Below are 57,671 nucleotides of genomic sequence, written 5' to 3'. Positions count from 1 at the left end.
TCCGGATGTATTCAAGACCATCGGCCAAAGTATAGGCAAGCTCCAATGCCGCAGTGGCGCCTGCTTCGTGCATGTGGTAGCCCGAAATGCTGATGCTGTTAAATTTGGGCATGAATTTGCTCGTGTACTCAAAAATATCGGCAATGATTTGAATGGATGGTGCGGGGGGGTAGATGTAGGTGTTCCGAACCATGAACTCTTTCAAAATATCATTTTGTATGGTTCCTGAAAGTTGCTCTGGTTTAACCCCTTGTTCTTCGGCAGCAACGATGTAGAAGGCCATGACGGGCAAAACGGCCCCGTTCATGGTCATGGAAACCGACATTTTATCCAGAGGAATGCCGTCAAAAAGAATTTTCATATCCTCAACGGAATCGATGGCGACCCCAGCTTTTCCTACATCACCAACGACGCGTTCATGGTCGCTGTCGTATCCTCTGTGCGTGGGCAAATCAAAGGCAACGGAGAGCCCTTTTTGGCCTGCGGCAAGATTTCTTCTGTAGAAGGCATTGCTTTCCTCAGCGGTGGAAAAACCGGCATACTGACGAATCGTCCACGGCCGGGTAACGTACATGGTCGAATAGGGCCCGCGTAGATAGGGGGGCATTCCTGCACCAAAACCGACATGTTCAAAGGTATTGGGCGACTGGTCCTTGTCTTTTGAACCATGTTTCAATTGAAGATTTTCAAGATTTTTTCTACTCATGCTGTCTGCATCAAATTTAATGTGGATAAAGCACAAATTCTTAAATGAACAAATACAAGATACTGCTTCTTTTTCCTATTTTGAAAAACATTGAACAAACATAATAGAAGAAGAATGGATATCAAGAATAAAGTAGCTTACATCACTGGAGGAAGCAAAGGAATTGGTTTGGGAGTTGCAAAAAGCCTTATTGATGAAGGCATGAAAGTGGCCATTAGCGGAAGAACCATGAAAACCGTTGAAGAAGCTGCAGCATCAATTGAAAGCGATGAGAATATACTTGCGCTACAATCTGATGTCACCAAGTTAGGGGATGAGCAAAATGCAATAGCAAATATTTCAAAAAAATGGGGCAAAGTCGATGTTGTTTTGGCCAATGCAGGGGTAGGGCATTTTGCACCTGTAGACGAGATGAAGCCCGAACAGTGGCACCAGATGATAGATACGAACTTGACGGGGGCCTTCAACACTTTGCAAGCATCAATTGAGGCACTAAAAAACTCAAAGGGATACTACATGACCTTGGCAAGTTTGGCGGGCACTAATTTTTTTGCCACAGGAGCTGGTTACAATGCCACCAAATTTGGTGTTGTGGGCTTTACCCAAGCTGCTATGCTAGACCTTAGAAAATACGATGTAAAAGTGACCACTATAATGCCAGGATCGGTGGCGACACATTTTAATGGCAATGTACCCGATGACTCAGATACCTGGAAGATTCAACCTGAAGACATTGGCAAGATAGTGGTGGGTTTATTAAAGATGCACCCGAGAACCTTGCCGAGTAAAATAGAAGTGCGCCCCACACGCCCTGATTTGAAATAGTCTATGTTTCTTTTTCTACAAAAGGGATTTCTGGGTCCAATATTTCAAGAACCAGTTTTTGCAATTGTGCATCAAAGTGCTGTAATACATCTTTGGTAATTGAATGTTCTGTAGTACCGTCAGGGTCTTTTCTGGTGAGTTGTAAAAATGGAGTTTTGGTCTGTTTGATGGGAATGATGCCTGCCTCAAGACTTCGACCATCGGATACATCGGAATACATTTTTGCATAGCAAAGCAACTGAAAGGCTTTGGCATATTTGGGCTCGGTGATAAGCTCATCCCAATCTGAGATTTTCAGTTCTGAGGGCAAAACCTTACCTGTTTTATAGTCAATGATACGTAATTGGCCATCCTTTTCATCAATGCGGTCCAACGTGCCCTTTAACATCAAAGGAAAATCAAGATTGGGCACTTGAATTTGGAAAGATAGTTTCTGCTCCAGAGCAAGAATCTTGATACGATGATTTTTAGATTGTTCCATCTCTCGGTCAAGAAAATTCTCAAGATATTTTAGAATCACATTATAAATGATGAGGTTTTTGCCTTGTGAAAAATCTGAACCGGGCAGTGTCTTTCTAAAGTTATCAGATAAGAAATCAGGTATTTGGCCTTTGGCCGTCAGCAATGTTTCTGGCTTTAGAAAAGTGCCTACAAATGGTTTGTATAATTCTTCCAGTGTATGATGTACAATGGTACCAAAAGTGTTCAATGCCATACTTTCATCAAAAGAATCAGGTTCCTTTATTTTCAATATGTACTGCTTGTAAAATGTCAGTGGGTCTTTGATATAGCTTGAAAGTGATGTCGGTGACAAGCCCTCTTGAGAAACCTTATGTATTGCCTTGATCAAAACAGGTGTTTTTTGAATCGTATTTGGCTCTTTCTTGTCGATTTTTATTGCTGGGGAAGCAATGCTATACCTGATTTGACCATTGATGTTCTTATCCGTCAACATTTGAGTGATAAATCTACTTTTTTCGCCACCCTCAAGCACATCAGGTTCGGTATTGTATAAGACATATATTTTTTTGGCACGCTGTAACAATCGATAAAAGTGATAGGCATAGACAGCATCTTTTTCTCGATACGTGGGCATTTTGAATTCACGCTTGACATCATACGGAATGAAGGAATTATTGCTTTTTCCGGAAGGAAGGATTCCCTCATTGACAGAGGTGACAATGACCGTATCAAAATCCAAATTACGGCTTTCGAGCATCCCCATGACCTGTAGGCCCCTATCAGGATTTCCACGATAATCCAACTTTTCAAACGAGACCATGTCGGCATACAATTGTTCAATGGTTTTTAAATCCTTAATAAATGGAAGCTCAGCATATTCTTGTAGGCGGTTAAAAATTTGTGAGAGCTTATCGATCACGGTAAGCTCTGAATTTTGTCTTTCTTTTTTTGATTCGTTTACCAAGAAATCGATGATGTCAAGACAGCGTTGAAGAAAATCTTGTAAGCTGTCCGAACAATCAAAAAAGACCTTGTCAAGAAATGGCCGCATGTCTGTACCCATCTTTATTAGGTGCTTGGGCTGTATGAACATCCAATTGTATTTTTTAATATTGGATTTGATTTTTCTCGCATGGTCTATACCGTTACTCGTCAGAATCTCTGAGGTGTAGGGGTTGGCCAAAAGCTGAAGCACTTCTTGATAAAAAAACCCCCTTTCCGTTTTTTTGATGTGCATATCAATAAGAGTGGCGAAGAAGTTGTACAGCAAATCCATGTTCAACGGTTTGCCCATGGTTATGTTGACCTCTTCAATTTTATTTGGGATGGCATTCAACATGGGCTGAAGCAGTGACTCGTCTGAAAGCACCAACGCTGTCTTATGTGCTGGGTTATACGCTTGTTTCAACAACTTTCCCACATATTTGGCCTGTGAGATGTTGTTTGAAACCCCAATGATCTCAATATCCTTTTGAGAAAGATAATTTGACGAAATGCCCTTAAAACTTCTTTTGTCATAGTATGGCCACGCTTGCCTGTACCCTCTAATAAAGAATGAAGCAGCATGTATGTTATCCTCAAAAAAGTAAGTGTCTAAATCCCAATAGATTTCTGTGTCCTCATTTTGAAGTAAATATTTGATGATTTCACTTTCAGCGGTGTTAAGGGCATTAAAGCCTACAAAGATGAATTTTTTATAATCTGTGTTTTTTACATACGATTCTAGGTGTTCAAATGCTTTTCTGTACATAAGGCCTTGATATGCCAGATTTTTTGAAACAAGGTTTGCCTTGAAATCATCATAAATAGGTTTGAGCGCTTTCCAAAAATCAAGGTAGTTGGTAATCAACGGACTTTCATCTTCGTTTAGATTCCATGCCTTTATTTTTTTTAATGCCGACATGTATGAAAAGAAACTGTCAGTATTGACCAGATACCGGTCTATCTCGTTAAAGTCTTGAAGTAATAGTCTGGCCCATTTGGAAAACAAATAGAAGTCGTCTTTTTGTTTGATTGCAGACCAGAGATAAGATTGGTAAAGCAAAAACAATTGCTCGGTATCGCTAGCGGCATCGAGATTGGATATTTCTTCTACGAACTGCTCAATGCTTATAATTTTTGGGGATAGAATAGGCTTATGAACATGCCTTGCCAAACTTTTCTTTAAAAAACTTGCAGCACGTTTACTGGGTAGAACAAACAAGGAATCACTTAAAAGCTTTTCGAAGCGATCAATAACATCTAAAGCGGTCTCGTCAATAAAAGAGGTTACTCGATAATCGAGATTTGCATGCTCCAACGCTTGTGTCGAAATTTTAAGTTACTGTTCCTTTGAATGCCGCACGGGCTTGCCCCGAGGTAGTGTACTTTAAAAATAAAAAAAGCTCCGCAACTGCGGAGCTTTTTATGGATTATTAAGTGTTGGTTACACCTAAACTTTTTATTTAACCAAATTGATTTCGGTTCTTCTGTTCTGAGCTCTTCCAGCTCTAGTGTTATTGCTTGCTATTGGTCTGTCTTCACCGTATCCGATAGCAGTCAATCTATCAGCGGCAATACCTTCTTTGATCAAGAAGTCGCGAACTGAATTTGCGCGCTCTTCAGACAGTCTTTGATTGAGCTTGGCACTACCTACACTATCGGTGTGTCCTTCAACTGTAAATTTCGCAGTTGGATATTCGTTCAAAATTTGAATGATATCAACAAAAACTGAAGTTGACTCAGGCTTCAAAGAAGACTTACCTGTATCGAACAAGATTGTTCTTGCGTAGTCGTTCAATTGCTTTTGAACTTCTTCAGTTACTTCAGGGCAACCGTTGTTTGCAACTGTACCTGCAACATCTGGACACTGGTCATCTTTGTCAAGTACGCCATCACCATCTGTATCTGGCCATGGGCAACCATTGTTTTCAGCAGGACCAGCCTCGTTAGGACACTGATCATCTTTATCAGCAACACCGTCGCCGTCTGCATCTGGGCACCCAGCCAAAGCTTCTAGACCAGCTTCGTTAGGACAAGCATCGTCTTTATCAGCGATACCATCGCCGTCAGCATCAGGACATCCATTCAATTCTTTTAAACCAGCTTCATTAGGACAATCGTCTTTTCCATCTTCGATACCATCTCCGTCAGAATCAGGACAACCGTTGAATGCTTCAAGACCAGCTACTTCTGGGCAAGCATCGTCTTTATCGTAGATGCCATCACCGTCAGTATCAGTACCGCCGAAACGGATTGAAAGACCAGCCAAGTGCTGTAAATGCGTTACACCGTAATCTTCAAAGGCATGCTTGTACTGAGTTTGTAAAGTGACACCGAAGTTATCTGAAAACCAATAGTTTAAGCCCACACCACCATTTACGGTACCGGCACCGATTTCATCAACCCAAGTATAACCACCTCCAATTTCGACGAATGGGTCTAATTTTGTGTTTTGTAAAATATTGTATTTGATAGTACCATCGATAGCGTAGTGCGACAAATCGTCTACAGCGACATCTCCTAATTTGGAAATTCTATTTAAAGACCCCCTAGCACCAACGGAAAAACCATCACCGATGTATCTAGAAACCCCAACGTAAGAAATCGATGGAAGAATGTTCCAATGGTCATTCGCATTGAAGAACTCGTTGCCAAATGAACTTGTTTGACCTAAAGCTTCTGACAACTGGCTTGCATTTGCTGGGTAAGTGTCAATGGCATTGACCCCGATGCTTACCTGCCATGGGTTATTCTCGTCTTGCGCTTGTATGCTGTTTAAGCCAAAAATCATTAGGGCTGCAACAACTAATTTGCTAAGATGTTTCATGTTCACAATTTTAAGTTTAAGTGTTTATCAGCTGCAAATGTAAGTTGTTAAGAACTATTAACAAAATCAATCGTTTATTTTTTTTAGTGCATTACATGGAAAAAATAACGCATTTAAACGATGTTTAAGTCCTTTCCGACTTCAATAAATGCTTTAATGGCTTTATCTAGATGTTCTTTTTCATGGGCTGCCGAAAGCTGTACCCGTATTCGCGCTTTGCCCTTTGGAACAACCGGATAGAAAAACCCAATGACATAGATGCCTTTTTCCAATAACATATCGGCCATCTGTTGTGAAAGCTTTGCATCGTAGAGCATAACAGGAACAATTGCTGAATCTCCTTCTATGATATCAAAACCGGCCTCTTTCATGCCATTTTTGAAATATTCGGTATTCTTGCTCAACTTGTTACGTAGTGTATGGTCGTTCTTGAGCATGTCAAATACCTTAATGGAAGCACCCACTATGGCTGGGGCCAAAGAATTGGAGAACAAATAGGGTCTTGAACGCTGTCTGAGTATTTCTATGATTTCTTTTTTCCCGGTGGTATAGCCGCCCATGGCACCGCCCATGGCCTTTCCCAGAGTTCCTGTTATGATATCGATTCGGTTCATGACATTTTTTTCCTCCAATGTTCCACGGCCGGTCTTACCAATGAATCCTGTCGCATGGCACTCATCGATCATGACCAGGGCATCGTATTTTTCGGCCACATCGCAAATTTCATCCAACGGAGCGAGCAATCCATCCATAGAAAATACACCATCGGTGACAATGATTTTGAATCTCGCTCCATCTTTGTCCGCTTGGATCAACTGCTTTTCAAGGTCAGCCACATTGCCATTATCATACCGATACCTTTTAGCTTTGCACAATCGCACACCATCAATGATGGAAGCATGGTTCAAAGCATCTGAAATGATGGCATCTTCTGCGGTAAGCAATGGTTCGAATACCCCGCCATTGGCGTCAAATGCGGCAGCATACAAAATGGTGTCTTCTGTTCCGTAGAAATCAGCGATTTTCTTTTCTAGCTCTTTGTGAATGTCTTGGGTGCCACAAATGAAGCGAACTGAAGACATGCCGAAACCATGTGAATCCAACGCATCCTTGGCGGCTTTAATGACTTCTGGATGGGATGAAAGCCCCAAATAGTTGTTGGCGCAGAAGTTGATGACCTCTTGCCCGGTCGAAATTTTAATAACGGCACCTTGTGGAGATGTAATGATACGCTCTTTTTTGAACAATCCGGCATTGCGAATCTCTTCAAGTTCGTTTTGTAAATGTGTCTTGATTTTTCCGTACATAGTGTTTAAAAAATAACAGGTTCAATGTTTTTGCTGCTGAAATAAATGAGTACATTTTTATCGATTTCAAACCCCATGTCAACCAAAGCGGATGCATATCGTTGCATCTGTTGCTTGTGTGCCGGGGATTTTTGACCGGTCTTGTAGTCAATCAGCGTTGCTTTGTCTTGTTCTACAACGATTCTATCAGGCCTTAAAATGCCCAGTTCAGGATGCAGAATGTCTTTTTCATTATAAACATGGCCAACAGTTTTGAAATAGCCATTGATTTCAGGATGACTTATAATCTTAAGATAAGAGCTTCGCAAAAAGTTCTCTTCTTCCAAAGATAAAGCGTTGCCACTTTTGAGTGCATCAATCGCTTGTTCAGCATCGTGTTTGTCATCGATTTTAGACATGAAATTGTGAAAAAGCTCGCCAAAACGGGTGGCCTCGCTCTCAAAACTGCCAGAGGCCTTAGATACTGAGTTGGGCAATTGCGTTGAGAAGGATTCGAAGGAAACTTCTTCAGAAAGCGAATGCTCTTTTTGTTTTTTATCGGGAGGAAGCAAATGGCCAAATCGATATGCGCTTTTTGTTTGGTCGTACATTGCTAGATGCTTGAGGTAATCAATAAAGAGTGCGGAATAACTATCATTTTGGAGTGCTTTTTTTTCATCAATTTTGGCCGTAATCACAAAAAGAGCGCTGATGGCTCTTGTCATTGCGACATAAAGCACGTTGAAGGCATCTAGCGCTAAGTTTTCTTGCTCGGTCTGATAAACGTTCTTGGCACGGCCCTCTCTCTCACCGAGAAGCTTACCATAGTCAAACAGCAACTCATCAAAAGCTGCCAAATCTTCCTCTTCAATGTCAATCCATATCTTTTTATTGCGCGAATCAATAATTTTGGAGTCTGCATAGGGAAAAATCACGACAGGAAACTCTAAACCCTTTGCCTTGTGAACGGTCATTATTTTTACCGCATTCATGTGCTCTGGGGCGGTTATGGAAAGCTTATGCACATTGGCTTCCCAATGCTGCAATACTTGATAAATACCTGTACCGTCTTTTTTTTCAACTTCAAAAACCATCTCGAGGAACTGATGGACGAACGCTTCAGAACCACTGGAGAGTGAAAATTTGGCAACGAGCCATTCAACAATATTGTAGGTGGTGGATTTCTTTAAACTTTCCGAATCAATCTCAAAATCCGAATAAAACTTTCTAGGGGCATTTAGATATGCCGAGATAAATTCATGATGGTTTTTCTTGGGGGCAAGAGATGAGAGCACCATATAAAAAGCATATTGGTCACTTTCATCATGAAAATATCTCAAAAAGGCAACCAAGAACAAGATTTTTGGATTTTCTTTGAGAAGCAAAGACTCAGACGATACTATTGGAATATTATGGTGTGCCAAATGATTGGCCAACGTGACGCCGTATTTGTTTTTACGTACCAAAATGCAGATGTCTTTATAATCATAACCCTTTTCAAGAACGCTTTGTATCAATTGCAGTGTTTGCTCACAATAAGGGTCCGCTTCCGCATCTTTTGCATTTTCGACAAAAATCAACTCAACACAGCCAGTTTGCTTATTTTGGATTTTTTGTTTTGAACCAATTTCATAGAGTTCACGATGTTGTTTGTTCTGAAGTGCTTTTGCGGCGTGGCGAAAAAAACTGTTGTTGAAATTTACAATTTCAGTATGGCTGCGCCAGTTTGATGCCATTGACACCACATTTGCTGAAACTGAAAACGGATTCGAATTCAGATTGATGAGATTCAAAAACTGCTCGGCCCTGCCACCGCGCCATCTATAGATGGCTTGCTTTACATCACCCACCAAAAGTAACGATCCTTTTTCACCAAGCTCATTTTCACCTTCAAGTGCGTTGCCGATCAACGGAACCAAGTTTTGCCACTGCATGAGCGAAGTATCTTGAAATTCGTCAATAAAGTAGTGCCGGTATTTTTCACCCAAGCGTTCATATATAAAAGGTATGGGCTGATTCTTGATCTCTTTTGAGATGATGGTATTGAACTCTGATATGGGCAGCAGGTTGCGTTCTTGCTTGAGCGCTTCGATTTGCTTTGTTATTTCATTGAGCAACGCCAGCGGAATTACATTTTTCAGGGCATTTCTGAAAAAAGATGCCTCTTCAAAATCGCTTTTGATTGTTTTGAAAATAGTGGTGAATTTTGGGCGCAGTGATTCGATGAGACTTGCTGACGGTGAATTCTTGCCATACAGCCTGGCATTTTCGAAATCTTGTTTCCAGCCAGCGCCGAAGTTGATGTTAGAGCTCCCTTCTGAGAGTGTTTTCATGAACTTAGGAAAATAACCGGAATAGAAATCTGAGAATTCAAGTCCATTCGAAGCAATGATGTCCAGAACCTTGTCGGCACAACCTTGCATTTTTTTTTGCAGTGCAGCAATTTTTGATTGCAGGATTGATTTCAAGCCCAAAAAATCATACAGATTTTTTTCTTTTAACCTCGATAGATGCTCGTAGTGGTTCTCTTGAAAAATAAGCTTCCCGATATCAGCAAGATCGTATGAGATGTTCCAACTTTTGTCGTCGCTGATTTTATCGAAGGTGAAGTCCATGAGCACTTTGGTAAGCTCATTATGGGTACCTGCACTTGACAAAAGTCTGGCAATGGCCTCTTCCAACAAGACATCGGTATTAAGCACCACCTCAAAATTCTGGGCGATTTTTAAGTCTTGGGCGAAGGTTCGAATTAATTTGTGGTTGAATCTGTCAATGGTCGATACCTCAAAAAAGGCGTAGTTGTGCAGCAACTCTTTAAGTATGCTTTGCGATTTTTCTTGAAGCTGTTTGGGCTCCAATGAAAGTTCATCCAAAAGTTCATTGAAAAGCGGTTTGCTCTGATCGGGGATATCTTCAAGACTGAAGTTGTAAAGATTGTTGAGTATTCGCTCTTTCATTTCGCCTACCGCTTTGTTGGTAAAAGTGATGGCAAGAAGTTGTCGGTAAAGACGAAAAGAATTTTTTTTCAGAAGCAGCGAAAGGTAGATTTTTGTCAATTGGTACGTCTTTCCCGAACCTGCTGAAGCGCTGTATATTTCGAAAGTTTTCGTGATGCGTGCTTTTATGCGCAAAATACTGATTCCATTGATGTTGTTAACATATAATTTAAAAAAATTAAATGTTAAAACCGTATTTTTGGGATGGAACAATAATAACTTAAAAACACGATAAATTATGGCATTTCAGCTACCTAAATTACCCTACGCCTACGATGCGTTGGAACCACATATTGATGCACGAACAATGGAAATCCACCATACCAAACACCATAACGGATATACCACGAAACTGAACGGTGCAATCGAGGGAACTGATTTGGAAGGCAAGTCGATTGAAGACATTCTTTCAAATATGGACATGAGCAATGCTGCGGTAAGAAACAATGGAGGAGGATTTTACAACCACTCGCTGTTTTGGAAGGTGATGTCACCCGATGGGGGCGGAACGCCTTCAGGCGAACTGGCCTCTGCAATTGATGATGCCTTCGGTTCTTTCGACAGCTTTAAGGAAAAATTCAGTTCTGCCGCCGGAAGCCGTTTTGGATCTGGTTGGGCATGGCTTTGTGTACACCCAGGAGGAAAATTGGAAATCTGCTCCACTCCAAATCAAGACAATCCATTGATGCCCAATACGGGATGTGGTGGCCAACCCATTCTTGGACTGGATGTATGGGAGCATGCATACTATCTGAACTACCAGAACAGAAGACCCGATTATGTTTCGGCATTTTTCAATATCATCAATTGGGATGAAGTTTCTAAATTGTACGCCGAGAATAAGTAGTACACCCCAAAAGGTTTAAAGAAAAAGGCCCGACAAAAAATCGGGCCTTTTTTAATGTCTTGGGTTAAAATTCTGGAAATAGAAAAGGGTGGGAAAGAACCCACCCTTTTCGTCCCAAATCTTACCATAAACTTAACCTACTTATGCTATGGCAAGACTAAATTACTGGTATTGTGGGAAATAACAAAGAAACTTTAACATTTTTTTGAAACAGGTGAAGACTTCTGACAGAAAATTCAAACGGATTTTCTTATTAATGCCTTGGGTTTCAAACATAAAGAAGGCGGAGTTAACTCCGCCTTCTTTCCCCAAATCTTACCATGAACTTAACCTACTTATGCTATGGTAGACCCAAATGTATTTTAAGGTTCCTTAAATGAAAAAGCTTTTAGACGAACGCCTGTTTAATCGGGTGAAATGCGACGGCCAATACGAAGTTTGATAAAAGCTGAAGAAAAGGAGTACAAAATTCAAACGCATCGCATTAATGAAATAAAAAAGGTGGAGAAGTCTCCACCTTTTTTGCCCCAAATCTTACCATGAACTTAACCTACTTATGCTATGGCAATTCGAATTTAGAGCCTAGCTTGGTCAAGGGAGCAAAAAGACGGTAAAAGGTCATTTTCATCGATAAAAAGCAATTTTCTTACGATGAATGGTATTTTCTCAGTAGGCACGTTGGTTCTTTCCTTCGAAGAAATTGATAAAGGCCCTGTTCACGACACGATTGCCTCCAGGGGTTGGGTAGTCACCGGTAAAATACCAATCTCCCAAATTTTTTGGGCAGGCCCTGTGCAGGTTCTCTATTGTTTGGTAAATTATCAGCACTTCGGCACTAATATCTTGTGGACTCAATAGTTCACCGATCTTGATAGAGACTTCTTCAGCTGAAAATGGGGCATACAGATCTTTGACATGGTTGATGACTTTTTTGTCCTTCGTTCCGATTTGGGCAATGCACTTTTCATAAATAGTTTCGACCACATTATAGGTACCCCGATCTTTGTGCAGTGCCAAGGCCGCCCTAAAGGCAATAAAATCTTCCAATTTTGCCATGTCAATACCATAACAATCAGGAAAACGTATCTGGGGAGCTGAAGAAACGACGACTATTTTCTTTGGCGATAGTCGGTCCAACATTTTTAGAATGCTCTTTTTCAAAGTGGTACCCCGAACGATGCTATCATCGATAATGACCAGATTATCATTCGGCCCGACCGAACCGTAAGAGATGTCATAGACATGCTCTACCAAATCGTCTCTACTGCTATCTTGGGTAATGAAGGTTCGCAATTTAGCATCTTTGATGGCAACTTTTTCGATTCGAGGCCGTACATCTAGAATTTCATGCAGTTTTTCTTGCGTGATGGATGGGCCAAGTTCTAAAATTTGTTCCTCTTTCTTTTTGTTGAGATACGTTTGGGCCTCTTTGACCATACCAAAGAAAGAAGTTTCGGCAGTATTCGGAATGTACGAGAACACCGTATTCAACAAATCGCCGTTGATGGCTTTTTTTATTTGTGGAAACAAAAACTTGCCCAGATTTTTCCGTTCTTCATAAATCTCTTTGTCACTGCCCCTCGAAAAGTAAATGCGCTCAAAAGAACAAGCCTTTCTTTCCCTCGGTTCCAAGATTTCCTTGAAAGATACATCACCACTCTTTTTTACAATAATGGCATGGCCAGGCTCTAACTCGCCCACATCTTCATACTTGACATTGAACACCGTTTGTATGGCAGGCCGCTCAGAGGCTACTACGACCACCTCGTCATCTTTATAGTGGTAGGTTGGCCGTATGCCGGCAGGATCTCGAAGCACAAACGCGTCACCATGGCCTATCAATCCAGCCATGGCATAACCGCCATCCCAGTTTTTAGCCGCTTTTCTTAAAATCTTGGCAATGTTCAGGCGTTCGGCAATCAATGGTGAGGCTTCCCGCTTGCTGAACCCTTCTTTTTTAATTTCCTTATAGATTTTGGCAACGGCATCGTCCAAAAAATGCCCGATTTTTTCCATGACTGTAATGGTGTCGGCCATTTCTTTAGGGTGCTGCCCCAGTTCGACCAAGTTGCTGAAGAGCTCATCTACATTGGTCATATTGAAATTGCCCGCGACGATGAGGTTGCGGTGCATCCAGTTGTTCTGCCTTAAAAAAGGGTGTACACTCTCGATACTGTTCTTGCCAAAAGTGCCGTAACGAACGTGGCCCAACAACAGTTCACCTATATATGGAATGGTTTTTTTTTGCGTTTGTACATCATCCCAAAGCTGGGGGTTTTCAGCAATCGATGAATTGATGCGGTTATTGATTTGATCAAAGATGTCTTGAATGGGCTGTTTTTGAATGGAGCGCACCCTGCTCATATACCGTTCGCCAGGTGACATATCGAGTTTAATACTGGCAAAGCCCGCACCATCTTGGCCACGGTTATGCTGCTTTTCCATCATGAGGTACATTTTGTTTACCCCATAAAAGGCTGTACCATATTTGTCTTTATAGTATTGCAAGGGCTTTAGCAGGCGGATCAATGAAATTCCGCATTCGTGCTTAATAGCATCACTCATTATTTAAAAATAAAAAAGCCCTGTTTAAGGCAGGGCACATCATTATTGCAAATCAATATCAAATTGGGTCAGTTGTTGAAACTCTTGCAGCCGTTTATTGACCTCAACATTCTTTAAGTGCTGCATTCTTTCAGTACCGAAGCGTTCAACACTGAACGATGCCAGATTGGATGCATGTACAACAGCATTTTTCATGTTTTCAAAAGACAGGTTTTTTGTTGCGGCCAAATAACCGGCAAAACCACCTGCAAAGGTGTCACCTGCACCTGTTGGGTCAAAAACTTCTTCCAATGGCAGGGCAGGGGCGAAAAATATCTGGTTTTCGTGAAACAGCAGTGCACCGTGCTCCCCCTTTTTGATGACCAAAAATTTTGGGCCTTTTTCCTGTATTTTCACCGCGGCTTTCACCAACGAGTATTCGTTGGTCATTTGTCGCGCCTCTTCATCGTTGATGGTAAGAACATCGATGTGCTTGATGACCTCCATGAGTTCATCCCAAGTATTGTCCATCCAGAAATTCATCGTGTCAAGAATGACCAGTTTTGGCCGTTTTTTCATCTGATTGATGACACTCATTTGAATGTTTGGGTGTAGATTGCCCAACATGACCACATCGGCATCCTTATAATTTTCAGGAACAACAGGATTGAAGTCTGCGAGTGTATTCAGCTCAGTAGCAAGGGTGTCACGAGAATTGAGATCGTTGTGATATCGGCCTTTCCAATAGAAGGTTTTGCCCCCTTTGACGATCTCAACACCTGATAAATCGATATTTCTATCAGAAAGCATATCGAGATATTCTTGTGGAAAATCGTCGCCCACTACCGAGACAATCGCTGAATCTACCTTAAACTGTGAAGCGGCCAAGCCAATAAAGGTTGCGGCACCGCCCAAAATCTTATCTGTTTTTCCAAATGGAGTTTCAATCGCATCAAAGGCCAGTGTGCCAACGATCAAGAGTTTGCCTTCGCTCATGTAGCAAATTTTGGTGCAAATATACCGTTATTTATAGAACTATTTTCGCCCAAAGTCTGCAGGTATTTCACCCCATGCCTTGGTCTCCCATTTGACGACTGGCGTGTTGTAGCGATTGGCCTTTAACCAATCTTCGGCACGTTCTATAAGTTCAAAAAGTTTCGCATTCTTTTTGCTCTTTTTGAGTTTGGTGCCGCATTTCTTTTTTCGCACCCAACCGATGGCGATACGCGAATCAGAGTAGAGAATTCGGTCACTTTTCTTCTGTTTTAAAAAGGCCAAGCCATGTACCAAGGCCAAGAACTCACCGATATTGCTGGTGCCCTCTACAAAGGGGCCTTGGTGAAACAGCCGCTTTTTGGTCTTGGTGTCGACCCCTTGGTATTCCATCTTACCGGGGTTGCCACTCGATGCGGCATCAACGGCTATGGAATGGTAATTGGGTTCGCCAATTTTCAGTAACTCTTCTTGTGAGAGCGCCGGCTTTCCTTTTTTCTTGCCCTTGTATTCCAGATAATTGCTGTTGAATGCCTTTTTGGCTTCGGCAAAAGTGGAAAAAGATTTGTACTGTGCTCCCTTGATGCCATCAATTTGTGCTTTACAATCACCCCAAGATTCATAGATACCGGGATGTTTCCCCTTCCAAACCACATAAAATTTTGGTTTTTTAGCCATTGCCCAACAACTTTTCGATGATTTTGGGATAATGCTCATACTCTAAAGCATGCACTTTTTCGGCGATGGTTTCGGCAGTATCTTCCATGGAAATTTTTGTTCTTGCCTGAAAGATGATGTTTCCCTCATCGTAATTTTCATTCACAAAATGGATGGTAATACCCGTTTCGGTTTCATTGTTTGCCTTTACCGCTTCATGAACATGGCTTCCGTACATGCCCTTGCCCCCATATTTGGGAAGCAATGCCGGATGAATATTTACAATCTTGTTGGGATAGGCATTGACGATATCCTCAGAAATTTTCCAGAGAAAACCCGCCAAGATGATAAAATCAATTTCTTGTGAAGCTAAAAATTTCAGCAATTGGCCGTTGTCATAGGCGTGGCGGTTAAAGTAAAAGGCTGGCATGGCCAGACGCTGGCAGCGCTTTAGAACGCCGGCACTGGCTTTGTTGGTCAGTACACAGGTTACCTGAACAACGTCACGGTCCTTAAAATAAGTGATAATGTTTTCAGCGTTACTGCCAGAACCAGAAGCAAGAATGACCAGTTTTTTCATGCGGTGCTAAGTTAAACCCAAACATGATAATGCCACAACAAGCAGCACATTTTATCGACAAATGGTGTAATTAATCTAAAGTTTGTTATTTTTGCCCTCGATTAAATTTTAAAACGATATCACTATGTCAGACATTGCATCAAGAGTTAAAGCCATCATCGTTGATAAACTGGGTGTTGATGAAAACGAAGTAGTACCTGAAGCTAGCTTTACCAACGATTTGGGTGCAGATTCCTTGGACACTGTTGAACTTATCATGGAGTTTGAGAAAGAATTCGATATTCAAATCCCTGATGACCAAGCAGAAAACATCGCAACGGTTGGTCAGGCCATAAGCTATATAGAAGAAGCAAAGTAATTTATGTTTGCTTAACAAGTTTTTAAATTATCCATGCGGCAATGCTGCGTGGATAATTTTTTTTATTTTATGGGGATAATAGGTCAAATACGAATACAATGCAGTTAAAGCGAGTTGTGGTTACCGGATTGGGCGCATTGACCCCGATCGGAAACAATATCAAAGCCTATTGGGAAGGTCTCAAAAACGGTAAGAGCGGTTCAGCGCCCATCACCTATTTTGACACTGAAAAGTTCAAGACCAAATTTGCTTGTGAGCTGAAAGGCTATGACCCACAGGACTATTTTGATCGTAAGGAGGCACGTAAATTAGATCCATTTGCGCAGTACGCACTGGTTTCTTCAGATGAGGCCATTGCAGATTCGGGCATCAACCTTGATAAGGTCGATAAATTCAGGGTCGGAGTTGTCTGGGGTGCTGGTATCGGCGGGCTGGAGACTTTTCAAAATGAGGTCATTGGCTTTGCCAATGGCGATGGCACGCCACGTTTCAATCCCTTTTTCATTCCTAAAATGATTGCCGATATAGCACCGGGCAATATTTCCATCAAACATGGTTTTATGGGCCCCAACTATACTACGGTATCAGCCTGTGCATCTTCGGCAAATGCAATGATCGATGCACTGAACTATATTCGTCTGGGCCACTGTGATGTGGTAGTCACAGGAGGCAGTGAAGCGGCAGTGACCATTGCTGGTATGGGCGGCTTCAATGCCATGCACGCATTATCCACAAGAAATGACAGTCCTGAAACTGCATCTAGGCCATTTGATGCCACCCGAGATGGTTTCGTCTTGGGCGAAGGTGCCGGTGCCCTGATTCTTGAAGAATATGAACACGCCAAAGCACGTGGCGCAAAAATTTATGCTGAGGTTGCAGGCGGGGGGCTATCCAGCGATGCCTATCACATGACAGCCCCACATCCTGATGGTATCGGTGTCTTTAAGGTGATGGAGAATTGCCTTAACAATGCGGGCATGAAGCCCGAAGATATTGATGCGATCAATACCCATGGCACCTCAACACCCTTGGGCGATGTGGCAGAGCTAAAGGCCATTTCAGAGGTTTTTGGCGACCACGCCCACAAAATCAACATCAACTCGACCAAGTCAATGACAGGTCATTTATTGGGTGCAGCAGGCGCCATAGAGGCAATTGCCTCAATTTTGGCCATGGAGCATAATCTTGTTCCCCCGACCATCAACCACACGACGGTTGATGAAAGCATAGACCCAAAATTGAACCTGACCTTGAACAAGGCACAAGAGAGAGAGGTCAATGTTGCCATGAGCAATACCTTTGGCTTTGGTGGACACAATGCCTGCGTATTGTTCAAAAAAATCAACTAAGAAGAAAACGCGATGAAGTTTTCATCCAAAATATTCAATTCCCATCCAGAGAAGGATGGGGATTTTTTTTTGGGGATGAAGAAAATCTTGGGGTTCAAGCCTAAAAACCTGCGTGTTTACAAAAAAGCATTTTTGCATCGTTCCCTCAACAAGAGGGATAAAGATGGCAACCCGTTGAATTACGAACGTTTGGAGTTTTTGGGAGACGCCATGCTCGGTACCATCATTTCAAAACATTTGTACAAAGAGGTCCCTGAAGGCGACGAAGGCTATCTGACCAAAATGCGCTCCAAAATCGTGAGCCGCAAGCACTTGAATGAATTGGGCAAAGACCTGAACCTGCTTAAGTATGTTGAGAGCAAAATACCGAAATCACATTTTGGTGAGAATATTCACGGTAATGTTTTCGAAGCTTTGGTGGGGGCCATTTATTTGGATCGGGGATACAATTACTGTGAGAAATTCATCAATGATAGGGTTATTGAACCCTATGTAGATATTGAACAGTTAGAAGGCAAGGTCATCAGCTATAAAAGCCTTGTCATTGAATGGTGTCAAAAGCAAAAAAAGGATTTCAATTACGAAGTTTATGAAGATACGGGCAATGATGAAATCAAACATTTTGCCGTGAAGCTGTCAATAGATGAGCGCATTTTGGCCAAAGCTCGTGCCACATCAAAGAAAAAAGCAGAAGAAAAAGCTTCTAAAAGAGCCTATTTTGTGCTTCAAGATAAAATGTGAACTCATTTAATTTTTTTGGATTAAAGCAAAAAAGGGCGATTTTTTGGCCAATTGAAAAAGTTTAAATGAGTTCTGTAATAAACCTATACTTTAAAAAAAGGTAAACTCAAACGTTTTCGCTGAGTGTTTCGCGCCAAAACCATTATCCTTAATGCACAAGTTTGGGTATTAACGCTATCTTTACCGTTCGCATTTATTTAATGGTAACGACCCATAGAATATCGGCTGATCTTTATTTTGAAGATTTCGAACTTATTGCTGTGCACGCCGATGTGCACGATTTTTCGTTGGCGTATCACTTGAACAAAACGATGGGGCTTCAATTGGCCAGAAGAAAAAAAGATCTGTGTCTACAAGATGACATTTGGTTTGCCACATTTGAATGGTCTGATGACGTGAATGATAATTATTGGATGCTAGTGGCCAACCATTGTAAAACCGAGACGAACAATTCAAGTATTGGTCTTTTTGGGCAAGAGACAGCAACAGTTTCAAGACATCTGGTTGAAGAGCGAAAAGAGGTGGACTATTTTTTAAAATTGGAAACAGAAATTCCGGGAATGGTCGATAAAACGCTCAAAAGCTTAAAGGAAATCCCAGGGGTTTTAACCGCCTATGGCATCGATACCGAGATATTAAAGTCGAAAAAAAATCTAATACTTTAACATGCCAACAAAGAAAAAAACTAAAATAGTGGCTACGCTGGGCCCTGCCACAAGCAAGAAAGAAACCATGCGAGAAATGATTCTGGCCGGAACCGACGTTTTTCGCATTAATTTTTCGCATGCCAATTATGATGATGTCGTCGACCGCATTAAGACGATTCGAGAACTGAACAAAGAGCTTGACATGAACACTGCAATTTTGGCCGACCTACAAGGCCCAAAATTACGTGTTGGTGTGATGGGTTCAGAGGTGGTCGTGGCACCTGATGATGAAATCATTTTTGCCACAGGAAAATCATTTGAAGGCAATGCCGAGCGGGTCTACATGAATTACGATAATTTTCCAAAAGATGTCAAACCGGGTGAACGAATCTTGCTTGATGACGGGAAATTGATTTTTGAAGTTGTGACAGCAAATGGCAAGGATGAGGTCAAGGCAAAAGTACTTCAAGGCGGGCCATTGAAATCAAAAAAGGGGGTAAACCTTCCGAACACTGACATTTCGCTTCCCGCTTTGACTGAGAAGGATATCGAGGACGCCAAATTTGCGATTGCCCAAGAAGTAGATTGGATTGCACTTTCTTTCGTGCGCCACAGTCAAGACTTAATGGATTTGCAAAAACTCATAGATGAACACTCCGAACACAAAATCCCTATCATAGCAAAAATCGAAAAGCCTGAAGCGGTTGAAAATATCGATAAGATTGTGGCGTATTGCGATGGATTGATGGTGGCCCGTGGCGATCTTGGTGTTGAGGTGCCCGCTCAAGAAGTTCCATTGATTCAAAAACAGTTGGTGCTTCGGGCAAAAAAGGCCAGAATACCGGTCATCATCGCCACACAGATGATGGAAACCATGATAACCAGCCTTACACCAACGCGCGCTGAGGTCAATGATGTGGCCAATTCTGTCATGGATGGCGCAGATGCCGTAATGCTCTCCGGTGAAACATCAGTGGGCAATTATCCCGTTCAGGTTATTGAAAAAATGGCGAGCATTTTAAAGAGTGTCGAAGGATCGAGCTTAATTTCTGTTCCGCAGACGCCCCCACATGTAAAAACAAGAAGGTACATTACCAAATCAGTATGTTATCATGCTGCATTAATGGCCAATGAAATTCAGGCCAAGGCTATTTCAACACTCACGAACAGTGGGTATACTGCTTTTCAGATTTCGGCATGGCGGCCCAGTGCCCATATTTTGGTATTCACATCAAATAGACGCATACTCAATAGGTTAAATCTACTTTGGGGCGTAAAAGCCTTTTATTATGACAGGTACGTATCTACCGATGAAACCATTGAAGATGTAAACCGCATTGCATGTCAAAAGGGTTTTCTTGACGTGGGCGACATGCTGGTAAGCCTTGCTGCAATGCCCATCAAAGACAAGGGGATGGTAAATACACTTCGCGTTACCGAGATAGAGAGCTGTAGTTTTTGATTCTTTGCTGTGTAAGAAACACAACCTTTGATTGACTAAGCCGTAGAGCATCAAACAATAGGGAATGAAAAAAGAGTTTCTCGACAAGAAATTGGGGGCTGTACTTGGGTTTACCGATGATATAAAAGGTCACGAATCTGATTTTTCCACCACTGATGGTACCATAAAGTTTTTATGGAACAGACAGGACGAGCCAACTTCTTTAAGGATTGACAGCGAAGAAATTATCTTGAAACCCGGCCAACTGGTCACCACGACCTATCTTCACCATGTTTCGTTTAAAGACTCAAAACTTCCCATCACGGCGATTTTGTTCAACCGTGAGTTTTACTGTATCAATGACCATGACAGCGAAGTCTCATGCAACGGAATTCTGTTTTTTGGCACCCAAGACATTCCCATAGTGACAATTCTTCCAGAACGAAAAAGGCGTTATGATTTATGGTATGAAATCTTCGCAGAAGAGTTTTCAACCCCTGATAAGATACAGGGTGATATGCTGCAAATGCTTCTGAAAAGGCTCATTATCATGACGACCCGCCTTGCCAAAGACCAGCATATTGTTCAATCGTTGAAGAATGAGCAAATTGATACCATCAGAAAGTTCAATTTTCTGGTTGACATACATTATAAGACCAAAAGAAAGGTCAGTGACTATGCCGATATGCTCTTTAAGTCGCCAAAGACTCTATCGAACCTATTTTCAATCTACAATCAAAAATCACCCCAGCAGATCATACTGGAGCGGCTGGCGTTGGAAGCAAAAAGACTCATTCATTTCACCGATAAACAAAACCAAGAAATCGCCTATGAGCTTGGTTTTAACGACCCGGCCCATTTCAGTCGCTTTTTTAAGAAAATGACTGAGAAAACCCCTTCTGAATACCGTGAAAACAAAACTTTGACGGCATAAGGGAAATTTGTGCAAGCCATCGGGAAATAGTGCCTAACCCTTGCCTTCTTTTTCAATTCATCTTTGCATTGTAATAATCAAAAACAAGCAAGTGATGCATACAAAAACACCATCAATATTCAATCTCATAACGATTTTCAAGAGTACCATAAAACGGTCAACACCTATTCACTTGGTATCTGAAAGCCACTGTAAAGAGAGACATCACCACGACTTTTATTGTGATGCCGAAAAACCTTTTATAAATCAATTTTAATCTAAAAAAACAACTATTATGAGCACATTCAATGTACCCAAAAAAGAAGAAGTAAGCAGCAACAACCAAGCGCTGTTCGACAATTTAGAAAAGGCCGTCGGCTTTGTTCCCAACCTTTTTGCCACCTATGCACATTCTGAAAATGCATTGGCAAACTATTTGGCACTGTCAAATGCCAAAACATCCTTGAAAACCAAGGAAAAAGAAGTGGTAAACCTTGCAGTAAGTGAGGTCAACAACTGTCTTTACTGTCTTTCTGCCCATACCGCCATATCAAAAATGAACGGTTTCACCGAAGACCAGATATTGGAGCTAAGAGCTGGTAGGGCATCTTTCGATAACAAACTTGACGCTTTGGCAAGATTGGCAAAGAACATTACTGAGAACCGTGGAAAAACAGATACAACGGTTTTGGACAATTTCTTTGATGCCGGATGGACAAAGGAAAATCTTATTGACACCATCGTTTTGGTCGGAGACAAGACCATATCCAACTACATTAATAACACAACCGAAGTGTCTGTAGATTTTCCAGTGGCACAACCGTTGGAAGCAGTTGAAGCCTAATGAAAAACAGTAATAACTATAAATCCTTTTAAAAATGAAAAATGTAATTGTAACCTTAGTTTTTGTTATCGGTGCCGTGTTCGCATCACAGGCACAAGACAAAATGATGAAAGACAAGATGGCCGACAAGTCTGTTGAAACCATCTCTTTGGAACAAACACCGGGGGAGTTTACCCAAAAAAACCTGACTGTCAGTGAAGGAACTTATGTTTTTGAAATTAAAAACAGCGGGGTAGACCACCAAGTTGGCTTTGTTTTGGTAAAAAAAGGAGATGACATCAGCAAACCCGAAAACCATATTCAGACTGCTTATGTGACCGCACCTGTAGAGACCGATGCAGTGCAAACGTCAAATCCGACCAAATTGGAAAAAGGCGAATACGTATATTTTTGCCCTTTGAACCCAACATCAACTGACAATACACTTACGGTTGAATAAAGAACACGATGTTCGCCATGAGAAAGCCTTGGTCAATAGCCAGGGCTTTTTTGTACCATTTGCATACCCTGAAACAACGAAATTGCCATTTTTTTGGCAAGGTGGATGGGCCAATCAGCCTGATGCAAATGACTTTCTGTGATGGCACTTTCATAGAGCAGGTAAATGCCACCCGATATCTTCTCAACCTCGGCGTTTGAGACATTGATAAAATTTCTGCGGACCAACTCACCCAAAAAAAGAAGTAAATCTTTTTTCTGCTGTTGAATCACAGCTTTTATCTTGTCGTTGTCTGACGGAAGTTCCCCATAAATTTTGATGCCCCAACAACCATGAAAACCTTTTTCTCGATAGTTTTCAAGCAACAGGTCATAAATTGCGAGCAGTTGGGGCGCCCCCAATACTCTACTGTCGATATAATTCTTCAAAGCTGCAATGAATTCAGTGTGGCGTAGCTCAAGATAGGTAATGCAAATATCTTCCTTTGATTTAAAGTGACCGTAAAGGGTGGCTTTCGCAATAGCTGCCTTCTCGATGATTTCGTTGATTCCGGTAGAATTATACCCGTTCGCATAGAAAAGATTTCCGGCGGTTTTGACAATGTGCAGGGCAATGTTTGATTTGGTCATGTGCATAAAATTATAACAGAACGGTCTGTCTGGCAAATTTTTCTAAAAATCAAACTTTAGTTGTACAGAAATGGTCTCTTGCTTTTTGGGCAGTTCTTTTTTCTTTTCGGTGTTCAGGTTGGCCAACGAAATACCTAACAGCCGCACAGAATTTTCCAATGGGGATTGATAGAGCAAGTCTTTCGCCGTTTCCAAAACCAGTGCTTTCTCGGCAATAAAATAGGGCAAGGTTTTGCTGCGGGTCTGTAGGGTGAAATCACTGTACTTAATTTTCAGGGTAACGGTTTTTCCTGCAATTTTTGACTTTTGCAAACGTCTTTCAAGCTCTTCGGCGATATGCTCCAGCTTTTCAAGCATAAAGATTTCGCTGCTCAAATTCTCGCTGAACGTGCGCTCGGCACCGACCGATTTCGGAATGCGTTGTGGTTTTACGGCACTTAAGTGAATGCCCCTGACCACATTGTAGTAGAACTTTCCGCTTTTCCCAAAGTTGGCATCCAAAAATTCAAGCGGTTTTTCTTTTAAATCCTTGCCCGTGAAAATGCCCAATTTGTACATTTTTTCTGCGGTCACTTTTCCGACCCCATAGAACTTTCGTATGTCCAAATCTTCTAAAAAAGACAAGACCTCTTCCGGATTTACGGTTTTCTGACCATTGGGTTTGTTGTGATCGCTGGCGACCTTGGCAATGAATTTGTTGATGGAAATGCCTGCGGATGCTGTCAGCCCCGTTTTGTCCAAGATTTTTTGACGGATTTCCTTGGCAATGAGGGTCGCCGAGGGATTCCCTTTTTTGTTTTCTGTGACATCAAGGTAGGCCTCATCCAACGAAAGCGGCTCTACCAAATCGGTATATTCAAAAAAAATGCTCCGTACTTGTTGCGAAACTTCTTTGTATCGGTCAAACCGAGGTTTGACGAAAATCAAATCGGGGCAGTTGCGTTGGGCAATATAGCCCGCCATGGCACTTCGCACCCCATATTTTCGGGCCTCATAACTTGCTGCCGAGACCACCCCCCGTTTTGAGCCACCACCCACGGCAATGGGTTTCCCCTTCAATTCAGGATTATCATGCTGTTCAACGGAAGCATAAAAGGCATCCATGTCTACATGAATGATTTTTCGGAGTGGAAAATCAAAATCCATATTCAAAATTAGGGTATATTTAAAAGGATGGAGAAAAAAGAAAAGACAGCAATTGTTTTAGGAGCGACAGGACTGGTTGGAGGCATATTGTTGGATTTGCTTTTGAAAGATGAACGCTACGTAAAAATTGTTGCCATCTCTAGAAGGAAGTTGGGCATACAGCATCCGAAGCTTGAAACTCATTTGGGCGACCTATTTAAGCTGGAAAATTTCAGTGACCATTTCCATGGTGATGAGGTGTTCTGCTGTGTGGGCAGTACCCAAGCCAAAACACCAGATTTGAACACCTATCGTAAGGTTGATTACGGAATACCTATCGCCACCGCCCAATTGTGCAAGCAGAATGGCATAAAAACCATCGTGATTGTTTCAGCCTTAGGCGCAGACCCAAAAAGCTCATTGTTCTACAATCGTACAAAGGGCGAAATGGAAGAAGCCGTTCTAGAATTGAAAATCGAAAAAACGCATATCGTTCAACCCGCATTGATTGGCGGGCATCGTGATGAGAAAAGGCCCAAAGAACTTTTCTTTAAAAAAGTAATGGGAGTTTTGGATTTTCTACTATTGGGGCCGTTGCGAAAATATCGAATGATCGCCCCCGAAGATATTGCAACGGCGATGATTTGGTTGGCGAACAATAGGTATGAGGAAGAACGAATCGATTCAGAAACCATAAAACAGCTGGCCAAGCATGGAGCACCTTGAAATCGAACGAAAATTTTTGGTTACCTCTGATGCGTACAAAGCGGAAGCCACTGTGCAAAACCGAATGGTGCAAGGTTTTTTGAACACACATCCCGAACGCACGGTCAGGGTTCGCATCAGTGGTGAAAAGGGCTACTTGACCATAAAAGGGGCGAGCAATGACTCTGGCACTTCACGTTTTGAATGGGAACACGGGATCCCCCATGCTGAAGCGGTCAATTTGATTGATTTGTGCGAAGGCCATATTCTCGAAAAGGTACGCCACAAAGTACCACAAGGAAATCATATTTTTGAAGTAGATGAGTTTATGGGCGAGAACAAAGGTCTTGTCTTGGCTGAGATTGAACTTGAACATGAGGATGAACACTTTGAAAAACCACCATGGCTGGGCAAAGAGGTGACCGGTGAAACAAAATATTACAACTCACAATTAGCGATAAAACCCTATAACCAATGGAAAGATTAAAAAAAGCAGCAGTTCTTCTTTTGCTATTGGGCCTTGCTTGCCAAGAAGCACCCAAGGGGCTGGAACAGACAGTGTCGGAAGAAGGAGAAAAGGAAAAATACATTCGAGAAATCAAGGAGAAGCTTACCGCCGAGGGTTATCAAACCTTTGATTATGTTGATGCGGAAACCAATGACACCATACTGATGCAACAGTATTTCATTGCTTTTTTAAAGACCGGCCCGAATCGGGACCAGCCTAAAGAAACGCTTGACAGCCTACAAAATGCTCACTTGGCCCATCTAAAAAAGATGTATGTTGACGGGTATGCCAGTATCTCAGGCCCTTTTGGTGATGATGGTGATATTCGCGGTATTACCATTTACAATGTACCCAACTTGAAAATGGCGGATAGCCTCGCCAATCTCGACCCTATGGTGAAAGCAGGTCGGCTAGAAATAGAAGTACATCCATGGTGGGCGGCGAAAGGATTTCCGCTGCGCTGAAGTTAGAGACTTGATTTAAACTGTTTCAAAAACCGTACATCATTTTCACTCAACAAACGAATATCGGGTATTTGGTGCAACAGTAGGGCTACACGGTCAATGCCCATACCAAAGGCAAAACCTGAATACACTTCAGGGTCAATGCCACAATTTTTCAGAACATTGGGATCGACCATGCCGCACCCCATAATCTCTAACCAGCCCGTACCTTTCGTCATGCGATAATCAATCTCATTTTCAAGCCCCCAATACACATCAACTTCGGCACTGGGCTCGGTAAATGGAAAATAGGAAGGGCGCAGCCTGATTTTTGACTTCCCGAACATTTCGGTGGTGAAATATTGTAGGGTTTGTTTCAAATCGGCGAAAGAAACATCTTTGTCCACATACAATCCTTCGACTTGATGAAAAAAGCAGTGCGAACGTGCCGAAATCACCTCGTTGCGGTAGACACGCCCTGGGGAGATGGTTCGTATGGGCGGTTTGTTGTTTTCCATATAGCGTACTTGAACCGTTGAGGTGTGCGTACGCAGTAGAATATCAGGGTCGGTCTGAATGAAAAAAGTATCCTGCATGTCTCTAGCCGGGTGGTACTCTGGTAGGTTCAATGCAGTGAAATTGTGCCAATCATCTTCAATTTCAGGTCCTTCAGAAACATTGAAACCAATTCGAGAAAAAATATCGATGATTTGATTTTTGACTATGGATATGGGATGTCTTGAACCAATCTCTATAGGTTTGCCGGGGCGGGTGAGGTCACCATATTTTCCTGCGGTTTCAGTTTGGTGTTCCAAAGCTGCCTTTAAGCCGTTGACTTTTTCGGTTGCTGCCGTTTTCAATTGATTGATGGTCTGACCAAATAATTTTTTCTGGTCATTGGGCACATTTTTGAACTCGGCAAAGAATTCGTTCAAAAGCCCCTTTTTGCCCAGATATTTGATGCGGAACGCCTCTATTTCGTCTTTAGAGGTCGCATTGAAGTTTTCAACGTTCTCTATATGTTCTTTGATGGTATCGATCATGGCCGGCTTTCGTTGCGAGCGGACAAATTTAGTGAATTGTCCCTATAAATGTAGGCAATCAAAAAATGTACGGAAATACCACCCAAAAAATGCCAGAGCCAATGGGTGCCCATGGGCAAAATCTCTTGTCTGTCGATGCTTCTAAAATATACTGCCAATGCAAAAATGGCAAAGGCAATGAGCACTGGCCCTACATTTTTCCAATGGGTTTTGGCCAAATACCAGACGATGGGCAGTAAAATCGTCATCGCTGTAATCACGTAGCCCAATGAAATACGAAGCTGGTTTGGCAAGGGCAATATCCGAAGTAAAAAAGAAGCTCCGAAAAGCAAGACCATAAAAAGCAAACGTTGCCACCATTGGTCCACAATCTTGAATATAAAATAGATGATCAAAGCGATGCAGAGCACCATGATGGGTACCCAATCTAACAACAACCAGAGTTCTGCACTTCGAGTGGCATGGTATATGGTTCCGCCTACATAACTGATGGCTATGATAGGAAAGACCCAAGCCAAAAACTGATATTGTTTCGGATTTTTATAGACTTTCAAGCCCCAATAAACAAGAATGGCCACAAAAATGAGGTTGCTGTAGGTGTTCCATGGTTCAACGGGAAAACGGCCCTCAACAGTTTCTAGGTAAATGGGCCCTGAGTCATTTGGAAATTCTGAAAGTGCCAAAAATTTTACTTTTTTACTCAATAGTTGAGATTTAAAATACTCCGACACTTGTGTCGAAATTTATGATAAGGATTTCTTTTTATATCTCTTGGGCTTGCCCCAAGGTTATTTGCGTAAAGGTATCCATCAAAATAGTGAGGACGAAAAAAGCCAATGCAGTTTTAACATTGGCTTTTTATGCTACAAATCTTACTTCGAATGACTACATAAAATGCACCCTACCATCTGAAATGTCGTACATGGCACCTACGATGGCGATTTCTCCATTGTCTTCCATTTCTTTTAGAACAGGACTCAAGCTTCGAATGTCATCAATGGTCAATTGAACATTTTTCTTGGCCACTTCGTTGACGAATTCTAAGTTCTTTGAATTTCTTTGGCCTTCGTCTTGGGGTTGGGTGACAGCTCTTACTGCCGCCTTTATTTTGTGCAAAAGAATGGTGAGATTACCCAATTTGGCATCGTCACAAGCGCCCTTGACCGCACCGCAGGCGGTATGCCCCAATACAACGATAACCTTTGTGCCTGCCAATTTACAGGCAAATTCCATACTTCCGAGAATATCTTCGTTGACAATATTGCCAGCAACTCGGGCACTGAAAATATCGCCGACACCTTGGTCAAAAACCAGTTCAGCAGATACCCGGGAATCGATACAGCTCAAAATGGTAGCAAAAGGATATTGCCCTGTTGCGGTCTGGCGAACCTGCTGTAACAAATCGCGGTTTTCCATTTTCTTTTCGACAAACCGTGCATTGCCTTCTTTCAACAAAACAATGGCACCTTGTGAATCAAGGGCGGCCTGCGTTTCTTTCGTCTGTGTTATCATTTTATATTTTTTATGCGGTTTTAGGTCTTAGTTTGAAAAATTCAATATAACTCTCAGGATTTTCAACTGTACCCCTATCAGAAACCAATTTAATGTTGATATTTCTATTTTTTGCTTTGGTTGAGAAATCTTCTAAAATCTCAATGATGTCGTTATCTAGATAGCGTGTTTTTCTTACATCCAACTCTAAAAAAGAACCTTCAGGAATACTGTCCAATTCTTTTAAAATGGCCCCTTTGTTAAAAAAGGTGACTTCTTCGGCGAGCGTCATCTTGATCAGGTCTTTATCACCTACGTGATTCTCTTCAATATGAAGGAAATGAGAGTTTTGATAGCTCTTGATCAATATGACCACAATACCCACTGCAAGCCCCAGACCAATACCAATCAATAAATCAGTGAAAATGATACCGACCACGGTTACCATAAAAGGTACGAATTGCTTCCAACCCAAATTGAACATTGTTTTAAATAGTGCTGGTTTCGCCAATTTGTAACCTACCAAGAACAAAATTGCAGCCAAAACAGAAAGCGGAATCATGTTTAACACTGTTGGAATTAAAATCACGGATATCAAAAGGAAAAAACCATGTATGATCGCAGATGCTTTGGTTTTCCCCCCAGATTGGATGTTGGCTGAACTTCTCACAATGACCTGGGTAATGGGCAGGCCTCCAATAAATCCTGAAATCATGTTTCCGGCACCTTGTGCCAACAACTCCCTATTGGTAGGAGTCACCCTTTTTTCAGGATCTAATTTGTCTGTAGCCTCAACACATAGCAAGGTTTCCAAACTGGCCACCAAGGCAATGGTAAAGGCCGTCACCCATATTTGTGGTTTACCAATCACAGCAAAATTGGGGCTGCTGAACTGTCCAAAGAAAGAAGCGGCATCTTCCGGGACGGGAACGCTCACCAAATGTTCGGGTGATATGCCAATGGTATCGCTGCCTTTGGTAACCAAATAAAAAATGATACCGACGACTACCGCTACCAAAGGACCTTGTACCAATTCAAAAATCTTAGCTTTTTTCTTCAAAACCTTTTCCCAAAGAATCAAAATACCAAGTGCAATTAGTGCGATTACCGTTGCCCCTGGACTGATAAAGTTCACGGCGTTGATAATTTCAGAAAACGTATTTTCACCATCCACTTGAAAAAAGGCAAAATCACCTTCAGGGTCGGCATCGTAACCAAAAAAATGTGGAATCTGCTTTAAGATGATGATGATACCGATACCCGTCAACATGCCCTTGATGACCGATGATGGAAAATAATATCCGATGATACCGGCCCTAAGTACGCCGAATAAAATTTGGATTGCTCCACCAAGTACTACGGCGACTAAAAAGTTTTCAAAGCCACCGAGTGTAGAAATAGCCGCGAGTACTATGGCAGCCAAACCTGCCGCTGGGCCACTGACGCCAATCTCGGAACCACTCAATGCGCCGACAACGATTCCACCGACAATTCCGGCAATCAGTCCGGAAAATAATGGTGCACCACTGGCAAGGGCAATTCCCAAACATAATGGAATTGCAACAAAAAATACGACTATACTTGCAGGTAAGTCTTTTTTTAAATGTTTGAACATAATACTAAAGTTTAACTTTTCTTGGTCGTGTGACCTTTATCAAAGCGGTTGGAAAAAAGATTAAGAGCAAAAGGCAATTCAAATTGTTTCGGGCGGTCGTAGCAATAGGGCTACATTACTTTCAGAATTCTTGAAAAGATAAAAGTTGTGAATGGGAAATTCGCTGGAATAAAAGACAGTTCGTGTGCCCAAAGCATTTTCTATAAAGAGTTCTTTTTTTTCTGTATCAGGTTCAGCTTCTTTCTTGTTCTTTTCTTCGTCGCTTGAATCCATCACCCATGCCGTTTCAACATTTGAATCAAACAACGAAACAAACGAGGGTGCCAAGACCGAGCAGGTTAATAACACAATGACAATATGAAAAGTAAGTGCCCTCAACAACTCAATTTTTAACAAAAATAACAGTAATGCTTGCAAAGGGTGTTAAATCTTTTTAAAAATCCTTCAACTGCTTAAGGTTTTCTGAAGTAAGCCAACCCGTTTGGCCATCGGCAATCTTGATTTTTTGCCAGTCTTCGAGCGTATCTTGAATGTTGACCTTGGTGCCTTCATGAAGCGTGAACACTTCTTGGCTTCTCTTGTTGGGTTCGGCTAAGACCCTGACCTCTTTTGAAAAGATAATGGCCGGGTTGTCATTTTTAAACTTTTGAAACTGTAAGTAGGCAAAAGTCAAGGCGACAATCGCCAGCGCCAAGCCAGTCATGCTTGAAATGAAAGCAATACGTTTGTAGTTTGAGTAGCGAAAGAGATAATAGGCCAGATATAGTGCAACGAATAAAATGACAAAGACGATGGCCGTTGTTGCCCAACCATCAAAAGACAATACCGCCGCGGTGTTGTCGTACAATTTCTGCATCACGGTTTTCGGCATTTGCTCAATGGCATCCAGCCGCATATTTTTGGCAAAACCCAGATTGTTCTTGATTTCAGCGTCATTTGGGTCGAGCAACAGTGCTTTTTCATAGTAGTAGATGCTCGGTCCTATTTGGTTCAATTTATAGTGGGCATTGCCCAAATTGAAGTACAATGCAGCCGAATGCTCGCCGTTTCGCAATATCTTTTGATAGCTCTCAATGGCCTCAACATACTTTCCCTCGTTATAGGCATCAGTGGCCTTGCTGAAAAGCACCTCGTTCTGTGCAAAAAGAAGTATCGGGGCAAATACGACGACCAATACTATGGATATGCGCTTCTTACTCATACCTGTTTGTCAATTCGGTTTATGATATCGCTCGCTTTGTCATAGTCATTTTGCATCTGTACATTAGAAAACGGACTGTACCTCGCCATTTCACAATTTTTCAGCAGTTCAATGAAACCATTGATGGTATCATCATCCACTTTTCGTTCTTTGAGCAATGATGCGATTTTCTCTTTGCTGAACTCAGAGGTCTCAATTTTTAACTTGGCCTTTAAATAGTTGTGCAATGCCCGTTCCAAGGCAACATAAAAGTTTTCTTTGTGGCCCAATTCTTTTTTGGCCGTTGAAAGATATTTTCTGGCCAGCCTGTTCGCCCTTCTCACTTTATTGCCTTCTACATCTTGTTCTCGTTCCTTTCTTCTCTTGAAAAGTAGAATGACCAGAGGAATCAATGCCAAGGGCAATAATAGCGAAAGATAAAAACGTCTGGACCCAAAGAAATAATTATTGCTGATTGTGGTGAGATTGGGCTTGAGCTTGAGAAAATGAAATTGCTCGGTGGTAGGCACCACAAATTTTGAATTATTGGTAACTGTACCTGTGGATGAAGTGGCATTGTCTGTCGGGCCTTCCTTCACATTGATGGTAATTTCACCGGAATTCAGCGTATTGTATTTTCCGGTCTTCGGATTGAAATAGCTGAACGAAATGCCCGGTATCGGGTACTTGCCCCGAAAAGCAGGTACGATGGTGTAGTTGTTCGCCACTTTTCCCTCCATTCCTGAAAGTGTTGTGCGCACTTTTTCCTCAAATTCAGGCTCATAGACCTCCAATGCACTGGGCAGTTCAGGCTCGGGAAGTTGAAACAGTTTTAGATTTCCCTTTCCGGCTACCTCAACGGTGGCTTGTAATGATTCGGAAGCATTGAGCGAGGTTTTGCTGGTCGATACCTTAAAATCGAAATCACCAACGGCACCACTGAAATTTGCAGGCTTTCCATCTACGGGCAATGGTTTCACGTTCAGCGTCCTTCTTCCGGCAGAGACCGTTTTGCTGGCCTGTTTGTAAATTCTTCCCCCGAAAAAATCCCTGCGGTTCGTGGGCACATCCACAAAAATTTCCAATGAAAGGGGCTCGATGGCCAATTTCCCTGATTTCTGAGGATACAACACCACACGTTTCAAAATTACGCTGCGATAAGGTTTGCCCTGATACGTACTATTCTGTGTGTTGTACTTGGTCACGGGGATGTCTTGGCTCCAAAAATTGTTGTATTTCGGATTGTCCAAAGGCCGATAATTCGTCACGCTTATTGAGGGGCTCACATACAGTTTATAGACCACGGTGACCGCTTCGTTCAAATACGGACTTACCTTTGACACCTCTGCCACAAGGTGCAGATTTTCGTCGGCCACATCATCGGCGGTTCTTGGCGCATTGGGGTTGTCAACAGCAGTTGTAACCGTTACGCTCTGGGGCAATGTTTTATAGGTCTTTCCATCGATTTCGATGGTAGCTTGGCCAATTTTGAAGCTGCCTTGGGCAGTGGGCACCAGAATATAGGAATACGATTTTGAAAAGGATCGTTTGCCATTGATCCATGACGAACTGATGGATTGTGAAGGCCCCATGACCACCTTAAAACCTTCAAAATTTGGGGGATTGAAATTGTCACCGTCTTTGTTCATGGTGAATTCGACCCGAAGACGTTCGTTGACACCGAGCCTATCTTTGCTCAACTTGGCCCCGAAGGTAATTTCATCATCTTGCGCAACGATGGAAGCCGTCATAAAAAACAGTGGAAGCAACAACAAATATGTTCGCCAGGCGTGCAACATTACCAGTCTTTTTCGTTTCTGATTTTCTTGCCCTTGACTTTTTTGGCATCGATTTTTTGCTGTACTTTTTTCTCTTCGTTTTGCATGGCCTCCAACAGATTTTCTATTTGCTGCTTTGAAAGCTGGTTGGGCCGGGGCATTTTTTCACGATCAGGTTCGTTGCCATCGTTGGGTTTTTGTTCTTGTTCTTTCTTTTGTTCCCCATCACCTTCCTTATTTTCTTCAGGCTTGTTCTGACCTTGGTCACCTTGGTCGCCCTCATCTTTGTTTTGGTCGTCTTTCTGCTCGCCGTCGTCTTTTTTGTCGTTTTCGCCTTCGTTGTTCTGGTCTTGGTTCTGTTGTTGGTCTTTTTGGTCTTCGTTTTGCTGGTCTTTGTTGTCTTGGTTCTGGTCGTTCTGCTGCTGGTCTTGCTGTTTCTTCAGCATTTCTTTGGCGAGTGCCAGATTATAACGGGTCTCTTCGTCGTTTGGGTTGTTTCTGAGTGCCTGTTTATAGGCCTCAACGGCCTTTTCATACTCTTTGGTCTTCATGTACACATTGCCCATATTGTGAAATGCCTTGTGTTTTTCAGGTTTGGCATCTGATTTCTCTCCAGCCTGTTTGAACCTTCCAAAGGCTTCGCCATAATTTTCACGGTTGTAGTAGGCCCTGCCCAAATTGTAGGGGGCGGCAACGTTCTCGTCGCTTTTTGATATGGCCCGGCGGTAATCGCCCTCTGCGGCCACAAAATCGTTCTCGGTAAGTTCCTTGTTGGCCTCCCAGGTCAGGTTTTTTGATTCAGTGAGTGCTTTTTGCGCCTGTTTGATTTGTGCCCCGTCTTCTTCTTGCGCCCATACGAGATAGGGAAGAAAAAAGCAGACAATCCATCCTATCTTATTCATCGTCATTTTCATTAAAAAGATTCAACTTTTTCAACCATGCCGTCTTCTTATCCAACAAGAAAATGTCTAAAAATAAAAAGAAAAGCCCGATGCCCAGAAACCACTGAAACTGGTCTTTGTATTCAGCAAATTGCTTGGCCTCAAACTCTTTTTTATCCATTTGGTTCAGCTGTTCCTTTATGATTTCTACCGCTTCTTCAGTGTTTGAGCCGTTAATGTACAATCCGTTGCCAATGTCGGCCAATTCTGCCAAAACCGGTTCGTTCAATCTAGAGATCACCACTTCACCCTGTGCGTCTTTTTTCAAGCTTTCAACAACGCCATTTCTTTTGATGGGGATGGGTGACCCTTTGGTTTTCCCCACACCGATCGTGAAAACCCGAATCCCGTTTTCTAGGGCATTTTCTACAGCCTGAAGGCTTGTGCCGCCTGAATGGTCTTCCCCATCAGAAATGATAAAAAGCACCCTATTGGTCTGCTCTTCATCATTGTAAAATGTGGTCGCCAAATCAATGGCCGAATTGATGGCGGTGCCCTGTGACGAAAGCATATCGGTATTCATGGCCTGCAAGAACATTTTGGCCGCACCATAGTCAGTTGTTATGGGCAATTGCGGATACGCCTGACCTGCGTAAGCAATGATGCCAATTCTGTCACTGGCCAATTGATTGATGATTTCAGAGACCAAGCGTTTGGCTTTTTCCAATCGGTTTGGCGCGATGTCTTCTGCCAGCATACTTTTAGAAACATCTACAGCAAAAACGATATCGACCCCTTCACGTTTGACGGTCTCCAGCTTTGTTCCGATTTTCGGATTCACCAGCCCCAAAACCAAAAAAGAGATTCCCAAAAGAAAAATGATGAGTTTCAATGTTCCCTTAAAGGCCGATTTGTCGGGGGCCAATCGTTTCAACAACCGCTGTGAGGCAAATTGCCGTTGCTTGCTACGTTTCCAGACCTGCAACATCAAAAAAAGCAGTATCACCACGGGTATGATGCCCAGCAGGTAGAAATACAGTTTTTCATCAAATTGTACCAAATCCATCAGATAAAACTTTTAAATAACGTGGCCCTCAGTGCCCATTCAAACAATAGCAAAGCCCCTGCCAAAAAAATCCATGGGCGGAATTTTTCTTCATACCGATAGTACTTGAACTCTTCTATCTCTGTCTTTTCGAGCTTATTGATTTCATCATAGATTTCTTCGAGTTTTTCATTGTCAGTTGCCCTGAAATAGGTACCGCCCGTAACCTTGGCAATATCTTTTAAAAGTGCTTCGTCAATTTCAACCTGTCGCATGCCGTACCGAAACGAACCATCACGATTGTATGCAATAGGGGTCAGCGCATTGCCATTGGTGCCCAAACCAATGGTATAGGTCTTGATGCCAAATTCTACTGCCAGGTCTGCTGCGGTCTGTGGCTCGATAAAACCTGAGTTGTTGACCCCGTCGGTGAGCAAGATAATGACCTTGCTGATGGCCTTGCTCTCTTTCAGGCGGTTGACCGATGTGGCGAGGCCCATGCCGATGGCAGTACCGTCTTCCAACTGCCCGTAGGTGATTTCACGCAACGCTCCCAAAATGATGGACTTGTCGGTGGTGATGGGCGTTTTGGTATAGCTCTCCCCAGCATAGGCGACCAACCCAATGCGATCATTGGGCCGTTTTTTAATAAAGTCGGCGGCCACATCTTTCAATGCGGCTAGCCTATTCGGTTTTAGATCGCGGGCCAGCATACTTGACGAGACATCAATGGCCATGACAATATCAATACCTTTAGTGGTTTTGGTGCGGGTGGAAATATCTTCGGTCTGCGGTCGTGCCAAAGCGGTGATGATAAAGGCCAGCGCCAACAACCGCAATGCCAACAGCAACGGTTTCAGTTTGGACAGAAAATGGGAGGCTTTAAAAGCCTTTACGCTTGAAATGCGCAATGAGGCCGTCTCTTGCTTTCGCTTAAAAATATACCATACGATGGCCAGGGGAAGCAACAATAGCAACCAGAAAAACTGCGGATTGGCAAATTCTACGTTTTCTAACATGCTACACCTGTGTTTTGACATCGACCGAGGCCGAAATTCGTTGCACGATCTGTTCGGCGTAGTTATCGCCGTCTTCCCAAGTCATGATGACCTGCTGCATAAAACCTTTGCCCCCAAAAGTGAGAATGGAGTATTTCAACTTTTTGGAATTTTTGCCCTCGGGGGTCTGCATTTGCCCAGAACCATAAGTTTTGAGCCCCTGTACCCCTGATTTGGTAAAAAACTCCTCTTGTTTGGGGATGATATTTCTGAGCCCATTGGCTTCAAGCGTTGCCATCATCGATCCAACGGCCGCCTCAAAATTGGGATCTACCTGTTCTTTGAAGGTAGATGAGCTGACGGCCACTGAAAACAGGCCAACATAGCTGCCATGGGCAAAAACGTGGTGACTGGCCACCAACGTATCGAGTGCTTTGGGCAGTTCGGCTTTCTGGCGCAACAACACTTTGGGGGTTTCAATATCGATGGGCGGAAAGCCATACGAGCTGGCGACCCATTCGCCCTCAAGCAATTCTTTTGTGGGATAGCCAAAAACGGTATCCTTTACATCTTTGACCCCGAAATAGGCCATTGAAAATGCACCACCGAAGAAAATCAGTCCGGCCAATACCGCAGCAGCGATGTAAATGCGCTTACGCTGTTTCTTTTTGGCCATTTCCTCCAAGTATTTTTCATTGAGTAGCAACTCCTCTTCGGTGGGCTCGGGCAGAGCCTCTTTGGTCTTTCGAACGATTTGCTCTACCGCGGCCCTGTCTTGCTCGGCTACGGATGTGGCGGGTTTTGATTTCGCAAACTTGACCAAATCGGCGGTTCGCAATACTTTTTTGAATTGGGTGATGGTCTCATCTTCCAGTTCCAATTCTCCTGCATCCTTCAGCAACTCCAATTTGGTGATCAATTGGTCGGTCGTACTTTCCAATGCGGAGACATGTACATCTTCCTCCAAATAGGAACGGACGATATCCGTAAGTTCAGAATAGTATTTTTTGTATTCGTCTTGAATGAGATACCTTGAATTTTCAAGCTCCTTGAGCTGCAGCATTGCCCTGTCGAAGGCTGGAAGCAATGCAACTTTTTCTTCTTCGGTCAGCGGTTTTTTCCTCAAAAAGAACCAATACACCAAAGCACCGATGACCAAAAGGGCAAGTAGTACAAAAAGAATCGTCATCCATAATTTGGCATTGCTTTTTTCGACCTCCATCAAAGGTTTGATGTCGTACAGCTTCTGTTTTGTGGTGTCAACGGCCACGTCTGCGACCTGGATTCTGAATGAATCGGTCAAAAAAGGTGCTTCGTTAATGGCCACCCGTTGCGGTGGAATGGTGTACGAACCGCTGTCAAACTGCGTCAGCGCATAAATACGCTGTAAGGTCATGCGGTCTTTGTTTTTGGTGGTATCGATGGTCAATGCCTCGACCATTTCCAAAGGCGAGAAGGTCTGGTCTTCAGGAAAGTAAACTACATTGGTTGAATCGGTCTCGACCGTTATTTTATATTGGATCTGTTCCCCGATTTTAATGGAAGCCGTGTCGATCTGTGCCTCAATTGTACTTTTATTTTGAGCATTTGCTATAGAAACTCCGAAAAATAGCAAGAACCAAGAACCAAGAACCAAGAACCAAGAATTCTGACTTTTAGTTTTTTCGCACTTCGTATTTCGCACTTCGCACTTCATTTATCCTCTTTGCTTAAAATAGCCCAACAACTTTTTGACATAGCTTTCATCGACCCGACAGTGAATCGTACCGCTGCCAGATTTTGTAAAGGCATTCGAAAAATAATCGACCCGCTCTTGGTGGTACTGCCAGTATGAGCGACGCACACTCTTGGCGCTGGTATTGACCAATTGCAATTGCCCTGTTTCGGCATCCCGCATTTGTACCATACCCAAATTCGGAATGTCCTCTTCCATCTCATCGTACACTCGAATGCCCGTGACATCGTGTTTGTTGCCCACGATACGGAGCGTATTGTCATAACCATCGGCGATAAAATCAGAAAGCACAAAGACGATGGCCTTCTTTTTCATTACGTTGGTCAAAAATTTCAATGCCTCGCCGATGTTGGTCTGTGTGCTGTTGGGGGTAAACTCCAACAACTCCCTGATAATACGTAGCACGTGGCTTTTTCCTTTTTTTGGAGGGATAAAAAGCTCTACTTCATCTGAAAACAGGATCAGCCCTACCTTATCGTTGTTCTGCATGGCCGAAAAGGCCAAGGTTGCCGAAATCTCGGTAATGACCTCTTTTTTGAACTGGTTGGTCGTTCCGAAGAGCTCTGAACCACTCACATCGACCATCAACATCATGGTCAATTCGCGTTCTTCTTCAAAAACCTTGACAAAAGGTTCGTTGTAGCGTGCGGTGACATTCCAGTCAATGCTGCGTACATCGTCGCCAAATTGGTACTGCCGGACTTCACTAAAGGTCATACCGCGACCTTTGAAGGTAGAATGGTATTCACCCCCAAAAATATGATCGGAAAGACGCCGGGTCTTGATCTCGATCTTGCGAACCTTCTTTAGCAGTTCTTTTGTATCCATGTTTATAGTAAACAGCAATTAGTTTGAAGCAATCAGTAAAAGTTGCAACCGTTCGTTTGAAGGTGAACTGCCCACTGTTTACTGATTTACTGACACAACTAACTATGGTACCTCTACCTCGTTGACGATTCGGTTGATAATTTCTTCGGTGGTCACGTTTTCTGCCTCTGCCTCGTAGGTGATGCCGATTCGGTGTCGCAGCACATCATGGACCACGGCACGAACATCTTCAGGCACGACATACCCCCTTCGTTTGATAAACGCATAGCATTTTGAGGCGTTCGCCAAGTTGATGCTTCCCCTGGGCGAAGCTCCAAAGCTGATTAAGGGGGCAAGGTTGTTGAGGTTGTATTTGTCGGGATAACGGGTCGCAAAAACCAGGTCGAGAATATACTTTTCGATTTTCTCGTCCATATATACTTTTTTGACCGCTTCTTGGGCGTTTAGAATTTGTTTAGTGGTGACCACGGGCTTAATGGGCTCTGTGCCGCCGTTCAGGTTCTGCCTGATGATCAATTGCTCTTCGGTGAGTTTTGGATAGTCGATGACCGTTTTCAGCATAAAGCGGTCTACCTGCGCTTCAGGCAGGGGATACGTGCCTTCTTGTTCCACGGGGTTTTGTGTTGCCATGACCAAGAACGGCGGGGCCAATTTGAAGGTCTCATCACCGATGGTCACTTGACGCTCCTGCATGGCCTCCAACAGTGCCGATTGTACTTTGGCGGGAGCCCTGTTGATTTCATCAGCCAACACGAAGTTGGCGAAGATGGGGCCCTTTTTGATGGAAAAATCATTTTCCTTGATGTTGTAGATCAAGGTTCCGATGACATCCGCAGGAAGCAAATCGGGTGTAAACTGAATTCTGCTGAAGCTGGCCTTGACAGCTTTCGACAGGGTGTTGATGGCCAGTGTTTTAGCTAGGCCAGGCACCCCTTCGAGCAGAATGTGGCCTTGGCCCAGTAAACCGATTAGCAAGCGTTCGACCATGTGTTTTTGGCCGACAATGGCCTTGTTGATTTCAAGTGTCAGCAAATCAATAAAAGCACTTTCCTCCGCTATTTTCTCATTCACCGCACCAATATCCATCGTAGTATTTTCATCCATAGGGAACTCTTTCGTAACTTGATTTATATGAGCAATTTAATTCGCACGCAAAATGAAAATTTATTTAGGATCGTGCTGTTAATTATTGGTTAAAAAAACCGTGTAAACCCCAGTTTTGTGAAGGTTTTAAGGGATTAAATTTATACTTTCGGCTGCCTATGGAACACACTCAAATATATTCGGAAATCATCGCTGGAACCATGACTTGGGGCAGTTGGGGCAAGAAACTCTCAAAAAAGGAAATGGGCGCCTTGATGCACCACTGTGTTGACCATGATATCACCACTTTTGACCATGCCGACATTTACGGAGATTATGAAAACGAGACGCTCTTCGGAAATGCTTTTGCAGATAGCGGGATTGATAGAACCAAAATTCAACTGATTACCAAATGTGGCCTTCAAATGACACGAGGTCGAAGCAATCAAGTAAAACACTATCAATACGATAAAGAATACATTATCTGGTCGGCCGAAGAATCATTACGTAAACTACAAACTGATTTTGTTGATTTGTTCCTGCTCCACAGGCCAAGCCCATTGATGCAGCCCAATGAAATCGCTGAAGCTGTGGAGATTTTGAAAAGAGATGGAAAAATCAAAGAATTCGGGGTTTCCAACTTTACTCCTTCGCAAATTGCATTGCTAGAAACTGATGTGCCGGTTTCAGGCAATCAGGTTGAATTTTCACTGACCCATGGTGAACCCATGTACGACGGCACTTTTGATGATTGCATGGCACATGGTAGAATGGCCATGGCATGGAGCCCTTTAGGAGGGTACTTCAATGAAAAAAATGAACGCACCAGCGACATTGCTAAAGCCATGGCCCAATTGAGTGAGAAGTACGATGCCGATGAGAGCCAATTATTGTTGGCATTTGTGATGAAACATCCGGCTAGAGTCTATCCTGTAGTGGGCACCACGAACGAAAGACGGTTGACCGCTGCCATGGAGGCCACAAAGATGGATTTGGAATTGGAAGACTGGTTCATTTTATTGGAGGCCAGTAATGGCCGAAGGGTTCCTTAAAAGAGAAAGATGTCAAAAACTGTATTGATCACAGGGGCTACAAGCGGTATCGGAAAAGCCACCGCCGAACGATTGGCCAAAGAAGGCTTTCGTTTGGTGATTTGTGGGCGACGACAAGAGCGTTTGGATGATTTAAAAAAAACACTGAGTAGAAAAACCGAGATTGCCACATTGAATTTTGATGTTCGTGATAGGGAAGCGGTAACGAAATCCATTGAATCACTGAAAGCACCATTTTCCAATATCGACGTTTTGATAAATAATGCGGGCAATGCCCATGGGCTTGACCCCATTGACAAGGGCAGTCTTGATGATTGGGATGCCATGCTCGACATCAATGTCAAAGGGCTGCTTTATGTGACCAAGGCCATTATTCCCAGTATGGTGAAGCGAAAGTCAGGCCATATCCTCAATATTGGTTCAACAGCAGGCAAAGAGGTCTACCCCAAAGGCAATGTGTATTGTGCGAGCAAACATGCGGTAGATGCCATCAACCAAGCCATGCGCATTGATTTAAACGAACACGGCATAAGAGTGGGAGCTATAAATCCGGGGCTGGTGGAAACCGAGTTCAGTGACATTCGCTTTAAAGGTGATGCCAACAGGGCTGAAAAAGTATATCAAGGTTACCAACCCCTTTTTCCTGAAGACGTTGCAGAAATCATCCTATTTGCCATTACCCGACTACCGCATGTCAACATTGCCGATTTGGTGGTCATGCCCACGGCACAGGCGAGTTCGACAATAGTCAGAAAAAGGCCATGATCAATAAACGCCTTCTTGTCAAAAACCTGCTCGCCCATAACGATGAGAACAGTTTTTATGATAAAAAACGATTTATCTCCATTGGCGAAAAAGAGGGTAAGGCAAAATTTTTAAAGCATGTCTGTGCGCTGGCCAACAGCAATCCCAAGAACAACTCATATATCGTCGTTGGAGTTGAGGATGAGGACAATAAAATCATCGGGGTCGATTTTTTTGATGACAGCAAAATTCAAAATCTGGTCAATGCCTATTTGGACAATCCACCCCTGATTGCTTATGAGAACATTCCGTTTCCGCATTTGCCTGAGGGAAAGGTGGTCGGTTTGGTCACCATAAAATCAAATGGAAAGGTCTGCGCCCTTCGAAAAAACATCTGGAAGTATTATGGTGGCGCGGTTTTTTTCCGTGAGGGAAGCATCAGTCTTCCCAAAGCATTTGACATTGAACTGAAAGACATCAATTCAGACAAAGTTGCCACTATTGAACAGCATGCCCGAAACAACATTGAACTGACGTTGGATGGTGTCATCGACTTTATCAACAACCGACATGCTGATTTGACCAGCAATTACAAAGTTTTTAAAGAGCAATTTGTGGTCTGTTGGGCTGGCAATACCAAACAAGTGGGTGATAAGACCTACTACTCGCGGGTTGATATTGAACTCATCAATGAACAGGTAAAACTGTTTTACTCTACACTGGACGAAGTGGTGATACATTATGATGACAGCACATTTTCAACGTTGGAATATGTACAACTCGGATTGGGCAAACAACAGAAATACTATCCTTTGGAAGAGGTACTCATTACTTTTTCAGAAAATGGCAGTTATAAAATTGACAGCAAATTGGTGTTTGAATTCCCTGAATACGACAAAAAAACATTGCACCATATCTTCAACACCAACAATGCGTTGGTTCAAAAAGTAGCCAAAGACATTCGGTTGACCCCAGCAGAAAAACAAGACCTTTCGTATTTACCCGATACGTATCTCATTTGCTATCTGAACGGTTTTGAAGAAGCCAAAGAGCAGATGGAGGCTGCGAGGCCCATTATCAAAAATTATGATAGAAAATTGTACCAATCGCTAAAACTGTCGTTTCGTATTCTCAGAAAAGTACGATACGCCAATTAGGCTTCTGCCAAATCAGCTTCGGAGGGCAAGGCTGCAATCGCCCCGTATTTTGTGGTGGTCAAGGCCCCGGCCTTATTGGCTTTTTTTACCATATTGAAAAGCAGTTCGCTTTCGTGAAAAATACGTTGAAAACTGTTCAACTGGGCAATTTGGTGGAGTAGGCATCCTATAAAAGCATCACCGGCACCTGTCGTATCCACAGGGTTCACCTCGATACTATCAACAACACCCTGTTTTTTCTCGGTGCTTACAAAAGTTCCTTCCTTGCCAAGGGTCACCGTGATGATTTTCGCGCCTACCTCATGCAATTTCTGACATGCATCCTCAACGGTATTTTTCTTGGATAACAGTTGTGCCTCCTCCAAACTGAACTTGCACAGATGTGATTTTTCAACGAAGGGCAGGCATTTTTTGATGAATGTAGCTTCGTTCTCTTTCCAAAGATCAATCCTGAAATTGGGATCAAAACTGATGAAACAGTCTTTGGTCAACGCATCGAAGAGGTAATGACCGTAGGCTTCCTCCAACGGGCCGCCCAATAGCGCCGTTGCCGCCCCGAAGTGAATCAGGTTGCCCTCAAATCCTTTTTTGATGGTGGAGTCGTATTTCAGTTCCCTGTCCGCACCTCTGTTGAAAACAAAATCACGCTCACCGTCATCCGCCAGAGAAACAAAAGCAAGTGTCGTGAAAGTTTTTGATTGTTGCGCCAATGAAACATCAACTTTTTCGTTTTTCAAGACATTCAAAAGAAATTTTCCAAAGGGGTCATTGCCCACACATCCTACGAATGCGCTTTTACCGCCCAGTTTTGCGATGACACAGGCCACATTTGCCGGAGCACCCCCGGCTTTTTTTGTGAAATGATTTGCTTTTGATAGATCACTGCCCTGATTTTCGGCGACAAAATCAATAAGCAACTCGCCAATGCAATAAACTTTTTTCATCTAATCATCAATGATTGCATCGCTAAATGTAGTCAGAAATTTATTTTCTCTACTCCGAAATTTCGTGTTTCAATATGGTGAAGTATGTTTTAGAGGCATCTGCGCAGAGTGATTCTTGTGCGGTAAGCGCTAACTTTTGATTTTCTTCAGGTTTTTCGTTCATCACCAAAAAATGCACCAATAGCTCCTGGTCTTTTTTGGGCAGGTTGACGATGCCTTGGCCGTGTGAAACGATACGGTCAATTTTGACAGCGACTACATTTTGCTTTTCCTGTCCGCAGATTTCTTTTTTGGCATCAAAAGTTTCTATGACGAAAGCGGTCAGTACAATTTCATTGGGATTTTGGCTCTCTTGCGGGGCATCTTCACCAATATCAATAGTGGAATCGTTTTCTGGGGATAGGCTCTCACCCATCTGTTTTTCGGTACATGAATTGCCTACCATTACCAAAAGCAAGATTAAAAATAATTTCATAATAAGGGGTTTGAAACTATATACGTTTCAGAACATACGATTAGATTAAAAAGGCGCTTCAAATTTGAAGCGCCTTTTAATCAATTTATTTTTTGACCAGTTTAAAACTACTGTTGGTCTTTTGGCCTGAGATTTTCACAAAGTAAACCCCTGCCGGACTTCTGGAAGCATTCCAGTTGAAAGATCTTGACGTGTCTTGGTCTTTAATTTCATGAACCAATTGTCCGAGAATATTATAGATACGGGTCGTAACCTTTTGATCTTGGGCCTCAATCATTGTGAACTCAAAATTTTGGCTCGATGGGTTGGGCCAGACAGAAACCAATACATTGGTGTTCAATTCGGCCAAACTTTGCTCCACGGCTTCATTATTGCTAAGAACTTCATTGGTTTCAGAGGCGGCAATCAAAGGTTCGTCTGCAGCCTCTGTGGCATTTTCGACCATTCCAAAAATCTGGAAGATCTGGTCACTTGGCGCGCCCCCCAACGATTGGCTCTGGGGTGTCCAATCAACGGCACCTGTGACAAAAAGGTCCAGAACATCCCTAAAGGCACTCTCATTGCCGATGACCTGTGCCTGCTTGAACCAGAACCACTGCGTCGCATTGGGGTTAAAGGCCAAATTGGTATAAACGGATAACCAATAGCTTCCCGACGTGAGTTCGACCTCGTCAGGCAGTTCTATGTTCAAATTCGTATCAGATGGGTCAGAAATCGGTGTCAAATCACCGCTGCTGTAGATTTCATCACCTGGCACGCCTCCTGCATCAGCATAAATCGATACGGAAACGTTGTCTAAAATAGGGCTGTTGTTTGCAGCACCAAAGGCGACCACCCGGTTGATTTTCCAGGTACTTCCTTCGGGAACAATAAAATCGTCAGCCGATTGCGCCAAGCCACCAAAATCAAGAAAGAACTGCGATGGGCTGCTGGTGACCGCTGCATCAACCTGCTCATAAATAGCGGGCTCTATCACATTGACCTTAAAGCCTTCCGAAACCTTTTCGCGGCCAGAACGGGCAATGATACCGATGGACGAAGAACCTTCCAGCCCAGAGGTTATGGTAAAACTCAACGTACTGCCGTCGAGAACTGCATTGACTAAACTTGGGTTACTGTTAGTAAGTTCATAGTTGATATCAGCCTTTTTTCGAGTGCTCTCGAACACCTGCTCCAAATCAATGGTCACCGTCTCAGGAAAACCTATCGGCAAGGTAATGTCATCAATAAGGTTGGCAACGCTCAACTTTGGTTCGGGCAGTGCATCAACCCAAAAATTGGCACTGAATACTCCGTTACCATGTGCTGCTGCGGCCACAAAACCATCTTTTCGGGTTCTTACCTGTGGAATGACATTATCGCCAACACGATAGATTCTTCTCCAATAGGTCTTTCTTCCTTGAAGTTGTCTTGTAAAATAGAGTCCTGTACTGGTGCCCACAAAATAGCCATTATTTTTGCCCAACATGGCAAACCATCTTACGGAAGGGCCGTTGCCCGTACCATCTCTGTTTTCTTCAAGATTTCCACTGATATCCTTCCAAGTTTCACCACCATCACGGGTCATGAACACACTGGGGATGTTATAGTTCGAAAACACGGCAAAAACACGGTCTGGATTTTTTGGATCGACATAGATATTGTTCACATTGCCAGGAGGGAGTCCCCTTCCCGTGGAAACATCCTCAACTTTTTGTCCGTCGAGATTGGCATTTTCCATCTTAAAGATCTGACCATCCTGCGTGCCGTAATATAAAGTGTTCGCTATCGGGAAGGTCGAAACATCCAATGCGGTGATCTGTGCACCGTTGGGCACAGCGGTTTGCGATAGTTGGTTCCATCCTTCCGTAGCAAGTGCATTTGAAAACAACGGGATATTGTCGAGATTATCGTTTCGCCACATCACGTTGCCTGCAGGGTAGTACATGATGTTGTCATTATTGGGATCCAAAATAAAGGGGGCCACAAAACTGAAACCAGAAGCACCTGCAGGCTGTACTCTGGTAAAAGACACAAAATTACCATCCTCATCAAAATTAAACCTGAAGGTTACCCCAAACTGGGCAGAAACATAGCGGGTGAGGCCACCGTCGGCAATGGCATTGTAGGTGCCGTCGCCACTGAAATCCTCAATCCATGGGTCATTTAAACTTTCAGAATCGGTAAACCACGTACCATTGTCCTGAAAACCCGCCAAAAGGTCGTTGCTATTGGCTTCGGGGTCAAAAGAAATGGCATAGGGTTGGGTGGTGATATAGTTGTTGTTCAAGGAAGTCCATTCTACAGGGGCTTCCGTTTGGGTAATATCTTCCGTGATTTGCACCCCGCCATCATTGGCCGTGATCACCCGATTTGGGTTTGATGGCAAGAACGCCATATTATGCTGATCGGGATGGTGATTCGGATACAATGCAAACGAATCTGCAAAAATGGTATAGCCACCAATACGGGAGTCAAGTCCTACGGGAGTGGTAAAACCGTCAAAAGATCGGTATAGATTCGTTCCTCCAACAAAGACAATATCGGGATTGGTGGGATGTACTTCGATCACCATATTGTAAGCTCCTTGTAGGTTTAGGGCCGCGGCAATACCGGGAAGGTTCAAAGGCAAATTGGCACTTAGATCGACCCACTGCTCTTCAGGTGTAGCGGCATCGGCCTGGTACCTCCAAAGAAATGCCTCAGATTCGGGGCCAAAGTTGAAGGAGAAAAAATAGACCCGATTTTCATCCGACGGATCGTAGGCCATCACAGTTCTGCCAAAAGTGGGAGGAATGCCAGGGGGTGTAATGTTATCATAATCAACGCCATTGCTGCTTACATAGAAACCAGCGTTTTCTTCCCCGATAGTATCCAGTGTGGCATATATCTTACCAGATGGGGTTATCATGACCTCAGAGTTGGCATTGAATCCACCAAATAGCACAGGCTCAAAATTTCCCCATCCTCTTCTGGATCGGTAAATTCCCTCAAAAGTGCCCACATAAACATCACCAGTCTTTGGATGTACTTCGATACTGTTGATGATGTCAAAGGCTGAAATTGTAGTGACATCGTTGTCATTGGTGTCTCTCAAAAGAAAAAAGTTTTTTCCGCCATTCAGGGATTTGTAGATGCCCGAACCTTGATAGAAAGCGCCGGATGCTGAGGCGGAATTGCCAAAGCGTTCACCTGACACATAGTACCAAATATTTTCTTTGCCCGGTCTTGGATCTTGTTCGATGGCTGTGATGCTGGGCGATTGGAAATTTCGGGTGATTTTGTCCCAAGTCTGTCCCAAATCGGTCGAGCGGTACAAGCCGCCAGAAACACCCCCGGCAAAAACAATGTTTTCGTTTTTTCTATCGAGTGCCAGTGCACGGGTGCGCCCGCCCACATTGCCCGGACCGCGATTGCCCCATGGTCTGTAGGTACCAACCCTGCTTCTTCCTTTAGAGGTCTGGTTTTCAGTAGCCATTTTGCTCGCCGGAATGTTCTTTGAGAAAAGGGCCTCTGCCTGGTGAATGTTTTTAGGAATCTCTTGGGTGTATGGATTTTGAAGCATTCCTTTTTCATAGATCCATCGGTCGATGGCACGGTCGCCGATGCGCTTCGGCTTGACGCCCACTGGCCCGGTTTTACTGTCGTAGATTTTGGTGCTCTTGTAAAGTGCATGCCCCTTGTTGAGCGGGCCCTGGTACTGTTTTTGCAATTGCTGGGCCGATAACTGGAAGCATCCTATCAGAAGCCCAAGCGTTAAAAAAGAACATAGATTGTTCTTGGGTAAAAGTGTTTTCATTTTCGGTGGATTTAGTAGTTCTAGAAAGCTTTTAAAATATCAAATAAATCGGAGTCGTTAAGAAAATTTTATGATTTTTCGACGAAATACACTGATCAAATCTTGCTCTGACAAAACTTTGCTTTTTTCATTGATTTAACTGAGGTTTGCACACAGTTGAAATGAATAGATTGCTTAAAAATTCAAGGGTTTCTGTATAATGAGAAAATTGGTTATTGGTGACATCCATTCTGGTTTAAGGGCACTCGAACAAGTTTTGCAAAAGGCTGAAGTAAATCATGAAGACCTTTTGATTTTTTTGGGGGATTATGTGGATGGATGGAGCGAAGCGGTCGAGACCGTAGACTATCTCATCCAGCTTAAAAAGACCCACAATTGTATTTTCATCAGGGGCAACCACGATGAGTTGTGCAAAGATTGGCTGAAAAACCAGATTGAAAACCCGACATGGCTGGCGCATGGGGGCGAGGCTACCCGACAATCCTATCTGAAAGTGGACAAGCGTACGTGGGAAACCCATATTGACTTCTATGAGTCATTGCAAAACTATTACTTGGATGATGAAAACCGCCTATTTCTACATGCAGGTTTTACAAACCTCAAGGGGGTGGAATATGAATATTTTAAAGAATATTTTTATTGGGACAGAACCCTGTGGGAGCTGGCACAGACCGTCGGCAATCGATTGGCGCCTGGTGATACGAACTATCCGAAGCGTCTGGCCAACTACAACGAAATCTTTATCGGCCACACCCCAATTTCGAAAACAGGGATGGCAGAACCCAAAAAAGCAGCCAATGTTTGGAATGTGGATACTGGAGCAGCGTTCAAAGGGCCTCTGACCATGATGGATGTCGAAACCAAGGAATTTTGGCAAAGTGATCCTGTTCACACACAATATTCGGGGGAAAGAGGTAGAAATTAACTGCTTTACAGTCAACAGTCTCGAATATTATGGACACCTTTGTAAAAAAGGTAACCGTGCCAGAGAAAAATATACGTTTAGAGGTGATGCAGGCCATTGAACCCCAAGTAGATGGCTTTATGGAGCAATTTCTTATGCCCATTGAAACCATTTGGCAGCCCAGCGATTTTTTGCCAGATTCGGAAAGCGACAGCTTTTTTGATGAAGTGCACAAAATCAGGGAAGAGGCCAAAGAGCTCGGTTACGACTTTTGGGTAGTCTTGGTTGGCGATACCGTCACCGAGGAAGCCTTACCGACATACGAATCATGGCTGATGGATGTTGAAGGCATTGACCAGCACGACGAAAAGGGAAACAGTTGGTCGCGATGGGTCAGGGCTTGGACGGCCGAGGAGAACCGCCATGGCGATGTACTGAACAAATACCTGTATCTATCAGGGCGGGTGAACATGCGTGAAGTAGAAATGACCACGCAACACCTCATCAATGATGGTTTTGACATCGGTACGGACCGAGACCCCTATAAAAATTTTGTCTATACAACGTTTCAAGAACTCGCCACGAACATATCACATAAGAGAGTCGGTAAACTCGCAAAAGAAAAAGGCAATCTGTCACTTTCAAAAATGTGCAACATCATTGCGGGCGATGAGATGCGGCACCATCTGGCCTATAGTGAATTTGTGAAGACCATTTTTGGTGAGGATCCCAGCGGAATGCTTATGGCCTTTGCCGATATGATGAAAAAGAAAATCGTGATGCCCGCCCATTTTTTGAGGGAGTCGGGCCAGAGTGCCGGAAAAGCATTTGAGCTTTTTTCTGACTGTGCACAACGGTTGGGTGTATATACGGCCCAGGACTATATAGACATCTTAAAAAAACTGAATGCCAGTTGGGACATTGAGAATCTGCGTTCACTATCGGAGTCTGCAGAAAAGGCCCGCGACTATTTGGTCAAATTGCCAGAAAGGCTCGAACGCATTGCGCAACGTATGAGCTTTGGCCAAGAGCAGTATCGGTTCAAATGGGTCGAGGCCAACGGAATGTTATAGAACTTCTTTAGACCTTTTCCATTTGCTAAAAACACTTGATTTTCACTAAAACGCAAAAAGTCTAAAGGAGTTTAAAAAAAAGGCCAACCGAATATGGTTGGCCCCGTTTTCAGGTTGGTCATAGTTAAAACTTACCACTCTTGTGCTCGTCTTGCCATTTAATAAGCGCTGCCCACTTGCCTTCATAGGCCATTTTGGCCTGCATGGGCCATGATGCTGGATCGTGAATTCGATAACGCTCACCACCAGAATCAAGCACCTCTTGACATTTTGAAACGGCAGCCTCAGAAAGTGCTTTCCAAGTTTTGATACCATGGTCATGGAACAACTGCTCGATTTTTGGGCCAATACCCTCTACAATTTTAAGGTCGTCTTGCTTGATTTTCTTGCCGAAAGCCGCTTTTGCCGCATTGGCATCAAAGGCAACTGCAGTGGCTGCACCACGAGCAAGTGAAGAAGCAACCCCACTTGACGCCGAAGAAGTCTTTGATGTCAGCTTTTTGTTGCAGGCATCTAAATCGGCCTGTAGCTTGGCATTTTTGTCTCTTAGTGACTTGAGCTCATCTGAATTATCAACCACGGTGCTGCTGCCCTTGCCCCAAAAGTACCCAATGATTCCACAAAGAAGGCCGGTCAACAGAGGAATCAACCAACACCACATATTCATATTTTCGAAATCCATTTTTAAAAATTTTATAGTTACTATTATTAGTTTAAAGTGACGACGACCCTACGGTTTTTTGCGCGACCAGCTTCGGTGCCATTGCTTACGATTGGGTTGTCAGGGCCTTCAGATGAGGCCTCTATTTTAGATTCGACGATACCATTTTGCATCAAATAGTTTTTGGCAAATTCGGCACGATCTTGCCCAAGCTTGATGTTGGTGGCCCTACTGCCCGTATTATCGGTGTGCCCGATCACAAGACATGAGGCATCTACGGCCTTATCGAGGTAACGCGAGATATCCGCAACTTTTTGCCGTTGTTCGGCAGAAAGGTTGATTGAAGCTTGCCCTGTTTCGAAATATAGCACCAGTGGATTGGCTTTTATCTTATCGTACAGTGCCTGTAATTCTTCATCGGCATTTGAGTCTTTGGCCTCGATGCCGTAGGCTACAGGCCCAAGGTATATTCCTTCCTCAGGAATCATTTCATCCATCAACTGGCCAGAGGTGTTGATCTGTGCTGATGAAATGCCACTGGTGACAAAATGGTTTTTGACCGAGTTTGCACGTGCAATGCCAAGATTCGGATATGCAGTGGTGTTCTCTTCATCAGCTTTGTAATATCCGATAATGTTGACCACCCGCTCAGCATTGGTCGAGAGATGGTCGCTCAATGCAGCGACCCCTTTTTTTACAGAATCAGAAAGTGGTAAAAGAAAGGAAGGCGATGAAACATTAAAGTTAAAGTTGTCATTGACCTCATACAAAAAATCACCATCTGCCAAAGCGAAAGGATACGAAGTTGCCGTAGGTTCATTGGCGATAGGGGTTTCTTGTGCCGGGTCTTTGTCATCAACAGTGCCATTGCAACAATTACAGCAGCTGTTGTAAAAATAAATTCCTATCAAAATGGTAACGATGATACCAATCAGATAGGCAAGATTTCTTCCCATTTTAGTAATAATTAGTGTTAAGAAGCACAAATTATTAAAAATCTTATAAAAAAGTTAAAAAACAGGAATTAAATATTGGTTATTAAAGAGTTGGATAAAAATGAATTGCCAAAGACACGGCAAAAATTACCAATAGTACAATTTTATTGACCAGGCATAAGAAGTTGGAAGCTAGTAGGCCAAATTTTACGGAATTTTATGCAAAAGTTACATGAAAAGCCCTATTTCTCCCGACAAAGTTCCGGCATTGAGGTAGGGTTCAAGATATAAGTTTGAGTTAGTTAAGTTGGTTAAAAACCATCTCCCTAAACTTCAAAAGGGAGGTGGTTTTTTTATGTCCTTACTTACATTATAAATAAGAACAATCTTTATAAAAGGTATGATTTACCGACCATACAGCAGATAACCACAATCATACATTTTTTTCTTCCAAACATATATAATTGACTTGTAATCAATGTCTTATGAAATAATTTTGCATACATCAACCAGTTAAATTTTATGATTATGAGAACAATGATGAACTTTTTAAAGATGGTAGCATTAGTGCTGGCCTTGATTATTACAGCTTGCTCACCAGAAGATGGTGAAGACGGTGCAATTGGTCCTCAAGGACCACAAGGGGTGGCGGGTCAAGATGGAATGAACGGTGAAGATGGTAATGCCAACATAATAGTCAGCGATTGGACCACTTTTGTAAATGCAGATTGGGGGTCTGGAGGAGGATCAACTCAATCGATAAACCTTACCGCTCCTGAAATTGACAGCAATACTCTTGAAAACAGTGCTGTTTTGATTTATATGCGATTAGATTTTGAGCCTACTGTTATTTATATCGTTCCTTGGGATGATGGATTGTTTGAATTTGTTGTAAACGGAATATCCGAAGGTAATATTCGAATTACGGCTCGTAGAAGAGATGGAAGCGCGTTACCCGACCCGACCAATTGGGTAGACATTAGCTTTAAGTATGTGGCTGTTCCCGCAAATACTACAAGTAAAACATCTAGTGTAGATTTCACCAAAATGTCTTATTACGAAGTCATGGATTATTTCGGATTGGATTACTAAGATTTTTAAAACACCATTATGAAAACCACCATACTTAATTTTTTTGGCTTTTGCGGCTTGGTACTCCTTTTGGGTGCCCAAACACTGTTGAGGGGTAGTTGGACCATCGATGAGCCCCCCACAGTTAGAAAAAGTGAAAGCATGAAAGATCAGTAAATACCCAAGTCAACTAAAGGTGCCCCTGCATCCGGAACAAGGATACTTTTAGCACCATGTAAAAACTCCCTGATTGTTTGAGCCAGTCCGACCCCAATCGGATGAAGGAGCTAAGGAATCAGGGAATTTTTATTTCTAGTTTAGACCTAACAGGTTTTCAAAACCTGTTAGGTTTATAAATCAAACTTGATGCCTTGGGCAAGCGGCAATTCTGTAGTGTAGTTGATGGTGTTGGTTTGTCGTCTCATGTAGATTTTCCAAGCATCAGAACCACTCTCACGACCACCACCTGTTTCTTTTTCGCCACCAAAGGCACCACCAATCTCGGCCCCTGAAGTGCCAATATTGACATTTGCGATACCGCAATCACTACCAGAAGCAGATAGAAAACGCTCAGCTTCCCGAAGGTTATTGGTCATGATTGCCGAGGATAATCCCTGAACAACACCATTTTGAAGCTCGATGGCATTCTCGACGCTTCCCGAATATTTGATAAGGTACAGAATCGGGGCAAAGGTTTCCTCTTGTACGATTTCAAAATTGTTCTCAGCTTCTGCGATGGCAGGTTTCACGTAACATCCACTTTCATATTCCTCACCAGAGAGCACTCCACCTTCCACAATGATATTTCCACCTTCATCTTCTACTTTTTCGAGTGCTTTTTGATACATTTTGACCGCATCGGTGTCGATAAGCGGGCCAACATGGTTGTTTTCATCCAAAGGATTGCCTATGCGCAGTTGCCCATAGGCATCGACCACGGCATTCTTCACCTTATCGTAAATGGATTCATGTATGATCAACCGTCGGGTCGAGGTACAGCGTTGACCTGCTGTGCCCACAGCCCCAAAGACGGCCCCGATGACCGTCATTTTGATATCGGCATCGGGAGTGACGATGATGGCGTTATTACCGCCAAGTTCCAACAATGATTTGCCCAATCGAGCGGCCACAGCCTGCGCCACAATCTTACCCATGCGTATGGATCCTGTGGCCGAAACCAACGGAATGCGTTTGTCTTGGGTCATAAATTCCCCCACATTGTAGTCTCCATTGATAAGGCACGATATACCTTCGGGAAGATCATTTTCTTTCAATACCTCTGCAATGACACGCTGACAGGCCACGCCACATAAGGGAGTCTTTTCAGAAGGTTTCCAAACACAGACGTCACCACATACCCATGCCAAAGCGGTGTTCCATGCCCATACCGCTACGGGGAAGTTGAACGCCGAAATAATACCCACTACACCTAAGGGATGGTACTGTTCGTACATACGATGCCCTGGTCGTTCAGAGTGCATCGTGAGACCATGCAACTGGCGTGAAAGCCCTACTGCAAAGTCGCAGATATCAATCATTTCTTGTACCTCGCCCAGCCCCTCTTGGTATGATTTGCCCATTTCATAGGATACCAGTTTGCCCAAAGGTTCTTTAAGCTCACGTAGTTTTTCACCAAATCGGCGCACAATTTCACCACGCTGCGGTGCGGGCATGGTACGCCAGTGTTCAAAAGCTTTTGTGGCCACTTGCATGACTTTTTCATAGTCTTCTTTGGTCGTGCTTTTCACCTTGCCGATAAGCTGGCCATCAACTGGGGAGTATGATTCAATAAGCTCACCAGAACCGAAGTTTTCGGAACCTGTGGAAGTGCCGTCATTTATTTCTTTGATTCCTAATGTTTCAAGGGCGTTTTCAATTCCAAAATCTGTGGCAATTACGGACATTTTGTAACTTTTTTAAAAGGTATTGTTAGAATTGGCACAAAACTACAAAGAATAGAACTCTCAGAAAGTCCAATACGCCAACTTATCATAATTGGCGATAATCCAAAGTACAATGGCAATCAATGCGGGGATTCCCTGCACATAAAAGATTCGCTTAGAGACGGATATTGCACCATAAATTCCGGCCACCAGCACACATCCCAAGAAAAATAGGGCCACATAGGTCGACCAATAAGGGTCAGAAATCAGCAAAGCCCAAATCAATCCCGCTGCCAAAAAACCATTGTACAATCCTTGGTTGGCGGCCATCGCCTTTGTTGGTTCGAACAAATCCTTTGGAAATTTTCTAAAGACCTTTTTGGCCTTGGTCGTCCACGCGAACATCTCCAACCATAAAAAATAGAGGTGCAGCAGTGCTACAAAAACGGTCACTATTTTGGCGGCCAGTATCATTCTTCTTTGGCGATAAATCGTTTATCAACGGGCATCACCGTACCACATTTATTACAGGTTCTCAATTCTTTAGAGCCATAAAAATGCTCAAAGTGCTTCAGAAAATCTTTTTCTATGTCATGAAGCGTGAAATACGCCTCGTACAGTTTGTTGTTGCAGCTATCACAGAACCACAACAGGCCATCATCAACGTTCATTTCGGCCCTTTTGACCTCAACCACCAAACCTATGGAACCTTTATGGCGAACAGGGGAGTGTGGTACCTTGGCAGGATGCAGGTACATATCACCCGGCCCCAGTTTCATCGTTTTCTTTTGCCCGTTTTCTTGAACATGTACTTCGATGTTGCCTTCCAACTGATAAAAGAGCTCTTCAGTTTCATTGTAGTGATAGTCTTTTCGGGCGTTAGGCCCAGCCACAACCATCACAATATAATCGCCAGCATCTTTGTACAAATTTTTATTGCCAACGGGAGGTTTTAGGGTATCGCGATTCTCTTCTACCCATGTATTAAGATTGAAGGGCTTGCGTATTGGCATGGTGCTTTTGTTTTCTTAAAGGTAACAAAAGCGAATAAAATTTTTATCTGCCGAAAGGTTATTTGAAGAAGATATTGGTGTAGTACAGATTGCCCTTGCCATCTTTTTTGACACTGATGGCGGTATGGGTAAAGTCACTTTCTATATTTTCTCGGTGTGATGTACTGTTCAGCCACCAATCCAATGCTTCTTCCGCAGTTTGAAAATTCTTGCCCACATTCTCACCTATCTCTTTGGCATTGGTGCCAGAGTAAATTTTTGAGGCCCTGTTTTTAAAGTTGTCATGGCTGAGCTTGCCCTGGGCAATCATGTAGTCGTTGTGCTCATTGGCCACTTCATAGGCGATGACGTTAAGTTGTAGTTCACCAAGACCCCGTGATTCACGGTGTTTGTTTAATAAGTCGGCCAATTGCACCTCTAAAGAGATGACATTTTCTGCTAGAATACTTTCAGAAGGATTCTTTTCTTCAGTTGTGCAAGATGAAACCAATACTATTCCTGCTATGAGGAGGAAGCGCAATACTGCCATTTTCATACTTCATGTTCTTTAAAATGGTCAGTTCGGTCGAAGAATTTGGGGGTCTTCATACTGTTATGGCAACAGCAGAAAACAATGATACCAATTTTTTTCTGACCACCTTTTAAACTCGGATTTATATTCGGTGTCACGCATTTTTTTTGGGAAGAACGGTTGTGAAGCTATTCTGAAGTCTCGCTCGGCTCCTCTTTAAGAACCATACTGAACACCAATGCCCCTATTTCTTTTAACGGTCCGTAAAAGATGGATTCTTGTCTCGTTTCTTCATTGATGAATTTCATTGAGGCGGTGGCCCTTTCAAAAAATATCAAAACGGCCCCCAAAATAACGGCAATCTTCAATGCCCCGAAAATGCCCCCGGCAATTTTATTGAGCAATCCCAGCATGGCAAAATTTGCAATCTTGGTCAAGAACCTGCCCGCAAAATGCACAATGAGAACAATGGCGATAAAGGTGATGATAAAAGCGGTAATCTTGATGTAGCGTTCGTTCCAATCCATATTTTCAGAAAGATAATCCGCAGCGATGTATGAAAAGTGGATAGTCCCGTAGATTCCGGCGATGAGGGCAACCAATGAGGCGAGCTCTACAAACAACCCGTTTTTTAATCCTTTATAAAGTCCCCAAACAAGGAGAATGCCGAGAACGATATCCAAAAAGCTCATGATTCAAATATAGGATATTGCTTTGTACCTTTACGTTTTGGTTTTTCAATGTCAAGGGATGCTGTTTTAAAGGAACGATGGGTAGCTTTGGTGCAGAAACTTTCGCACCAATTTGCCGATGGTGATGTATTGGATTTGGACGGAATCATATATCTCGTAGGCCTTCAAGAATTGGGGCAGTACCATAAATCGTACAAAAAGGATGAAAAGGTAAACCTCATGCATATTGCCATCTGTCGCTTGTTGGAACCCTATGGGTTCTATGAGTTTGATTATTTTGATCCCGAGGGATGGCCCCACTATAAAGTCAAGGAGCAACTGCCAAACCTGAAAGCTGGTGAACAATCCATTTTGATGAAGGAAGCTCTGGTCAATTATTTTATGGAAAAGGAGTATATCAATTGATGGAACTTCAAAAACCCTATTTTGCTGTTATTTTTACGAATACCCGAACTGAGGATGATAATGGATATGCTGAGATGGCCGAACAAATGGAAGCCTTGGCCAGAAAACAGCCTGGTTTTTTGGATTTTGAAAGTGCTCGGTCGGGGCTGGGCATATCGGTCAGTTATTGGGACAGCCTCGAGGCCATTTCAAAATGGAAAACGAATCTTGACCATCAAGCAGCACAGAAACTTGGCATTGAGAAATGGTATTCATGGTACAAAATCCGAATCTGTAAGGTTGAACGGGAGTATGAATTTAGGCGTTAGGACATCCTTGAAAGGCCTTTTCAGATTACGTAACTTTGAACCCATTAAAAAATTGCTCAGATGAAAGCCCCAATACGCTTTTCCAACCTCGACCGAGAAGAAACCATCACGGATTTAAAATCGAAAGAATTTGACCTTGTCGTCATCGGCGGCGGAATCACAGGCGCTGGTATTGCGCTTGACGCAGCTTCCCGCGGTATGAAAACGGCCTTGGTCGAAAAGAACGATTTTGCTTCAGGTACGAGTAGCAAATCCACCAAACTGATTCATGGGGGACTCCGTTATCTCAAGCAATTTGATTTTTGGTTGGTCAAAGAAGTAGGTTCAGAACGTGCCATCGTTCACAAGTTGGCACCGCATTTGGTGTTGCCCGAAAAAATGTTGCTGCCGTTAATTGAAGGGGGGTCGTATGGTAAATGGTTGACTTCAATCGGACTCAAGGTGTACGACATTCTGGCTCAGGTAACAGGTGAGGATAAGCGCCAGATGCTCGACAAAAAAGAAGCTTTGAAGTTGGAGCCGTTGTTACCTAAAAAAATCTT

At 43.1% G+C, this 57,671-nt stretch carries 56 protein-coding genes (2 of these 56 cut by a window edge); 22 read left to right on the top strand and 34 right to left on the bottom strand.

Annotation, left to right across the window (positions count from 1 at the left end; all coding sequences use genetic code 11):
* Positions 1-706 carry the start of a methylmalonyl-CoA mutase gene (gene scpA, locus AAAH86_RS14085; RefSeq protein WP_343488288.1) on the bottom strand. 1,367 nt of this gene lie to the left of the window's left edge, so the window shows 706 of its 2,073 coding nt (coding positions 1-706); it begins with the start codon at positions 704-706; its stop codon lies off the left edge, out of view.
* Positions 707-820: 114 nt separating this feature from the next.
* On the opposite strand from scpA, the gene AAAH86_RS14080 reads away from it, so the two are divergent.
* A complete protein-coding gene (locus AAAH86_RS14080) occupies positions 821-1,531 on the top strand; it encodes an SDR family oxidoreductase (RefSeq protein WP_343488287.1) in 711 nt (236 codons plus the stop codon).
* A gap of 1 nt (position 1,532) precedes the next feature.
* Here AAAH86_RS14080 and AAAH86_RS14075 read toward each other — a convergent pair whose 3' ends face one another.
* The 4 genes from AAAH86_RS14075 to AAAH86_RS14060 form a co-directional block, all read right to left on the bottom strand.
* Entirely contained in the window at positions 1,533-4,148 is a 2,616-nt protein-coding gene (locus tag AAAH86_RS14075) for a PD-(D/E)XK nuclease family protein (RefSeq protein WP_343488286.1), read from the bottom strand.
* A gap of 285 nt (positions 4,149-4,433) precedes the next feature.
* Entirely contained in the window at positions 4,434-5,801 is a 1,368-nt protein-coding gene (locus tag AAAH86_RS14070) for an OmpA family protein (protein WP_343488285.1), read from the bottom strand.
* A 113-nt stretch (positions 5,802-5,914) separates the two neighbouring features.
* Positions 5,915-7,108 (bottom strand): glycine C-acetyltransferase, encoded by a 1,194-nt coding sequence (gene kbl / locus AAAH86_RS14065; protein ID WP_343488284.1) that lies wholly within the window; start codon positions 7,106-7,108, stop codon positions 5,915-5,917.
* 5 nt (positions 7,109-7,113) lie between these two features.
* A complete protein-coding gene (locus AAAH86_RS14060; protein WP_343488283.1) occupies positions 7,114-10,218 on the bottom strand; it encodes a UvrD-helicase domain-containing protein in 3,105 nt (1,034 codons plus the stop codon).
* A gap of 103 nt (positions 10,219-10,321) precedes the next feature.
* On the opposite strand from AAAH86_RS14060, the gene AAAH86_RS14055 reads away from it, so the two are divergent.
* Complete coding sequence (locus AAAH86_RS14055) at positions 10,322-10,930, top strand: superoxide dismutase (protein WP_343488282.1); 609 nt, start codon at positions 10,322-10,324, stop codon at positions 10,928-10,930.
* 666 nt (positions 10,931-11,596) lie between these two features.
* Here AAAH86_RS14055 and AAAH86_RS14050 read toward each other — a convergent pair.
* Genes AAAH86_RS14050 through AAAH86_RS14035 form a run of 4 tightly spaced genes read right to left on the bottom strand, consistent with a single transcriptional unit; the run spans position 11,597 to position 15,704 of the window.
* Positions 11,597-13,495, bottom strand: coding sequence for an amidophosphoribosyltransferase (locus AAAH86_RS14050; RefSeq protein WP_343488281.1), 1,899 nt, complete (start codon positions 13,493-13,495; stop codon positions 11,597-11,599).
* A gap of 42 nt (positions 13,496-13,537) precedes the next feature.
* Positions 13,538-14,470 carry a PfkB family carbohydrate kinase gene (locus tag AAAH86_RS14045; protein ID WP_343488280.1) on the bottom strand — a complete coding sequence of 311 codons (933 nt, stop codon included), beginning with the start codon at positions 14,468-14,470 and terminating at the stop codon, positions 13,538-13,540.
* A 39-nt stretch (positions 14,471-14,509) separates the two neighbouring features.
* Positions 14,510-15,145, bottom strand: a complete 636-nt coding sequence (locus AAAH86_RS14040; RefSeq protein ID WP_343488279.1) for a ribonuclease H family protein — start codon at positions 15,143-15,145, stop codon at positions 14,510-14,512.
* On the bottom strand, positions 15,138-15,704 hold the full coding sequence (locus AAAH86_RS14035) for a phosphoribosylglycinamide formyltransferase (RefSeq protein WP_343488278.1): 567 nt from the start codon (positions 15,702-15,704) through the stop codon (positions 15,138-15,140). Before AAAH86_RS14035 ends, AAAH86_RS14040 begins: the two co-directional genes overlap by 8 nt.
* A gap of 124 nt (positions 15,705-15,828) precedes the next feature.
* Here AAAH86_RS14035 and AAAH86_RS14030 point away from each other — a divergent pair, with 124 nt between their 5' ends.
* The 8 genes from AAAH86_RS14030 (at position 15,829) to AAAH86_RS13995 (ending at position 22,436) form a co-directional block, all read left to right on the top strand.
* Positions 15,829-16,062 carry an acyl carrier protein gene (locus tag AAAH86_RS14030; protein ID WP_010519573.1) on the top strand — a complete coding sequence of 78 codons (234 nt, stop codon included), beginning with the start codon at positions 15,829-15,831 and terminating at the stop codon, positions 16,060-16,062.
* Positions 16,063-16,160: 98 nt separating this feature from the next.
* Positions 16,161-17,411 carry a beta-ketoacyl-ACP synthase II gene (gene fabF, locus AAAH86_RS14025; protein ID WP_343488277.1) on the top strand — a complete coding sequence of 417 codons (1,251 nt, stop codon included), beginning with the start codon at positions 16,161-16,163 and terminating at the stop codon, positions 17,409-17,411.
* Positions 17,412-17,423: 12 nt separating this feature from the next.
* On the top strand, positions 17,424-18,152 hold the full coding sequence (rnc, locus tag AAAH86_RS14020; protein ID WP_343488276.1) for a ribonuclease III: 729 nt from the start codon (positions 17,424-17,426) through the stop codon (positions 18,150-18,152).
* A gap of 161 nt (positions 18,153-18,313) precedes the next feature.
* Entirely contained in the window at positions 18,314-18,817 is a 504-nt protein-coding gene (locus AAAH86_RS14015; RefSeq protein WP_343488275.1) for an IPExxxVDY family protein, read from the top strand.
* A gap of 1 nt (position 18,818) precedes the next feature.
* Positions 18,819-20,261 (top strand): pyruvate kinase, encoded by a 1,443-nt coding sequence (gene pyk / locus AAAH86_RS14010; protein ID WP_343488274.1) that lies wholly within the window; start codon positions 18,819-18,821, stop codon positions 20,259-20,261.
* 64 nt (positions 20,262-20,325) lie between these two features.
* Positions 20,326-21,174: a helix-turn-helix domain-containing protein gene (locus AAAH86_RS14005; protein WP_343488273.1), complete on the top strand. Its 849-nt coding sequence runs from the start codon at positions 20,326-20,328 to the stop codon at positions 21,172-21,174.
* A 274-nt stretch (positions 21,175-21,448) separates the two neighbouring features.
* Entirely contained in the window at positions 21,449-21,997 is a 549-nt protein-coding gene (locus AAAH86_RS14000; RefSeq protein ID WP_343488272.1) for a carboxymuconolactone decarboxylase family protein, read from the top strand.
* A gap of 34 nt (positions 21,998-22,031) precedes the next feature.
* Positions 22,032-22,436, top strand: a complete 405-nt coding sequence (locus tag AAAH86_RS13995) for a hypothetical protein (RefSeq protein ID WP_343488271.1) — start codon at positions 22,032-22,034, stop codon at positions 22,434-22,436.
* Positions 22,437-22,468: 32 nt separating this feature from the next.
* Here AAAH86_RS13995 and AAAH86_RS13990 read toward each other — a convergent pair whose 3' ends face one another.
* Entirely contained in the window at positions 22,469-23,065 is a 597-nt protein-coding gene (locus AAAH86_RS13990; RefSeq protein ID WP_343488270.1) for a TetR/AcrR family transcriptional regulator, read from the bottom strand.
* 42 nt (positions 23,066-23,107) lie between these two features.
* Positions 23,108-24,211 carry a DNA polymerase IV gene (gene dinB, locus AAAH86_RS13985; RefSeq protein ID WP_343488269.1) on the bottom strand — a complete coding sequence of 368 codons (1,104 nt, stop codon included), beginning with the start codon at positions 24,209-24,211 and terminating at the stop codon, positions 23,108-23,110.
* 27 nt (positions 24,212-24,238) lie between these two features.
* Here dinB and AAAH86_RS13980 point away from each other — a divergent pair, with 27 nt between their 5' ends.
* Genes AAAH86_RS13980 through AAAH86_RS13970 form a run of 3 tightly spaced genes read left to right on the top strand, consistent with a single transcriptional unit; the run spans position 24,239 to position 25,867 of the window.
* A complete protein-coding gene (locus AAAH86_RS13980; RefSeq protein WP_343488268.1) occupies positions 24,239-24,916 on the top strand; it encodes an NAD(P)H-binding protein in 678 nt (225 codons plus the stop codon).
* On the top strand, positions 24,903-25,382 hold the full coding sequence (locus AAAH86_RS13975) for a CYTH domain-containing protein (RefSeq protein WP_343488267.1): 480 nt from the start codon (positions 24,903-24,905) through the stop codon (positions 25,380-25,382). The genes AAAH86_RS13980 and AAAH86_RS13975 overlap by 14 nt, the downstream gene beginning before the upstream one ends.
* Positions 25,370-25,867 carry a YciI family protein gene (locus AAAH86_RS13970; RefSeq protein WP_343488266.1) on the top strand — a complete coding sequence of 166 codons (498 nt, stop codon included), beginning with the start codon at positions 25,370-25,372 and terminating at the stop codon, positions 25,865-25,867. The genes AAAH86_RS13975 and AAAH86_RS13970 overlap by 13 nt, the downstream gene beginning before the upstream one ends.
* A 2-nt stretch (positions 25,868-25,869) precedes the next feature.
* On the opposite strand, the gene pheS is transcribed toward AAAH86_RS13970, so the two are convergent.
* The 13 genes from pheS to AAAH86_RS13905 all read right to left on the bottom strand — a co-directional run bounded on the left by pheS (position 25,870) and on the right by AAAH86_RS13905 (position 39,544).
* On the bottom strand, positions 25,870-26,889 hold the full coding sequence (gene pheS, locus AAAH86_RS13965; RefSeq protein WP_343488265.1) for a phenylalanine--tRNA ligase subunit alpha: 1,020 nt from the start codon (positions 26,887-26,889) through the stop codon (positions 25,870-25,872).
* Complete coding sequence (locus tag AAAH86_RS13960; protein ID WP_343488264.1) at positions 26,886-27,593, bottom strand: hypothetical protein; 708 nt, start codon at positions 27,591-27,593, stop codon at positions 26,886-26,888. Before AAAH86_RS13960 ends, pheS begins: the two co-directional genes overlap by 4 nt.
* Positions 27,594-27,774: 181 nt before the next feature.
* Positions 27,775-28,401 carry a carbonic anhydrase family protein gene (locus tag AAAH86_RS13955; RefSeq protein WP_343488263.1) on the bottom strand — a complete coding sequence of 209 codons (627 nt, stop codon included), beginning with the start codon at positions 28,399-28,401 and terminating at the stop codon, positions 27,775-27,777.
* Positions 28,402-28,411: 10 nt separating this feature from the next.
* Positions 28,412-29,995 (bottom strand): SulP family inorganic anion transporter, encoded by a 1,584-nt coding sequence (locus tag AAAH86_RS13950; RefSeq protein ID WP_343488262.1) that lies wholly within the window; start codon positions 29,993-29,995, stop codon positions 28,412-28,414.
* A gap of 78 nt (positions 29,996-30,073) precedes the next feature.
* The gene (locus AAAH86_RS13945) at positions 30,074-30,268 is read right to left on the bottom strand and encodes a hypothetical protein (RefSeq protein ID WP_343488261.1); all 195 of its coding nucleotides are present in this window, start codon (positions 30,266-30,268) and stop codon (positions 30,074-30,076) included.
* 160 nt (positions 30,269-30,428) lie between these two features.
* Positions 30,429-31,196 carry a tetratricopeptide repeat protein gene (locus AAAH86_RS13940; protein WP_343488260.1) on the bottom strand — a complete coding sequence of 256 codons (768 nt, stop codon included), beginning with the start codon at positions 31,194-31,196 and terminating at the stop codon, positions 30,429-30,431.
* The gene (locus tag AAAH86_RS13935) at positions 31,193-32,974 is read right to left on the bottom strand and encodes a BatD family protein (protein WP_343488259.1); all 1,782 of its coding nucleotides are present in this window, start codon (positions 32,972-32,974) and stop codon (positions 31,193-31,195) included. Before AAAH86_RS13935 ends, AAAH86_RS13940 begins: the two co-directional genes overlap by 4 nt.
* Positions 32,974-33,855: a tetratricopeptide repeat protein gene (locus AAAH86_RS13930; protein WP_343488258.1), complete on the bottom strand. Its 882-nt coding sequence runs from the start codon at positions 33,853-33,855 to the stop codon at positions 32,974-32,976. Before AAAH86_RS13930 ends, AAAH86_RS13935 begins: the two co-directional genes overlap by 1 nt.
* Positions 33,848-34,894 (bottom strand): VWA domain-containing protein, encoded by a 1,047-nt coding sequence (locus AAAH86_RS13925; protein WP_343488371.1) that lies wholly within the window; start codon positions 34,892-34,894, stop codon positions 33,848-33,850. The genes AAAH86_RS13930 and AAAH86_RS13925 overlap by 8 nt, the downstream gene beginning before the upstream one ends.
* A gap of 5 nt (positions 34,895-34,899) precedes the next feature.
* Positions 34,900-35,898 (bottom strand): VWA domain-containing protein, encoded by a 999-nt coding sequence (locus AAAH86_RS13920; RefSeq protein WP_343488257.1) that lies wholly within the window; start codon positions 35,896-35,898, stop codon positions 34,900-34,902.
* Between the two features lies 1 nt (position 35,899).
* The gene (locus tag AAAH86_RS13915) at positions 35,900-37,573 is read right to left on the bottom strand and encodes a hypothetical protein (RefSeq protein WP_343488256.1); all 1,674 of its coding nucleotides are present in this window, start codon (positions 37,571-37,573) and stop codon (positions 35,900-35,902) included.
* A complete protein-coding gene (locus AAAH86_RS13910) occupies positions 37,574-38,440 on the bottom strand; it encodes a DUF58 domain-containing protein (RefSeq protein ID WP_343488255.1) in 867 nt (288 codons plus the stop codon).
* Between the two features lie 102 nt (positions 38,441-38,542).
* Positions 38,543-39,544: a MoxR family ATPase gene (locus AAAH86_RS13905; RefSeq protein ID WP_343488254.1), complete on the bottom strand. Its 1,002-nt coding sequence runs from the start codon at positions 39,542-39,544 to the stop codon at positions 38,543-38,545.
* Positions 39,545-39,702: 158 nt separating this feature from the next.
* On the opposite strand from AAAH86_RS13905, the gene AAAH86_RS13900 reads away from it, so the two are divergent.
* From AAAH86_RS13900 to AAAH86_RS13890, 3 genes are read left to right on the top strand one after another with little or no spacing between them, the layout of a single operon-like run.
* Positions 39,703-40,575 carry an aldo/keto reductase gene (locus tag AAAH86_RS13900; RefSeq protein ID WP_343488253.1) on the top strand — a complete coding sequence of 291 codons (873 nt, stop codon included), beginning with the start codon at positions 39,703-39,705 and terminating at the stop codon, positions 40,573-40,575.
* Positions 40,576-40,584: 9 nt separating this feature from the next.
* The gene (locus AAAH86_RS13895) at positions 40,585-41,340 is read left to right on the top strand and encodes an SDR family NAD(P)-dependent oxidoreductase (RefSeq protein ID WP_343488252.1); all 756 of its coding nucleotides are present in this window, start codon (positions 40,585-40,587) and stop codon (positions 41,338-41,340) included.
* Positions 41,337-42,476, top strand: coding sequence for an ATP-binding protein (locus AAAH86_RS13890; RefSeq protein WP_343488251.1), 1,140 nt, complete (start codon positions 41,337-41,339; stop codon positions 42,474-42,476). The genes AAAH86_RS13895 and AAAH86_RS13890 overlap by 4 nt, the downstream gene beginning before the upstream one ends.
* Here the strand turns inward: AAAH86_RS13890 and AAAH86_RS13885 are convergent.
* The 3 genes from AAAH86_RS13885 to AAAH86_RS13875 form a co-directional block, all read right to left on the bottom strand.
* Complete coding sequence (locus AAAH86_RS13885) at positions 42,473-43,420, bottom strand: carbohydrate kinase (protein WP_343488250.1); 948 nt, start codon at positions 43,418-43,420, stop codon at positions 42,473-42,475. The genes AAAH86_RS13890 and AAAH86_RS13885 overlap by 4 nt on opposite strands.
* A 49-nt stretch (positions 43,421-43,469) precedes the next feature.
* Positions 43,470-43,895: a hypothetical protein gene (locus AAAH86_RS13880; RefSeq protein WP_343488249.1), complete on the bottom strand. Its 426-nt coding sequence runs from the start codon at positions 43,893-43,895 to the stop codon at positions 43,470-43,472.
* An 85-nt stretch (positions 43,896-43,980) separates the two neighbouring features.
* Complete coding sequence (locus tag AAAH86_RS13875) at positions 43,981-47,673, bottom strand: T9SS type A sorting domain-containing protein (RefSeq protein WP_343488248.1); 3,693 nt, start codon at positions 47,671-47,673, stop codon at positions 43,981-43,983.
* Between the two features lie 199 nt (positions 47,674-47,872).
* On the opposite strand from AAAH86_RS13875, the gene AAAH86_RS13870 reads away from it, so the two are divergent.
* Positions 47,873-48,598 carry a metallophosphoesterase family protein gene (locus AAAH86_RS13870; protein WP_343488247.1) on the top strand — a complete coding sequence of 242 codons (726 nt, stop codon included), beginning with the start codon at positions 47,873-47,875 and terminating at the stop codon, positions 48,596-48,598.
* A gap of 56 nt (positions 48,599-48,654) precedes the next feature.
* Positions 48,655-49,650, top strand: coding sequence for an acyl-ACP desaturase (locus AAAH86_RS13865; protein WP_343488370.1), 996 nt, complete (start codon positions 48,655-48,657; stop codon positions 49,648-49,650).
* A 124-nt stretch (positions 49,651-49,774) separates the two neighbouring features.
* On the opposite strand, the gene AAAH86_RS13860 is transcribed toward AAAH86_RS13865, so the two are convergent.
* Together AAAH86_RS13860 and AAAH86_RS13855 are read right to left on the bottom strand one after the other, a co-directional pair.
* Positions 49,775-50,332 (bottom strand): hypothetical protein, encoded by a 558-nt coding sequence (locus AAAH86_RS13860; protein ID WP_343488246.1) that lies wholly within the window; start codon positions 50,330-50,332, stop codon positions 49,775-49,777.
* 26 nt (positions 50,333-50,358) lie between these two features.
* Positions 50,359-51,267: an OmpA family protein gene (locus AAAH86_RS13855; RefSeq protein ID WP_343488245.1), complete on the bottom strand. Its 909-nt coding sequence runs from the start codon at positions 51,265-51,267 to the stop codon at positions 50,359-50,361.
* A gap of 507 nt (positions 51,268-51,774) precedes the next feature.
* On the opposite strand from AAAH86_RS13855, the gene AAAH86_RS13850 reads away from it, so the two are divergent.
* A complete protein-coding gene (locus AAAH86_RS13850; protein ID WP_343488244.1) occupies positions 51,775-52,338 on the top strand; it encodes a hypothetical protein in 564 nt (187 codons plus the stop codon).
* Positions 52,339-52,667: 329 nt separating this feature from the next.
* On the opposite strand, the gene AAAH86_RS13845 is transcribed toward AAAH86_RS13850, so the two are convergent.
* The 5 genes from AAAH86_RS13845 to AAAH86_RS13825 form a co-directional block, all read right to left on the bottom strand.
* Positions 52,668-54,221 carry an aldehyde dehydrogenase family protein gene (locus AAAH86_RS13845; RefSeq protein WP_343488243.1) on the bottom strand — a complete coding sequence of 518 codons (1,554 nt, stop codon included), beginning with the start codon at positions 54,219-54,221 and terminating at the stop codon, positions 52,668-52,670.
* A 60-nt stretch (positions 54,222-54,281) separates the two neighbouring features.
* On the bottom strand, positions 54,282-54,674 hold the full coding sequence (locus tag AAAH86_RS13840) for a DUF1304 domain-containing protein (protein ID WP_343488242.1): 393 nt from the start codon (positions 54,672-54,674) through the stop codon (positions 54,282-54,284).
* Complete coding sequence (locus tag AAAH86_RS13835; protein ID WP_343488241.1) at positions 54,671-55,213, bottom strand: 3-hydroxyanthranilate 3,4-dioxygenase; 543 nt, start codon at positions 55,211-55,213, stop codon at positions 54,671-54,673. The genes AAAH86_RS13840 and AAAH86_RS13835 overlap by 4 nt, the downstream gene beginning before the upstream one ends.
* Before the next feature lie 58 nt (positions 55,214-55,271).
* Positions 55,272-55,748: a CAP domain-containing protein gene (locus AAAH86_RS13830; RefSeq protein WP_343488240.1), complete on the bottom strand. Its 477-nt coding sequence runs from the start codon at positions 55,746-55,748 to the stop codon at positions 55,272-55,274.
* 164 nt (positions 55,749-55,912) lie between these two features.
* Positions 55,913-56,416: a CvpA family protein gene (locus tag AAAH86_RS13825; protein ID WP_343488239.1), complete on the bottom strand. Its 504-nt coding sequence runs from the start codon at positions 56,414-56,416 to the stop codon at positions 55,913-55,915.
* Positions 56,417-56,464: 48 nt separating this feature from the next.
* On the opposite strand from AAAH86_RS13825, the gene AAAH86_RS13820 reads away from it, so the two are divergent.
* The 3 genes in view from AAAH86_RS13820 to AAAH86_RS13810 are tightly spaced (at most 60 nt apart) and all read left to right on the top strand, a layout consistent with a single transcriptional unit that may run on beyond the window.
* Positions 56,465-56,821: a hypothetical protein gene (locus tag AAAH86_RS13820; protein WP_343488238.1), complete on the top strand. Its 357-nt coding sequence runs from the start codon at positions 56,465-56,467 to the stop codon at positions 56,819-56,821.
* The gene (locus AAAH86_RS13815; protein WP_343488237.1) at positions 56,821-57,129 is read left to right on the top strand and encodes an antibiotic biosynthesis monooxygenase; all 309 of its coding nucleotides are present in this window, start codon (positions 56,821-56,823) and stop codon (positions 57,127-57,129) included. The genes AAAH86_RS13820 and AAAH86_RS13815 overlap by 1 nt, the downstream gene beginning before the upstream one ends.
* Positions 57,130-57,189: 60 nt before the next feature.
* Positions 57,190-57,671, top strand: partial view of a glycerol-3-phosphate dehydrogenase/oxidase gene (locus AAAH86_RS13810; RefSeq protein ID WP_343488236.1) — the 5' portion only. 1,195 nt of this gene lie beyond the right edge of the window; only the first 482 of its 1,677 coding nucleotides appear in the window; its start codon is at positions 57,190-57,192; the stop codon falls past the right edge of the window.

Origin of the sequence: Allomuricauda sp. d1, from assembly GCF_039592695.1 — a bacterium.
In the GTDB taxonomy this organism is placed as follows: domain Bacteria; phylum Bacteroidota; class Bacteroidia; order Flavobacteriales; family Flavobacteriaceae; genus Flagellimonas_A.
This window is presented reverse-complemented; position numbering and strand designations above follow the sequence as displayed.

Bases quoted from the DNA above. Each gene is read 5' to 3' on its own strand.
- AAAH86_RS13890 (WP_343488251.1), top strand. From the start codon at position 41,337: ATGATCAATAAACGCCTTCTTGTCAAAAACCTGCTCGCCCATAACGAT.
- AAAH86_RS13950 (WP_343488262.1), bottom strand. From the start codon at position 29,995: ATGTTCAAACATTTAAAAAAAGACTTACCTGCAAGTATAGTCGTATTT.
- AAAH86_RS14005 (WP_343488273.1), top strand. From the start codon at position 20,326: ATGAAAAAAGAGTTTCTCGACAAGAAATTGGGGGCTGTACTTGGGTTT.
- fabF (WP_343488277.1), top strand. From the start codon at position 16,161: ATGCAGTTAAAGCGAGTTGTGGTTACCGGATTGGGCGCATTGACCCCG.
- AAAH86_RS14045 (WP_343488280.1), bottom strand. From the start codon at position 14,470: ATGAGCGAAGGCAAACTCTTGATCGTTGGCACACTGGCCTTTGATGCG.
- AAAH86_RS13945 (WP_343488261.1), bottom strand. From the start codon at position 30,268: ATGGATTCAAGCGACGAAGAAAAGAACAAGAAAGAAGCTGAACCTGAT.
- AAAH86_RS13940 (WP_343488260.1), bottom strand. From the start codon at position 31,196: ATGAGTAAGAAGCGCATATCCATAGTATTGGTCGTCGTATTTGCCCCG.
- AAAH86_RS13995 (WP_343488271.1), top strand. From the start codon at position 22,032: ATGAAAAATGTAATTGTAACCTTAGTTTTTGTTATCGGTGCCGTGTTC.
- AAAH86_RS13860 (WP_343488246.1), bottom strand. From the start codon at position 50,332: ATGGATTTCGAAAATATGAATATGTGGTGTTGGTTGATTCCTCTGTTG.
- AAAH86_RS13920 (WP_343488257.1), bottom strand. From the start codon at position 35,898: ATGTTAGAAAACGTAGAATTTGCCAATCCGCAGTTTTTCTGGTTGCTA.
- AAAH86_RS13825 (WP_343488239.1), bottom strand. From the start codon at position 56,416: ATGAGCTTTTTGGATATCGTTCTCGGCATTCTCCTTGTTTGGGGACTT.
- AAAH86_RS14050 (WP_343488281.1), bottom strand. From the start codon at position 13,495: ATGAGTGATGCTATTAAGCACGAATGCGGAATTTCATTGATCCGCCTG.
- AAAH86_RS14040 (WP_343488279.1), bottom strand. From the start codon at position 15,145: ATGGCTAAAAAACCAAAATTTTATGTGGTTTGGAAGGGGAAACATCCC.
- AAAH86_RS13815 (WP_343488237.1), top strand. From the start codon at position 56,821: ATGGAACTTCAAAAACCCTATTTTGCTGTTATTTTTACGAATACCCGA.
- AAAH86_RS13850 (WP_343488244.1), top strand. From the start codon at position 51,775: ATGAGAACAATGATGAACTTTTTAAAGATGGTAGCATTAGTGCTGGCC.
- AAAH86_RS14080 (WP_343488287.1), top strand. From the start codon at position 821: ATGGATATCAAGAATAAAGTAGCTTACATCACTGGAGGAAGCAAAGGA.
- AAAH86_RS13855 (WP_343488245.1), bottom strand. From the start codon at position 51,267: ATGGGAAGAAATCTTGCCTATCTGATTGGTATCATCGTTACCATTTTG.
- kbl (WP_343488284.1), bottom strand. From the start codon at position 7,108: ATGTACGGAAAAATCAAGACACATTTACAAAACGAACTTGAAGAGATT.
- AAAH86_RS13895 (WP_343488252.1), top strand. From the start codon at position 40,585: ATGTCAAAAACTGTATTGATCACAGGGGCTACAAGCGGTATCGGAAAA.
- AAAH86_RS13870 (WP_343488247.1), top strand. From the start codon at position 47,873: ATGAGAAAATTGGTTATTGGTGACATCCATTCTGGTTTAAGGGCACTC.
- AAAH86_RS13880 (WP_343488249.1), bottom strand. From the start codon at position 43,895: ATGAAATTATTTTTAATCTTGCTTTTGGTAATGGTAGGCAATTCATGT.
- pheS (WP_343488265.1), bottom strand. From the start codon at position 26,889: ATGATCGATACCATCAAAGAACATATAGAGAACGTTGAAAACTTCAAT.
- AAAH86_RS13830 (WP_343488240.1), bottom strand. From the start codon at position 55,748: ATGAAAATGGCAGTATTGCGCTTCCTCCTCATAGCAGGAATAGTATTG.
- AAAH86_RS14030 (WP_010519573.1), top strand. From the start codon at position 15,829: ATGTCAGACATTGCATCAAGAGTTAAAGCCATCATCGTTGATAAACTG.
- AAAH86_RS13845 (WP_343488243.1), bottom strand. From the start codon at position 54,221: ATGTCCGTAATTGCCACAGATTTTGGAATTGAAAACGCCCTTGAAACA.
- AAAH86_RS13930 (WP_343488258.1), bottom strand. From the start codon at position 33,855: ATGAATAAGATAGGATGGATTGTCTGCTTTTTTCTTCCCTATCTCGTA.
- AAAH86_RS13980 (WP_343488268.1), top strand. From the start codon at position 24,239: ATGGAGAAAAAAGAAAAGACAGCAATTGTTTTAGGAGCGACAGGACTG.
- AAAH86_RS13910 (WP_343488255.1), bottom strand. From the start codon at position 38,440: ATGGATACAAAAGAACTGCTAAAGAAGGTTCGCAAGATCGAGATCAAG.
- AAAH86_RS14055 (WP_343488282.1), top strand. From the start codon at position 10,322: ATGGCATTTCAGCTACCTAAATTACCCTACGCCTACGATGCGTTGGAA.
- rnc (WP_343488276.1), top strand. From the start codon at position 17,424: ATGAAGTTTTCATCCAAAATATTCAATTCCCATCCAGAGAAGGATGGG.
- AAAH86_RS14000 (WP_343488272.1), top strand. From the start codon at position 21,449: ATGAGCACATTCAATGTACCCAAAAAAGAAGAAGTAAGCAGCAACAAC.
- AAAH86_RS13900 (WP_343488253.1), top strand. From the start codon at position 39,703: ATGGAACACACTCAAATATATTCGGAAATCATCGCTGGAACCATGACT.
- AAAH86_RS13840 (WP_343488242.1), bottom strand. From the start codon at position 54,674: ATGATACTGGCCGCCAAAATAGTGACCGTTTTTGTAGCACTGCTGCAC.
- AAAH86_RS13975 (WP_343488267.1), top strand. From the start codon at position 24,903: ATGGAGCACCTTGAAATCGAACGAAAATTTTTGGTTACCTCTGATGCG.
- AAAH86_RS13835 (WP_343488241.1), bottom strand. From the start codon at position 55,213: ATGCCAATACGCAAGCCCTTCAATCTTAATACATGGGTAGAAGAGAAT.
- AAAH86_RS14070 (WP_343488285.1), bottom strand. From the start codon at position 5,801: ATGAAACATCTTAGCAAATTAGTTGTTGCAGCCCTAATGATTTTTGGC.
- AAAH86_RS13935 (WP_343488259.1), bottom strand. From the start codon at position 32,974: ATGTTGCACGCCTGGCGAACATATTTGTTGTTGCTTCCACTGTTTTTT.
- pyk (WP_343488274.1), top strand. From the start codon at position 18,819: ATGCCAACAAAGAAAAAAACTAAAATAGTGGCTACGCTGGGCCCTGCC.
- AAAH86_RS13955 (WP_343488263.1), bottom strand. From the start codon at position 28,401: ATGATAACACAGACGAAAGAAACGCAGGCCGCCCTTGATTCACAAGGT.
- AAAH86_RS13905 (WP_343488254.1), bottom strand. From the start codon at position 39,544: ATGGATGAAAATACTACGATGGATATTGGTGCGGTGAATGAGAAAATA.
- AAAH86_RS14035 (WP_343488278.1), bottom strand. From the start codon at position 15,704: ATGAAAAAACTGGTCATTCTTGCTTCTGGTTCTGGCAGTAACGCTGAA.
- dinB (WP_343488269.1), bottom strand. From the start codon at position 24,211: ATGGATTTTGATTTTCCACTCCGAAAAATCATTCATGTAGACATGGAT.
- AAAH86_RS13885 (WP_343488250.1), bottom strand. From the start codon at position 43,420: ATGAAAAAAGTTTATTGCATTGGCGAGTTGCTTATTGATTTTGTCGCC.
- AAAH86_RS13820 (WP_343488238.1), top strand. From the start codon at position 56,465: ATGTCAAGGGATGCTGTTTTAAAGGAACGATGGGTAGCTTTGGTGCAG.
- AAAH86_RS13990 (WP_343488270.1), bottom strand. From the start codon at position 23,065: ATGACCAAATCAAACATTGCCCTGCACATTGTCAAAACCGCCGGAAAT.
- AAAH86_RS13970 (WP_343488266.1), top strand. From the start codon at position 25,370: ATGGAAAGATTAAAAAAAGCAGCAGTTCTTCTTTTGCTATTGGGCCTT.
- AAAH86_RS13875 (WP_343488248.1), bottom strand. From the start codon at position 47,673: ATGAAAACACTTTTACCCAAGAACAATCTATGTTCTTTTTTAACGCTT.
- AAAH86_RS13915 (WP_343488256.1), bottom strand. From the start codon at position 37,573: ATGAAGTGCGAAGTGCGAAATACGAAGTGCGAAAAAACTAAAAGTCAG.